At 39.3% G+C, this 57,671-nt stretch carries 50 protein-coding genes (1 of these 50 running past the window's edge); 36 read left to right on the forward strand and 14 right to left on the reverse strand.

Annotated features, from left to right (window positions below):
- From K6D58_RS08965 to K6D58_RS09045, 17 genes are all read left to right on the forward strand, one after another.
- Window positions 1-319, forward strand: a 319-nt coding sequence (locus K6D58_RS08965) for a hypothetical protein (protein WP_296829896.1), incomplete at its 5' end; no start/stop codon positions are given.
- A gap of 183 nt (window positions 320-502) precedes the next feature.
- Window positions 503-1,252 carry a triose-phosphate isomerase gene (tpiA, locus tag K6D58_RS08970; RefSeq protein ID WP_296829898.1) on the forward strand — a complete coding sequence of 250 codons (750 nt, stop codon included), beginning with the start codon at window positions 503-505 and terminating at the stop codon, window positions 1,250-1,252.
- A 166-nt stretch (window positions 1,253-1,418) separates the two neighbouring features.
- Entirely contained in the window at window positions 1,419-1,808 is a 390-nt protein-coding gene (gene secG / locus K6D58_RS08975) for a preprotein translocase subunit SecG (protein ID WP_296829899.1), read from the forward strand.
- 20 nt (window positions 1,809-1,828) lie between these two features.
- Window positions 1,829-2,281, forward strand: a complete 453-nt coding sequence (locus K6D58_RS08980) for a PTS sugar transporter subunit IIA (protein ID WP_296829901.1) — start codon at window positions 1,829-1,831, stop codon at window positions 2,279-2,281.
- Window positions 2,282-2,292: 11 nt separating this feature from the next.
- Window positions 2,293-2,601, forward strand: a complete 309-nt coding sequence (locus K6D58_RS08985; protein ID WP_296829903.1) for a hypothetical protein — start codon at window positions 2,293-2,295, stop codon at window positions 2,599-2,601.
- A 9-nt stretch (window positions 2,602-2,610) separates the two neighbouring features.
- Window positions 2,611-3,618, forward strand: a complete 1,008-nt coding sequence (locus K6D58_RS08990) for a V0D/AC39 family V-type ATPase subunit (protein WP_296829905.1) — start codon at window positions 2,611-2,613, stop codon at window positions 3,616-3,618.
- The gene (locus K6D58_RS08995) at window positions 3,611-5,620 is read left to right on the forward strand and encodes a V-type ATP synthase subunit I (RefSeq protein ID WP_296829907.1); all 2,010 of its coding nucleotides are present in this window, start codon (window positions 3,611-3,613) and stop codon (window positions 5,618-5,620) included. Before K6D58_RS08990 ends, K6D58_RS08995 begins: the two co-directional genes overlap by 8 nt.
- A gap of 18 nt (window positions 5,621-5,638) precedes the next feature.
- Window positions 5,639-6,016 (forward strand): ATP synthase subunit C, encoded by a 378-nt coding sequence (locus tag K6D58_RS09000; protein ID WP_296829909.1) that lies wholly within the window; start codon window positions 5,639-5,641, stop codon window positions 6,014-6,016.
- A 16-nt stretch (window positions 6,017-6,032) separates the two neighbouring features.
- The gene (locus K6D58_RS09005) at window positions 6,033-6,347 is read left to right on the forward strand and encodes a V-type ATP synthase subunit F (protein WP_296829911.1); all 315 of its coding nucleotides are present in this window, start codon (window positions 6,033-6,035) and stop codon (window positions 6,345-6,347) included.
- Between the two features lie 19 nt (window positions 6,348-6,366).
- Window positions 6,367-7,005, forward strand: a complete 639-nt coding sequence (locus tag K6D58_RS09010; protein WP_296829913.1) for a hypothetical protein — start codon at window positions 6,367-6,369, stop codon at window positions 7,003-7,005.
- On the forward strand, window positions 7,002-8,762 hold the full coding sequence (locus tag K6D58_RS09015) for a V-type ATP synthase subunit A (RefSeq protein ID WP_296829914.1): 1,761 nt from the start codon (window positions 7,002-7,004) through the stop codon (window positions 8,760-8,762). Before K6D58_RS09010 ends, K6D58_RS09015 begins: the two co-directional genes overlap by 4 nt.
- A 12-nt stretch (window positions 8,763-8,774) precedes the next feature.
- Window positions 8,775-10,160 carry a V-type ATP synthase subunit B gene (locus K6D58_RS09020; protein ID WP_296829916.1) on the forward strand — a complete coding sequence of 462 codons (1,386 nt, stop codon included), beginning with the start codon at window positions 8,775-8,777 and terminating at the stop codon, window positions 10,158-10,160.
- A gap of 5 nt (window positions 10,161-10,165) precedes the next feature.
- On the forward strand, window positions 10,166-10,792 hold the full coding sequence (locus K6D58_RS09025) for a V-type ATP synthase subunit D (RefSeq protein ID WP_296829918.1): 627 nt from the start codon (window positions 10,166-10,168) through the stop codon (window positions 10,790-10,792).
- Window positions 10,789-11,283 carry a universal stress protein gene (locus K6D58_RS09030; RefSeq protein ID WP_296829920.1) on the forward strand — a complete coding sequence of 165 codons (495 nt, stop codon included), beginning with the start codon at window positions 10,789-10,791 and terminating at the stop codon, window positions 11,281-11,283. Before K6D58_RS09025 ends, K6D58_RS09030 begins: the two co-directional genes overlap by 4 nt.
- An 88-nt stretch (window positions 11,284-11,371) precedes the next feature.
- Window positions 11,372-12,049 (forward strand): response regulator transcription factor, encoded by a 678-nt coding sequence (locus K6D58_RS09035; protein WP_296829922.1) that lies wholly within the window; start codon window positions 11,372-11,374, stop codon window positions 12,047-12,049.
- A 50-nt stretch (window positions 12,050-12,099) separates the two neighbouring features.
- Complete coding sequence (locus K6D58_RS11980; protein ID WP_296829924.1) at window positions 12,100-13,455, forward strand: sensor histidine kinase; 1,356 nt, start codon at window positions 12,100-12,102, stop codon at window positions 13,453-13,455.
- Between the two features lie 97 nt (window positions 13,456-13,552).
- Window positions 13,553-14,776 (forward strand): LL-diaminopimelate aminotransferase, encoded by a 1,224-nt coding sequence (locus K6D58_RS09045; RefSeq protein ID WP_296829925.1) that lies wholly within the window; start codon window positions 13,553-13,555, stop codon window positions 14,774-14,776.
- 52 nt (window positions 14,777-14,828) lie between these two features.
- On the opposite strand, the gene K6D58_RS09050 is transcribed toward K6D58_RS09045, so the two are convergent.
- The gene (locus tag K6D58_RS09050) at window positions 14,829-16,091 is read right to left on the reverse strand and encodes a hypothetical protein (protein ID WP_296829927.1); all 1,263 of its coding nucleotides are present in this window, start codon (window positions 16,089-16,091) and stop codon (window positions 14,829-14,831) included.
- 182 nt (window positions 16,092-16,273) lie between these two features.
- Here K6D58_RS09050 and K6D58_RS09055 point away from each other — a divergent pair, with 182 nt between their 5' ends.
- From K6D58_RS09055 to K6D58_RS09070, 4 genes are read left to right on the forward strand one after another with little or no spacing between them, the layout of a single operon-like run.
- Complete coding sequence (locus K6D58_RS09055; protein WP_296829940.1) at window positions 16,274-18,715, forward strand: chemotaxis protein CheA; 2,442 nt, start codon at window positions 16,274-16,276, stop codon at window positions 18,713-18,715.
- 8 nt (window positions 18,716-18,723) lie between these two features.
- Window positions 18,724-20,130: a CheR family methyltransferase gene (locus K6D58_RS09060; protein ID WP_296829942.1), complete on the forward strand. Its 1,407-nt coding sequence runs from the start codon at window positions 18,724-18,726 to the stop codon at window positions 20,128-20,130.
- 38 nt (window positions 20,131-20,168) lie between these two features.
- Window positions 20,169-20,651: a chemotaxis protein CheX gene (locus K6D58_RS09065; RefSeq protein ID WP_296829944.1), complete on the forward strand. Its 483-nt coding sequence runs from the start codon at window positions 20,169-20,171 to the stop codon at window positions 20,649-20,651.
- 12 nt (window positions 20,652-20,663) lie between these two features.
- On the forward strand, window positions 20,664-21,098 hold the full coding sequence (locus K6D58_RS09070; protein ID WP_184651492.1) for a response regulator: 435 nt from the start codon (window positions 20,664-20,666) through the stop codon (window positions 21,096-21,098).
- A gap of 48 nt (window positions 21,099-21,146) precedes the next feature.
- Here K6D58_RS09070 and K6D58_RS09075 read toward each other — a convergent pair whose 3' ends face one another.
- Complete coding sequence (locus tag K6D58_RS09075; RefSeq protein ID WP_296829947.1) at window positions 21,147-22,430, reverse strand: deoxyguanosinetriphosphate triphosphohydrolase family protein; 1,284 nt, start codon at window positions 22,428-22,430, stop codon at window positions 21,147-21,149.
- A gap of 28 nt (window positions 22,431-22,458) precedes the next feature.
- Between K6D58_RS09075 and K6D58_RS09080 the strand changes: the two genes are divergently transcribed.
- A complete protein-coding gene (locus K6D58_RS09080) occupies window positions 22,459-23,106 on the forward strand; it encodes a 5-formyltetrahydrofolate cyclo-ligase (RefSeq protein ID WP_296829949.1) in 648 nt (215 codons plus the stop codon).
- On the opposite strand, the gene K6D58_RS09085 is transcribed toward K6D58_RS09080, so the two are convergent.
- Window positions 23,096-25,912 (reverse strand): insulinase family protein, encoded by a 2,817-nt coding sequence (locus K6D58_RS09085; RefSeq protein ID WP_296829951.1) that lies wholly within the window; start codon window positions 25,910-25,912, stop codon window positions 23,096-23,098. The genes K6D58_RS09080 and K6D58_RS09085 overlap by 11 nt on opposite strands.
- An 88-nt stretch (window positions 25,913-26,000) precedes the next feature.
- Here K6D58_RS09085 and K6D58_RS09090 point away from each other — a divergent pair, with 88 nt between their 5' ends.
- From K6D58_RS09090 to K6D58_RS09100, 3 genes are all read left to right on the forward strand, one after another.
- Window positions 26,001-28,235 (forward strand): DUF4954 family protein, encoded by a 2,235-nt coding sequence (locus K6D58_RS09090; RefSeq protein WP_296829953.1) that lies wholly within the window; start codon window positions 26,001-26,003, stop codon window positions 28,233-28,235.
- 75 nt (window positions 28,236-28,310) lie between these two features.
- The gene (gene fusA / locus K6D58_RS09095; RefSeq protein ID WP_296829955.1) at window positions 28,311-30,350 is read left to right on the forward strand and encodes an elongation factor G; all 2,040 of its coding nucleotides are present in this window, start codon (window positions 28,311-28,313) and stop codon (window positions 30,348-30,350) included.
- Window positions 30,351-30,357: 7 nt separating this feature from the next.
- Entirely contained in the window at window positions 30,358-32,070 is a 1,713-nt protein-coding gene (locus K6D58_RS09100; protein WP_296829957.1) for a B12-binding domain-containing radical SAM protein, read from the forward strand.
- On the opposite strand, the gene rlmJ is transcribed toward K6D58_RS09100, so the two are convergent.
- Together rlmJ and K6D58_RS09110 are read right to left on the reverse strand one after the other, a co-directional pair.
- Complete coding sequence (rlmJ, locus tag K6D58_RS09105; RefSeq protein ID WP_296829959.1) at window positions 32,057-32,932, reverse strand: 23S rRNA (adenine(2030)-N(6))-methyltransferase RlmJ; 876 nt, start codon at window positions 32,930-32,932, stop codon at window positions 32,057-32,059. The two genes, K6D58_RS09100 and rlmJ, sit on opposite strands and share 14 nt — an antisense overlap.
- Window positions 32,926-34,923: an NAD(+) synthase gene (locus K6D58_RS09110; RefSeq protein ID WP_296829961.1), complete on the reverse strand. Its 1,998-nt coding sequence runs from the start codon at window positions 34,921-34,923 to the stop codon at window positions 32,926-32,928. Before K6D58_RS09110 ends, rlmJ begins: the two co-directional genes overlap by 7 nt.
- A 198-nt stretch (window positions 34,924-35,121) precedes the next feature.
- Here K6D58_RS09110 and tyrS point away from each other — a divergent pair, with 198 nt between their 5' ends.
- Window positions 35,122-36,366, forward strand: coding sequence for a tyrosine--tRNA ligase (gene tyrS, locus K6D58_RS09115; protein ID WP_296829963.1), 1,245 nt, complete (start codon window positions 35,122-35,124; stop codon window positions 36,364-36,366).
- 125 nt (window positions 36,367-36,491) lie between these two features.
- Here the strand turns inward: tyrS and K6D58_RS09120 are convergent, their stop codons facing one another.
- The 9 genes from K6D58_RS09120 to K6D58_RS09160 all read right to left on the reverse strand — a co-directional run bounded on the left by K6D58_RS09120 (window position 36,492) and on the right by K6D58_RS09160 (window position 47,252).
- Window positions 36,492-36,923: a ParB N-terminal domain-containing protein gene (locus K6D58_RS09120; protein ID WP_296829965.1), complete on the reverse strand. Its 432-nt coding sequence runs from the start codon at window positions 36,921-36,923 to the stop codon at window positions 36,492-36,494.
- An 18-nt stretch (window positions 36,924-36,941) separates the two neighbouring features.
- A complete protein-coding gene (locus tag K6D58_RS09125; protein ID WP_296829967.1) occupies window positions 36,942-39,539 on the reverse strand; it encodes a penicillin-binding protein 1A in 2,598 nt (865 codons plus the stop codon).
- 248 nt (window positions 39,540-39,787) lie between these two features.
- Window positions 39,788-40,771: a peptidase associated/transthyretin-like domain-containing protein gene (locus tag K6D58_RS09130; protein WP_296829969.1), complete on the reverse strand. Its 984-nt coding sequence runs from the start codon at window positions 40,769-40,771 to the stop codon at window positions 39,788-39,790.
- A gap of 95 nt (window positions 40,772-40,866) precedes the next feature.
- Window positions 40,867-41,793, reverse strand: a complete 927-nt coding sequence (locus K6D58_RS09135) for a M23 family metallopeptidase (RefSeq protein WP_296829971.1) — start codon at window positions 41,791-41,793, stop codon at window positions 40,867-40,869.
- Window positions 41,781-41,996, reverse strand: a complete 216-nt coding sequence (locus K6D58_RS09140) for a hypothetical protein (RefSeq protein WP_296829973.1) — start codon at window positions 41,994-41,996, stop codon at window positions 41,781-41,783. Before K6D58_RS09140 ends, K6D58_RS09135 begins: the two co-directional genes overlap by 13 nt.
- 203 nt (window positions 41,997-42,199) lie before the next feature.
- Window positions 42,200-42,367: a 4Fe-4S binding protein gene (locus tag K6D58_RS09145; protein WP_184651511.1), complete on the reverse strand. Its 168-nt coding sequence runs from the start codon at window positions 42,365-42,367 to the stop codon at window positions 42,200-42,202.
- Between the two features lie 142 nt (window positions 42,368-42,509).
- Entirely contained in the window at window positions 42,510-43,460 is a 951-nt protein-coding gene (locus K6D58_RS09150) for an MBL fold metallo-hydrolase (protein ID WP_296829975.1), read from the reverse strand.
- Between the two features lie 75 nt (window positions 43,461-43,535).
- Window positions 43,536-46,253 carry a transcription elongation factor GreA gene (gene greA, locus K6D58_RS09155; protein ID WP_296829977.1) on the reverse strand — a complete coding sequence of 906 codons (2,718 nt, stop codon included), beginning with the start codon at window positions 46,251-46,253 and terminating at the stop codon, window positions 43,536-43,538.
- A gap of 45 nt (window positions 46,254-46,298) precedes the next feature.
- Window positions 46,299-47,252 carry a tetratricopeptide repeat protein gene (locus tag K6D58_RS09160; protein ID WP_296829979.1) on the reverse strand — a complete coding sequence of 318 codons (954 nt, stop codon included), beginning with the start codon at window positions 47,250-47,252 and terminating at the stop codon, window positions 46,299-46,301.
- 223 nt (window positions 47,253-47,475) lie between these two features.
- Between K6D58_RS09160 and rpe the strand changes: the two genes are divergently transcribed.
- From rpe to rpsA, 10 genes are all read left to right on the forward strand, one after another.
- Entirely contained in the window at window positions 47,476-48,111 is a 636-nt protein-coding gene (gene rpe, locus K6D58_RS09165; protein ID WP_296829981.1) for a ribulose-phosphate 3-epimerase, read from the forward strand.
- On the forward strand, window positions 48,099-48,959 hold the full coding sequence (locus K6D58_RS09170; protein WP_296829983.1) for a tetratricopeptide repeat protein: 861 nt from the start codon (window positions 48,099-48,101) through the stop codon (window positions 48,957-48,959). The genes rpe and K6D58_RS09170 overlap by 13 nt, the downstream gene beginning before the upstream one ends.
- Window positions 48,960-48,970: 11 nt before the next feature.
- Entirely contained in the window at window positions 48,971-50,353 is a 1,383-nt protein-coding gene (locus K6D58_RS09175; protein ID WP_296829985.1) for a hypothetical protein, read from the forward strand.
- 11 nt (window positions 50,354-50,364) lie between these two features.
- Window positions 50,365-51,507: a tetratricopeptide repeat protein gene (locus tag K6D58_RS09180; RefSeq protein WP_296829987.1), complete on the forward strand. Its 1,143-nt coding sequence runs from the start codon at window positions 50,365-50,367 to the stop codon at window positions 51,505-51,507.
- An 87-nt stretch (window positions 51,508-51,594) separates the two neighbouring features.
- Window positions 51,595-52,869 carry a recombinase RecA gene (gene recA, locus K6D58_RS09185; RefSeq protein ID WP_296829989.1) on the forward strand — a complete coding sequence of 425 codons (1,275 nt, stop codon included), beginning with the start codon at window positions 51,595-51,597 and terminating at the stop codon, window positions 52,867-52,869.
- 1 nt (window position 52,870) lies between these two features.
- The gene (gene folK / locus K6D58_RS09190; RefSeq protein ID WP_296829991.1) at window positions 52,871-53,401 is read left to right on the forward strand and encodes a 2-amino-4-hydroxy-6-hydroxymethyldihydropteridine diphosphokinase; all 531 of its coding nucleotides are present in this window, start codon (window positions 52,871-52,873) and stop codon (window positions 53,399-53,401) included.
- A 30-nt stretch (window positions 53,402-53,431) separates the two neighbouring features.
- Window positions 53,432-54,217, forward strand: coding sequence for a segregation and condensation protein A (locus K6D58_RS09195; RefSeq protein ID WP_296829993.1), 786 nt, complete (start codon window positions 53,432-53,434; stop codon window positions 54,215-54,217).
- A gap of 182 nt (window positions 54,218-54,399) precedes the next feature.
- The gene (gene scpB, locus K6D58_RS09200) at window positions 54,400-54,942 is read left to right on the forward strand and encodes an SMC-Scp complex subunit ScpB (RefSeq protein ID WP_296830000.1); all 543 of its coding nucleotides are present in this window, start codon (window positions 54,400-54,402) and stop codon (window positions 54,940-54,942) included.
- A gap of 4 nt (window positions 54,943-54,946) precedes the next feature.
- Complete coding sequence (locus K6D58_RS09205; RefSeq protein WP_296829995.1) at window positions 54,947-55,690, forward strand: pseudouridine synthase; 744 nt, start codon at window positions 54,947-54,949, stop codon at window positions 55,688-55,690.
- Window positions 55,691-55,693: 3 nt separating this feature from the next.
- On the forward strand, window positions 55,694-57,671 hold the 5' portion of the coding sequence (gene rpsA / locus K6D58_RS09210) for a 30S ribosomal protein S1 (RefSeq protein ID WP_296829996.1). It continues 380 nt past the right edge of the window; the window shows 1,978 of its 2,358 coding nt (coding positions 1-1,978); it begins with the start codon at window positions 55,694-55,696; the stop codon falls past the right edge of the window.

Genomic DNA, 57,671 nt, shown 5'->3' on the forward strand with positions numbered 1-57,671 from the left:
TATAGAAAAATATTCTGATAAAGCATGGTTCTCCTTTAAGGGTATATATGACAATACTAAGGCCTGGTATGAGCAGTATGGATCTTACAGGGGGTATGATGAAGGTGGTAAAGCATACCTTGCAAAGCATGATTATATAAAATTTTGTGGAACCATTTATGACAATATTATCTGGAATGATGATTATACATCATGTAGTAATACAGAAGGAGATGCAACGGTAACCTTTACAGTTAAAGATAATAAAGATGGAACTGTTACTCTTAAAAAGGATGATGAAAGTGTAACCCTGACTTTTGAAGGTTACTCTGTGAAGTAAATCCCTTTCTTAGTTTTTTATGCGGCTTTCCTATTATTAAGGAGGCCGCATTTTTTTTTTATAGCCAGGGTTAAGTAAAGTGTAATATTGAAAAAACTCTGCTGATTCATTACTATGGTCACTGAATAAATAATACTTGTCCTTGTTCTGTAAAAGCAGGGGAAGGGCACACAGGAGATAAACATGGCACGTACACATTATATTGCCGGAAACTGGAAGATGAACACAACTAAGGCAGAAGCAGTTAAACTTGCTCAGGACCTTGTTGCAGCCCTCAAAGGAAAAACAAATAAATTCATGATTGGTGTTCCTTTTGTATACCTTGATGCAGTTGCTCAGGTTGTAAAAGGTTCAAATATTCTTCTTGCAGCTCAGGATTGTGCTGCTACTGACAATGGTGCCCACACTGGTGAAGTTTCTACAGCTATGCTTAAGGATATCGGATGCCAGGCTGTAATTCTCGGACATTCAGAACGCCGCCACGAAATCGGTGAATCAGACGAACTTATCAATAAAAAGGTACGCAAGGCCCTTAATGATGGTCTCGAAGTAGACCTCTGCATTGGTGAACTTTTAAGCGAACGTGAAGCAGGAGAAGCTGAACAGGTTTGTGCATTCCAGCTTTCTGCAGGTCTTGCAGGCGTAACAGAAGAACAGATGAAGAATGTTACAATTGCCTACGAACCTGTATGGGCTATCGGAACAGGTAAAACTGCTACTCCTGAAGATGCTCAGGCTATCCACAAGTTTATCCGCGGATACATTGCAAAGCTTTACAACCAGAAAGTTGCTGATGAAGTAATCATTCAGTACGGTGGTTCAATGAAAGCTTCAAATGCACCTGAACTTCTTGCACAGCCTGATATTGACGGTGGTCTTATCGGTGGTGCTTCCCTTAAGGCAGAAACATTCACACCAATCTGTGAATGCTAATTAATCCCTCTCCGGGTATATAAACGGCTGCACTGTAAAAGTGCGGCTGTTTTTTTTTTCAGTAAGTTAAAGTTAATTGACTTGACTAGAATTATTGAGTATTATTTTAGCTACATTATAAATTAATTTAATTTGTGTCCGTAAAAGTGACGGATGGGAGAAGAAAATGGATATTGTAAAGGCAATATTGGTTGCAGCATTTGTTATCGTATGTATTCTGCTGGTTTTGCTGGTTCTTGTTCAGAATGAAGACAGCAACGGCATGGGAAGTGCCTTTGGCGGCGGAGCAAGCACAGCTTTTGGTGCTCACGGAGCAAGTGTCCTTACAAAGACAACAGGCGTACTTGTTGTTTTGTTTTTTGTAATTACAATCGGAATTGCTTTGATTAATGCTAAATTCGGTGCAAAAAAGTCTGCAGACGACCTTGCAGGTAAAGAAGCAGCAGAAAGCACAGCAGCAGAAACTTCTGAAGATGCAGACTGGGATACACTTCTTGGTGACGGTGCTGCAGCAGAAACTACAGAAGCTGCAGTAGAAACACCAGCAGCTGAGTAATTGAACCGGAGGTTCGCAGTATGGTTTTGCAGCAGATTTTTTCAGAAAATACCATTATAATGGATTTACAGAGTGAATCTAAAGATGAACTTTTTCATGAAATGGTTCAGAAAATCGTAGATGCTAATCCTGCTGTGGACAGAAAAGCAGCTCTTGATGCTTTATTTTCACGAGAAGAAAAAATGACAACAGGCATTGTTTATCAGGTAGCAGTACCTCACGGGGTGCTGGATAATCTTGATAAGGCCTGTGGTGCTTTTGGTATCAGTAAAAAGGGGATTGAATACGGTTCTATTGACGGCAATGACGTTCATTACGTATTTATGTTCCTTTTTAGTGCTGATGATAATTCAGGACATCTAAAGGCCCTGAAGGAACTCTCGCTTTTGTTACAAAAGCCTGAATTTATCGGAAAGCTTTCAGGTGCTTCTTCTCCAAAAGAAGTGCTTTCACTGCTCTCTGATATTGATTAGGGGAGATTGCTATGGCTGCAGAACAGGACGATGTAATCCGTCACCTTCTTCAGATAGAAGATGAGGCTTCAGAACTGGTAAAGGAAGCTCAGGTAGAAGCAGAAGGTATAATTGCAGCTGCAAAAGCCCGGACAGACGCTCAATTTAAAAAAGAATTTGAAACAGTTTCATCAGAAATAGAAAAAAACGAATCCCTTAAAAGAGACAATATTACAGCTTCTCATAAAGAGCAGCTTCAGCAGTATAAAGACAGCCTGACTGCTTATAAAAAGGATTTTGATTCATTTAACAGTCTTATGGATAGTCTTTTGAAGGCTTAGGAGTGTGCTATGGCAATGGATAAGACTGCTGCCCGTTCCTATGTTTATGCAAAAGCCTGTGCCATTCTTTCCCGGGCCTATGTAGGGGATAATGCCAGAGCCCTTTTTTCTGCAAAATCCCTGTCTGATTTATGGTCCCTGGTTTTTAAAACAGAAATACCTGCCGTTCCTCAGGTTATGCTTACAAAAAAAATTCAGTCAGAAGCTTCTGCACGTTTTGTAGAAGAATTACGTTCCCTTCTTGCCAATTATTCAAGTCCGGATCCGCTTTTAGTAAAATTCATACAGTCCTTTGAATACGAAAACTTTAAGACTATAACAGGCGCTTTGTGTTACGGAGAAAAAACTCTGCCCGAAATCACGGATATTCATCCCTTTGGTTTTATTAAATACGAAAAATGGCCTGACTTAAAAGAAATGACTTCAGATTCTGAAATTTCATGGTATAATACAGTACCGGAAGCTCAGAAACTTCATGAAGCAGACTTTGCCCTTGATTCTTTTTACATGAAAGGCTTGTGGGCTCAGGTAAAAAAGTCTTCTTCTGAATGCCGTTCCGACCTTATGAAGCTTATAGGCCGGAAGATTTGTCTTGATAATGCAATATGGGCTTTAAGGCTTAAGATTTACTATCATATGAAAAATGAGGATATTTATCCCCACCTTGTTTATGAAGATCAGTCTAAGGGCCTTAAGGATTATTTTGTTCAGGACGCTGTTACCGTATTGTCTTTTGATACAGATGATTACGAACAGTGGCATAAATGGAAGTACAGGGATTTGCTTAATCCCCACGAAGAAGGTCTTGTCTGGACTGTAGACCCAAGATGGATTAATAATTCATTTAAAGTCAGATATGCCAGGGAGTCCAGAAAACTTTTCCATTTACATCCTTTTACTGAGTGTCCTCTGGTATGCCTTTATATTTTAAAAAGGCAGGAGCTTGAAAATATCTGTACTGCAGCTGAGGGTCTGAGACTTAATGTCAGCTTTGAAGCGGAGGTAAAAAATGGCTAAGACAACACCTATGCGTCTTCTTGAACTGATGATTTTAAAGGACGATATTGATTCTGTCCTTACTTATCTTGGTAAACTGGGGGATTTTCAGTTTCAGCAGGATTTTGATTCAGCTGCCGGAGAAGATAAAAAACTTAACCCTGATACTGATATTTTTGCCAGACTTCAAAGTGCCCGCTCTTATCTTAATATAGAAGATCTTGATCATTTTACAGAAGCTGTTTCCCTGCCGTCTCAGGAAGAAAGGGGTCAGGCTGTAAAACTTTATACTACAGCAGAAGACCTGCATAACAGGGAAGTTGAATGCGGAGAAAATCTTAAAAGAATAGCTGCTTCTTATAAGGAAGCTTCATCCTTTTCTAACCTTAAGGTGCCTTATTCCCAGCTGGAAAGCCTTTCTTTCCTTACTTTAAGAATAGGCCGCATAGAGGAAGGGCTTTATGATTCCCTGGCTTCTTCTTTAGGCTCCAATGCCATTCTTACAACTTTAGGTAATGATAAAAGTAAAATTCTGGCCGCTTCTTCAAAAAAAGGCCGTTTTTTTATGGACAGCGAACTTAAAAAGGCAGGTTTTGTAGAAATCAAGCTGCCTAAGGATTTTAAGGGAGTACCTGATGAACTCCTTAAGGCTCTTGAAGGAGAGGTAAACGCGGCAAAGGCAGAGCTGGAAGAAGTTCAGCTTCAGAGAAAAAATTTTGCAGAAACTCATAAAGATATGCTGCTGCACCTGCTTCAATCTTTTTCTGTTTCAAGTCAGCTTAATTCAGTTAAAAATAAACTTGAGTCAACAGATTTTGTATACAGAATTACGGGATGGATTCCTGCATGGGAAAGCCGTTCCCTTATTCGTACCCTGGATGACCTTACAAAGGGCAGGGCAGGCATAAGGGAATTTCTTCCAGGCGAAGTCAGGTCTGTAATAGAAGGCAGGGAAAAGGTTCCTGTTCAGTTAAAGCATGGTTCCTTAATTAAATCATTCCAGAGACTTATATTCAGCTACGGTTCTCCTTTGTATGGAACTGTAGATCCTACACCTTTTGTTGCTGTTTTCTTTACTGTCCTCTTTGGCATAATGTTTGGTGATGCAGGACAGGGCCTTGTATTCCTTTTACTTGGTATTCTTATGACCTTAAATAAGATGAAGCTGGCCGGATGGGAAAAATTCGGGCGGATTTTTATCTGTATAGGTATTTCAAGTATGATAATGGGGCTTCTTACAGGTGAATTCTTTGCCTCAGAAGAAGTTCTTAAACCTTTTAACCGCTTTGTTCATTCCCTTGCCGGGGTTACTGATTATGAAGAAGCTTCAGAACCTATCCTCAAACTTATGCCTAATGGAACGGATTCTTCTTCAGTTGTAAGGATGTTCATGTTTTTTGGATTTACTATAGCAGTAGGCTTTGTAATCAATACCTGCGGTATTATAATAAATATTGTAAATCAGTTTGCCCTTAATCATAAGGGAAGGGCTCTTTTTGGAAAAACTGGTATTACCGGTGCCATCTTCTTCTGGTACGTAATTATTTTTGCAGTCCTTACAGCCTTTGGTTTACATAAACCGGCCCTGTATGATGTGATTATAATTGGTGTAAGCCTTTTCTTTACGGCTTTTGGAGAAGTTTTTGAGCGCCTTGTTGATGGAGAGCGTCCTGTATTTGAAAACGGACTTTTCAGTGCAGTAATAAGTGCTGTAGTAGAAGTTATAGAAATTATTTCTTCTTATCTTTCTAATACAGTAAGTTTTGTCCGCGTAGGTGCCTTTGCCCTGGCTCATGCGGTTCTTGGCTCCATTATTTCTACAATGATGGCACAGGTTCCGGCTGCAGCAGGAAAAATGGCTGTCCTTGTGGCTGGTAATGCCATTGTTATTGTTCTTGAAGGCATGATTGTTGCCATTCAGGTTGTAAGGCTTCAGTATTATGAATTCTTCAGTAAGTTCTTTACGGAAACTGGAAGGGAATTCAAGCCTTTTGCATTTGTATATAACTGTCAGAGACAGTAGTTATAGAGAGGTATATTTATGAATAAGAAATTTTTTGCATTTGTAGCTTCATTTCTTCTGCTTGGTGCATTTTCAGCATTTGCTCAGGAAGCAGTTACTCTTAGCACAGACAATCAGGCTTCAGAAGTTCAGGCTGTAGAAAGCACAGAAACAGAGACTGCTGCAGAAAAAACAGATACAGGTCTTTCCGGTGCAATCAAGTACATCGCTGCTGCAATTGCCGTAGGTTTTGCATGTATTGGTGGTGCAATGGCTGTAGGAAAAATCGGTGCAGCTGCCATGGGTGCAATGAGTGAAAATGCTGAACTTTCAGGTAAGGCACTTCCATTCGTAGGTCTTGCAGAAGGTATCTGTCTCTGGGGATTCCTTGTTGCACTTTTCATCATAATAATGTAAACGGAATATTTTCATTTTGGAATATTTTGTAATCGGAGAACGGGAAATTGTTCTCGGATTCATGCTTGCCGGTGTTAAAGGTCAGGTTGCAGATAACAGAACTGCAGCCCTGGATGCCTTTAATGCCGCTACAAATGATTTATCCGCAGAAAAAATAAAGGTTCTCATTCTTACAGAGGATGTTTCTGACATGCTGGCAGAAGAAGTAAAACGCTGGCAGATGAAGGGTAAGGCACCTCTTATTGTAGAGATTCCAGGGCTTGGCGGTCACATTAAGGGCAGAAAATCTTTGTCTGATGCAATTCGTGAAGCTGTGGGTATTCAGATTTAGTTAGTATCGGTTAGGTATTATGGAAGAATTACGTTCAACAGATATCCTTGATAAAGAAATACGTACCGACAGTGGTAAAAAGGCTGAAAGTATAAAGGAAAAGGCTCTTGCAGATGCCCGCTCAATAGAAGAAGGCCTTGCTGAGCGTATTGCCCTTGCAAGAAAAAATGCAGAGGATGCATCTTCTCAGCGTCTTGAATTATTTGAAAAAAACACTCAAAGCTCTCTTCCTCTGGAAAAGCAGCGTTATCTGGTTTCATATATATATTCATCAGTTATTGAAGGAATTAATTCATATTTTGAGTCTGCCGGAGAAAATAAGAGGCTCCAGGTAATCAGGAATATGGCAGAAAAAGCAAAGAAAGTATGCGGGGATAAAAAAATGGATGCCCTGGTTTACGGTTTTTCACTGGATTCTGCTTCAAAAGTCCTTAAGGAGCTTTTTGGAACTTCTCTGGGAGATATTTCAGAAGGAAATCCTGCGGACCTTGCTTCGGAAGCCGTTGCCGGATTTAATCACAGGGAAGGAGTTGTCCTTAAAGCCCGTGATTTGTCCCTTACCTGCAGGCTTACTCTTGATCAGAAGGTAAAGGAACTTCTTGAATCACACAATCTTGAGCTGTCTCAGACTCTCTTTGGCGGAAGGTTACCGGAATGATAAAAGGAAAAATTACCCGTATTTCAGGCCCTATTGTTTATGCCAGTGGTCTTGAAAACTGCGGTCTTTATGATGTAGTAGATGTTGGAGAAAAGCACCTTATTGGTGAAATAATACGCCAGAAAGAAGGCATGGCTACAATTCAGGTTTATGAAGATGTAACAGGCATGCATGTTGGAGAAGAAGTTGTAAGTAACGAAAGGCCTTTGTCCTTAAGACTGGGACCTGGTCTTGTTGGTACAATTTATGACGGAATTCAGCGTCCCCTAAAAACCATGTATGAGGAAGGAGGAGCTTTTCTTCTTCCTGGTCAGAGGGCAGAGCCTATTGATGCCGTTAAAAAATGGGAATTTACCGCCTGTGTAGAAGAGGGCTGTCAGATTAAGCCTGGTATGGTCCTGGGCTCTGTAGAAGAAACTTCTTCCATTCATCATAAAATCATGGTGCCTCCTTATATAAAGGGAAGCCTTCTCTCTTCTTTTTCTGGATCCGGAACTTATACCATTGATGAAGTAATCGGAAAAACAGATCTTGGTGAAGAAATAAAATTAAGCCACTACTGGCCTTTAAGAAAACCCCGTCCTTTTGCTCAGAAACTTGAAGTAAGTCAGCCTCTGGTAACAGGATTAAGGGTAATAGACGTTTTCTTTCCTTTAAGTAAGGGTGGAACTGCTGCTATTCCAGGTGGTTTTGGAACCGGAAAAACAATGACCCAGCATGCCATAGCTAAATGGTGTGATGCAGATCTTATCGTTTATATTGGCTGTGGAGAGCGTGGTAACGAAATGACAGACGTTCTTACAGACTTTCCAAAGCTTATTGACCCTAGAACAGGCCGTTCCCTTATGGAGCGGACCATTCTTATTGCAAACACTTCAAATATGCCTGTTGCAGCCCGTGAAGTTTCCCTTTATTCAGGAATTACCCTTGCTGAATATTACCGTGACATGGGTATGCATGTAGCAATTATGGCAGATTCAACATCCCGCTGGGCAGAAGCCTTACGTGAACTTTCAGGCCGTATGGAAGAAATGCCTGCAGAAGAAGGATTCCCTGCCTATCTTCCAACCCGTCTTGCAGAATTTTACGAAAGGGCAGGCCGTGTAAACTCACTGTCAGGCCAGGAAGGTTCTGTTTCTGTAATCGGTGCGGTTTCTCCTCCAGGTGGTGACTTTTCTGAACCTGTAACCCAGCATACAAAACGCTTTATCAGATGTTTCTGGGCCTTAGACAGGGAACTTGCCAATGCCCGCCATTATCCTGCTATTGGCTGGATAGATTCTTATTCAGAATATGCTGACGAAATTAAAGTCTGGTGGGATAAGTTTGATCCCCGCTGGTCAGAAATACGTGTAAAGGCCCTGGATCTGCTTAAAAGGGAACAGCGTCTTCAGCAGATTGTCCGTCTTATTGGTGCAGATGCCCTGCCGGAAAGTGACAGGCTGGTTCTTACTGTATCAGAAATGATTAAGAACGGCTTTTTACAGCAGGATGCCTTTGATAAGGTAGACCAGTTTTCTGTACCTGAAAAACAGGTTCAGATTCTTCTTTTAATAATGAATTTTTATCAGAGAGCTGCGGCCCTTATAAAAAAAGGCTGTCCTTTATCAAGGATAAATGAACTTACCGTTAAAAACGAAATTGTTCGTGCCAAGGGTGTAGTAGAAAATGATCAGCTGGAAAAGCTTTCTTCAATTGATAACCATCTTGAATCACAGATGCTGGAGCTTGAACGTCTTTATCAGCGTGAATCTTAAGGGAGTACTTTAATGAAAGGAATTGAATATACCGGACTTACAAAAGTAGACGGCCCTATCGTAGCAGTAAAGCGAAGTGAAAATTCCAGCTATGACGAAGTTGTTTACGTAAGGGATAAAAACGGAGAAAAACGTACAGGCCGCATTATTGACCTTAACGAAAAGGCTGCCATAGTACAGATTTTCGGAAGTACAACAGGTCTTGATCTTGAAAAAGCAAGTGTTGAATTCCTTGAAGAGCCACTGGAACTTGCAGTAGGTAAAGGTCTTTTAGGAAGAATCTTTAATGGTCTTGGAGAACCTGCAGACGGTTATCCTCCTGTTATTTCTGATAAAAAAGTTAATGTAAACGGCAATCCTATAAATCCATATGCCCGTGTTTACCCAAGGGACTTCATTCAGACAGGTATTTCTTCCATTGATGGTATGAATACCCTTATCAGGGGCCAGAAACTTCCAATATTTTCTGGTAACGGACTTCCTCATAATAAACTTGCAGCCCAGATTATCCGTCAGGCAAAACTTCTTAACAGTGACGAAGACTTTGTAATGGTTTTTGCCGGCATGGGAATTAAATACGACGTTGCCCAGTTTTTTAAGCATACCTTTGAAGAGTCTGGTGTACTTTCCAAGGTAGTAATGTTCCAGTCCCTTGCTGATGCTCCATCTATTGAACGTATCATTACTCCAAGATGTGCCCTTACGGCAGCTGAATATCTTGCCTATGAATGCAACATGCACGTACTTGTTGTTCTTACTGATATGACAAACTACTGTGAAGCCCTCCGTGAAATTTCTACTACAAGAGGAGAAGTTCCTGGACGTAAGGGTTATCCTGGCTATCTTTATTCAAACCTTGCAGAACTTTATGAAAGGGCAGGAAAGATTCAGGGGTCAACAGGTTCAATTACTCAGATTCCTATTCTTACAATGCCAAACGATGACATATCCCATCCTATTCCGGACCTTACAGGTTATATTACAGAAGGACAGATTGTTCTTGACCGTGAAATGTCTGCAAAGGGAATGTACCCTCCTGTTTCCGGACTCCCGTCTTTAAGCCGCCTTATGAAGGACGGTATTGGAGAAGGCATGACCAGGGAAGACCATGCAGCTGTTTCAAGTCAGCTTTTTGCTTCTTACAGTAAGGTAAAGTCTATCCGTAATCTTGCATCCATTATTGGAGAAGAAGAATTAAGTGAACTTGACCGCCTTTACCTTAAGTTTGGTAATGAACTTGAAGGAAGATTTTTTACTCAGGGTGAATACGAAGACCGTTCCATTGAAGAAACCCTTGATTTAGGCTGGGAACTTCTTTCAATTCTCCCAAGGGAAGAACTTTACCGCATTAAGGATGAACTCCTTGATAAGTATCTTCCTGCAAAAGAGGAGAAGTAGTATTTATGGCCAAGCTTAACGTTGCACCAACAAAGTCCAATCTTCTCGCCATAAAGGAACAGCTTGCCATAAGTACAGAGGGATATGACCTCCTTGAACAAAAGAGGGAAATCCTTGTAATGGAACTTATGAAGATAGTAGAAAGGGTAAGGCTTCTTGAAGCTGATATAGACAAGTGCATCGGACAGGCTTATCCTGCTTTAAAAACCATGCTTATGCATGTTGGCGGTCAGAAGGCTGAACGTATTGCAAAAAGTGTAAGCTATGATTTTCATATTCACGGAAAACCAGTAGTAATAGGGGGTATGTCCTTTACAACCCTGGACGTTGTTCTTCCGGAAAGAAAACTTTTTTCTTCCATACTTGGTTCTTATCCTGACAGTGATCTTGTAATGGCAGAGTTTTTTAAGCTTTTATCCCTTCTTACCCAGCTGGCCTCTGTAAGAACAATTGCCTGGCGTCTTGCAATGGAAGTAAAAAAGACTCAGAGAAGGGTAAATGCCCTTGATAAAATGGTAATTCCACAGAATACTGAAACTGTAAAATATATAGAAAGTGTACTTGAAGAACGGGACAGGGAAAATGTTTTCGTTCTCAAAGCATTAAAAAACCGTCAGGATTCAGAGCAATGAAAAAACTTCTGGAAAAGGTTCTTGTAGCCTGTAATGGATCAGACTCTTCTTTAAGGGCTGTAAAGTATGCCGTAATTCTTTCTCGTCAGACCGGAATTAAGGTTAAGGTCGTCTATATTGTAGACTCTGCGTCAATTAAGCAGCTGACTTTGTCCCGTTTTATGGATCCGGAAGAAGCTGCAAATATTGCTAAGCGCCTTAAGGATGACGGAATCCATATTCTTGAACACATAAAAAGTCTTGCCAAAACTAAAAGAGTCGATATAGAAACTGAATTAAGGGACGGTGCCGTCTGGTCCCAGGTTATTTCTGCAGCTGATGAATGGCAGGCAGACCTTATTATGCTGGGAGGAACTTCCGAAGGCAATAATATGAGGGCTTTAAACCGTGCTTCAGTAACCAAACAGGACAATGAAATTATAGGAAGTGCCCACACCAGTGTTATGGTGGTAAGGGAAAATCAGATAGATCAGTTGTTTAAAATTCTGTAAATGAGAAAAAACAAACAATTATAATGTTTATAACAGAAAATTATAAATTTTCAAGAATTTATACCGCCTCAGGTGTATAATTTAAGACATGAGAATATTACTTGTTGAAGATGAAGTCCGCCTTTCACAGGCGCTGGTTGAGATTTTTCAGAAAAATCGTTATGGAATCGACGCCGTGTATAATGGCGCTGATGGTCTTAAGTATGCACGTTCCGGAATCTATGATGCAATTGTTCTTGATATGATGCTTCCGGAAATGGATGGTATTACAATTCTTAAAACTCTTCGTGAAGAAAAGAATCAGGTTCCTGTACTCTTTTTAACTGCAAAAGATGATATTGATACTAAGGTAAGGGGACTGGATTGTGGTGCTGATGATTACGTAACAAAACCATTCAGTACAGAAGAACTTCTTGCAAGAGTAAGGGCTCTTACCCGTCGTAAGGGAGAAGTGATTGATTCAAGCCTGACAGTTGGTGACCTTGTCCTTAATAAAAGAAAGTGCGAACTTCAGAAAAAGGACGGAGAATCAATAAAGCTTTCCCTTAAGGAATTTCAGATTGTGGACCTTCTTTTTGAAAATCCTGGACAGATTATCAATAAAGAACGTATCATTGAAAAAATCTGGGGTGGTGATTCAGATGCGGAATACAACAATGTAGAAGTTTACATTTCATTTATCCGCAAGAAGATGGAACACCTTCAGGTTGCTACAACTATTCGCACAGCCAGAGGAATAGGGTACTCACTGGAATCTAAAAATTGAACAAAACTTCTCATGACCTGATTTTCAGGAAGGTACATTTTAATCTTTTCATGACCGCAGGGGTTTCTGTAAGTCTCCTTTTTGCAGCATTCTTCCTTATATTTAATATTTATATTATAGGAAGTAATTATGCAGATACGGATACTTACTTTGACTCCATATCTCCGGAAAACTTTTTTCCAAGATACCTGGACCAGCCCCCTGAATTTAATGAAATAAGGGATAATAATGTAGAACCGTCAGGTCCTGATAAGGAGAATGAACCAATGTATGACAGGTTCCGTCCTCCAAGACCTCCTGAATTTGAAGATGATGAGAATGAATTTTTTAACCGCAAGGGTCCTGAAAAGGGATTTCCTTTAAGAGATACCCGGCCTTATGAATACAGGGACCATTTTGTTGCCCATGTGGATCAGGAAGGAACTATTCTTCTTGTCTTTCATGAGTTTTCTCAGCAGCAGTCCCTGGATGAAGACCAGGTTGAAGCTCTTATAAAGCGTATGATGAAAGAAGGCCGTATTCAGAATTATAATTTTGAAGGATACGCCTACAGATTTGCTTCTCATGGTAACGGCTTTTCCATTGTAATCATAGACAGAAGAAGTGAGATTTATAATGAAGAGCATTACGCCTGGATGTCTTTATTTATATTTTTAATTGCAGCAGCTGCAGTCTTTATTCTTTCCTGGAAGTTTACCTGGGGGGCCCTTGCAACTGCAGAAGAATCTTACAGCAGTCAGAAGCGCTTTATTGCAGACGCCAGCCACGAATTAAAAACTCCAATCAGTGTAATAGGAGCAAATATTGACGTTCTGGAACAGGAGATTCCGGACAACAAGTGGCTTGAATACATAAAAACAGAAAATACAAGGATGAGTACCCTTGTAAAAGACCTTCTTTATCTTGCAAAAAATGATGCAGGCCAGATTGAATATTCAATGATGCCTTTTGATCTTGTTAATGCCTGTGCCTGTTCTGTCCTTGCCTTTGAAAGTCTTGCCTTTGAACAGAAGAAACGTCTTGAACTTGAAACTCCGGAAGAAAAAATCATTATAAACGGTGATGAAGCAAAAATCCGTCAGGTAATTATTATTCTTACGGATAATGCCCTTAAAAACTCAGATGTTAATGCCCTTATAAAAGTAAGCTGTTATGTAGAAGGTGATTACGCCTGCATCAGGGTATGGAATTCTGGACATGGTATTTCTCAGAAAGATATTCCTAAAATTTTTGACAGATTCTTTAGAAGTGATGTTTCCCGTTCCAGAGTTACAGGTGGTTCAGGACTGGGACTTCCTATTGCCCTGTCAATTGCTGAATATCACGGGGGAACTATTACTGTAGAAAGTGAAGAAAATGAATATGCCGTATTCATCTTAAAAATCCCTCTGGAAAGATACAATTAAATTTAACTTTTTAAGAAAACAATATAGTGACTCTGCTTGTAAAAGAATATTCATTACTGATATATTTAAAGAACCGAATTAAAGTGAGGTATTGATAATGATAGAAAGAAACAAAGGTTTTGCAAATCTTGCTGCCGGATATCTTTTTCCGGAAGTAGCAAAAAGAAGACGTGAATATCAGGCAAAGCATCCTGATGCAAAAATTATTAGTCTTGGTATTGGTAATACAACTGAACCACTTACTCCTCATATTGCAAAAGCTATGGCTGATTATGCAAAATCTTTGGGAACTGCAAAAGGTTACTCAGGTTATGGAGATGAGCAGGGTAATACAGAACTCCGTTCAAAAATTGCAGAAGTTCTTTATCCAAAAATGGCAAAGGCTGATGAAGTTTTTATTTCTGATGGTGCCAAGTGTGATATTGCCCGCATTCAGACACTTTTTGGACGTAATGTAAAGATTGCAGTTCAGGACCCTGCATACCCTGTATATGTAGACGGAAGTGTTGTTGTTGGTGCAGCCGGTGCATCTTCTAAAAAGGGTTATAAGGGAGTTACCTATCTTCCTTGTACTGCAGAAAATAAATTCTTCCCTGAATTAGAAAAGATTCCTGCAGATTCACTTATTTATTTCTGCTCACCAAATAATCCTACAGGTGCATGTGCAAGCAAAGCCCAGCTTAAAAAACTTGTAGATTATGCAAATAAAAACGGCTGTATTATTATTTTTGATGCTGCCTATTACGCTTTTATCCGTGATGACAAGCTTCCACGTACAATTTACGAAATCCCTGGAGCCCGCAAGTGTGCAATAGAAATCAACTCTTTCTCTAAGCTTGCAGGATTTACTGGTGTTCGTTTAGGCTGGTCTGTAGTTCCTTCTGACATTAAATTTGCTGACGGAACTCCTGTAAAACAGGACTGGAACCGTGTAATGACAACTCTCTTTAATGGTGCAAGCAATATTGCTCAGGCAGGTGGTCTTGCAGCTCTTGATAAAGAAGGTCAGAAAGAAACAAAGGAACTTGTTGATTACTATCTTGAAAATGCAAAGCTTATGGAAGAAGCCCTTACAGGTGACAACTTTAAGAAAGCCGGAGTAAAGGTTTATTACACAGGTGACTCTCCTTATCTCTGGGTTAACTTCCCTGGATGGAAGAGCTGGGATATTTTTGACAAGATTCTTGATGAATGTAATGTAGTAACAACACCTGGTTCAGGTTTTGGTCCTGCCGGTGAAAGCTATCTTCGTTTTTCAAGCTTTGGTCACAGAAAAGACGTAAAGGAAGCCTGCAAGCGCTTATCTAAGCTTGTTCTCTAGTACAGACTTCCTTTAATTAAAAAGTATTTACTATTATAAAGGTCCTGGATTATCAGAAGCGGGTTTTAAATCCTAAGCTGAAGTCCAGGGCTGATTTCCAGTCATCCTTAAAGTCCAGAATGCTTGCTGCAAGGTTAGCATTCATTGAACCACCCAGAACAGGGATTGTAACGTAAGGTGTTACATAAATCTCATAATTCCAGTCAAGAACAACTTTTGGATCATCCTTTAATTCTTCTATATCACTGTCAGTAAGGATAAGGGTAGAGTGAATGCCGAATGTAACATTTGTATTTCCAAGATAAAGATGGTCTGTAACAATGTTTGCATTCAGGCCAAGAAGATTTGTAATTGTGTCATCTTCATCAATTGCCCTTTTAAGATAAATCATGTGTTCAGCACTTTCTGACGGAATATTGAAGGCTGCAATATTAAGCTGGAAAAGTCTTAAAGTCAGACGTGGTTCAATAAGGAAGTAAAGGTCAGAAAAAGTAATCTTGTGGGAAGTATCATTATCAGAAGTAAGTACAAATTTGTTAAAACCTCCCTGCATAAAGAAGGAAGTTGTATATCTGTTTCCTAAGAGAAAGTTAAAGCCTGCGTGAAGCTGTATCTCTTTAATAAGAAGGAAAACTTTATTTCCGTTTTCATCAGTATCTTCTATAGGAAAGCCGAAACCTGCAGAAATATCAGCTGTAAGGTTAGAAAAGAGTTTTGCAAGACGTAAATCAAGGTTAAGGACATTTTTTGTTTCATCTTCTTCTGTCTGCTTGTTCATATAGGCATAAAGACCAAAAGCACCGCTGGATTCAGGGTGATAAACATAGGAAATACCAGAACCATAGAAAGGATAAACCGAAGCACCGCTTAAACTGTGCCAGCTGGCTGTAAATCTTGATGTTACAGGCTGAATACCAAATTGTCTCTGAAGGAATATATCTGAGCCTATAGGTTCAAAGTTTCCAAGGAAGGCAGAAAAATAATGGGAACTGGAAAGGGTACTCATTTTATAGGTTGCAGAAAGTTCTTCTATTTTAAAGACTGCATTGTTTACTTCACTTTCTTCAAAAAGATCGTTCTGAAGAAGGTCTTCACTGGAAATATAGAATTCACCCCTGGCAAGGAATTTTCCGCCAAAATCCAGCTGTCCGGAGAAAAAAGCTTCTATGTCAATGTCAGGATCATAGCTGTCAGAACTGCTTTTTCCGGTCATATTACCAAGAAGTCCTGCATAACCGTTAAAAAAAGGCATGTCCAGAGCAAATGCATTAAAAGTCACAGCAGCCGCTACTAATATAGAAAGTAATTTTTTCACGATTCCCTCCGAAAAACTAAACTGAAATCCGCTATCAGCCTGGTTTTTCAATATTATTATTCCTTTTGAATATCGGAATTCCTGTCTTTTTACTTTATATGTAAATAAATGACACATGTATATAGAGGGAAAAAATTTCCCTTTTACTTGACTTCTTCTGATAACGGATTAAAATATATTGTATGAGTGATTATCTTGACAGTAATAATGAAGAACTTCTCAAGGACTTTTTCGCTGAAGCTGAGCAGCAGGTAGAGACTCTTGAAAGCAATATTCTTGTAATCGAGAATGACCCGACCAATCATGACGCTATAGACGAAATTTTCCGTGCAGCGCATACATTGAAAGGTGGTTCTGCTACAGTAGAAATGACAGAACTTGCTGAATTCTGTCATGACGTAGAAGACTTACTTGATGCTGTAAGAAGCGATCTTGTAGAAGTAAATGAAGCTATTGTTGATGTGCTCCTTACAGGTATAGACACTATTAAAGCTATGCTTGAGGCCAGAAGCAACGGTTCTGTATATCAGGAAGATGTTTCTCCACTTGTTGGTAAAATAAAATCATTTATTCCGGAGAAGGGTGGCAAAAAGAAAGAGAAAGCCCCTGTAAAGCTTCCGGAAGGTATGCTTGGTGCAAAACCTGCTCCTGCAGCAGCGGCTCCGGCTCCAGCTCCTTCAAATGGTATGCCGGCACTTCCTCATCTTTCTGACAATGACTATAACGAGCTTAAGGGTGCCCTCGAAGAAGGACAGAAACTCTGGGCTGTAAACGTAACATTTGACGAATCAAATCCAATGAACTCAGTTGGTGGTATTCAGGTATTTGCTGCCCTTAAAAACTGCGGTTCAGTTCTTAAGACTGTTCCTGATTTTGAAGTTTTATATGAAGATGAATTCCATTTTCAGGTAGTTTATTATCTTGCATCTTCATCAGAACAGTCTGCAATTGAAGATGCAGCTTTCCTTGATGACGTAACAATTGGTGTTGATGCATCTTTAGTAGATGGTGCTACATCTTCAAGCCTTCAGGCTTCAGAAGTTCATACAGAGGCTCCTGCAGCAAGTGCAGCTCCTGCTCCTGTTGAAGCAGAAGAAAAAGAAGAGGCTCCTGCTAAAGAAGCAGCTGCAGAAAAGGAAGAAAGTTCTTCTGAATCTGTTCCTGCAACAACAGCTAATGTTCAGCAGGCAAAGAAAACAGTTGCTCCTGCTCATTCAGCTGTACAGACTGGTTCAATTCTCCGCGTAGATTCAAAGCGTGTTGATAACCTTATGAACCTTGTCAGTGAAACTGTAATTACAAAAGCTGCCTTTAACCAGAATGGCCTTCAGATGGCTGACCTTCAGGTAAAACTTGCAGGCCTTAATTCACAGTTTAAAGAAAAACACAGACAGCTTATGGATTCAATTCCAAAAGTTGTAGAAGAAGTACAGAACGGTGTTTCCCTTAAGGATATCCGTCAGAAATTTGCAGATGAATACGGTAACATGGCCGGATGGTTTGATTCCTTTGAAACTGAATTCAAAACTTCATCTACAAAATATCGTGCAACAACACAGAATCTTGGACGTATCTCAAGTGAACTCCAGGAAGGCGTAATGAAGATCCGCATGGTTCCTATTGGAACTATCTTTAACCGCTTCCCTCGTGTTGTACGCGACCTCTGCCGTGACCTTGGACGTAAAGTTAACCTTATTATAGAAGGTGAAGATACAGAACTTGATAAGACTGTAGTAGATGACCTTCTTGATCCAATCATGCACTGTATCCGTAACTCAGTAGACCACGGTGTTGAGCCTCCTGATGTTCGTGCAGCTAGTGGTAAGGATGAGACAGGTACTGTAATTCTTCGTGCTGCTAATGAAGGTAACATGATTGTCATTGATGTAATCGATGACGGTGAAGGTATTAATGTAGAAAAGGTTAAGGAAAAGGCTATAAAGAAGGGGCTTATAAGTCCTAACAAGGTTATTTCCAACCAGGATGCCTACAACCTTATATTCCTTCCTGGCTTCTCAACCAGTGACAAGATCAGTAACGTTTCCGGACGTGGTGTAGGTCTTGATGTTGTAAAGACAATGGTAGAAAAGCTTAAGGGTACAATTAATGTTACCTCAGAAAAGGGTAAGGGTACTAAGTTCTCTATCAGACTTCCTCTTACACTTGCCATTATTCAGGGTCTTCTTGTACGTGTTGGAAAAGAAGTTTACTCAATTCCAATTACAAACGTAATAGAAAGTCAGCGCGTTAAGCTTGATACAATTAATACAATCGATAATTATGAAGTTCTTAATGTTCGTAATGAAGTTATTTCAATCCTCAGATTGAACAGGCTCTTTGGAATAAAGAATTCTCATAATGGAGAATATTGCTTTATCGTAATCGTCGGTTCTCAGGAAAAGAAAATCGGTGTTATGGTAGATGCTCTTATTGGTGAAGAAGATGTTGTTATTAAACCTCTTCATGATCAGTTTACTTCATCACCTGGAATTGCCGGTGCATCAGTATTGGGAGACGGTTCCGTTTCTCTTATTATTGACGTAAGCCAGCTTCTGGACCTGGGTGTTAAGCAGGAACTTAACGCACAGCAGATACGTGAAGAAGCTATTAAGAATTCGAACTGAGGTAGGGTATGGGAACTATACAGGATAAACTTAGTGTATTAGCAAGTACAACCGAAAGCGCAGAAAGTGGCCTTACAAACGATCAGCTCGACGAAGAAAAAAAGAAGGTTTCAGTAGTTGATTATAAAATGGTTACTTTTTCTCTTTGCGGAAAAGACTATGCCATTGATATTATGAAAGTAAAGGAAATCGCAAAGGCCGGACGTTTTACTTACGTTCCAAATACACTGCCATTTGTACTTGGTGTATATAATCTTCGCGGTGACATTATTCCTATTATTGACTTAAGGCTTTTCTTTAATATTGAAATTCCTGAGCGTGAAGATAATTCGCTTGAAAACATGCTTATCGTTACCGTTGGTGAACAGACTTTCGGTGTTGTAGTAGATGCAATTGATAAGGTAGTTGGTATTCAGAAAAGTACAATTCAGCCTCCACATCCTCTTTTTGGTGATATTAACATCAAATACATTTACGGTGTTGTAGAAGCTGAACGTCATCTTTACATTCTTCTTGATATTGACAAGATTTTTGGTTTAAGAAGTCCTTCTGAAGAAAGGGAAATGGCAGAAACTGCAAAGGCTCAGATGAAAAAGCGTCAGGCTGCAGCTATTGCCATAGAAAAATCTCATGAAGAGACCCAGACTCCTGCTAAGGCTGCAGAAACAGCTGTGCAGAAAAAAGAAGTAGACTTAAATTTTATTGCTGATTCCCTTAAAAACTTCAAGAAATTTTTTCTGACTGATGTTAATAAGGAATGGGTAAAAGAAAGATATAGTGAATGGGAAAAGACAAGAGGTGCTGATAAAACCCAGCTTCAGTCTGATGCTGATGCAGAACTTTTCCTTGCACCTTTCTATTCAAAATGTACAGGAAACTGGTGGACAGAGGAATATGCCGAAAGCGTTGCAAAGGCTCTTCCTGATAACAGTGCTAAAAATATCGTTGTATGGAATCCAGGTTGTGGTAAAGGTTATGAATCTTATTCTCTTGCCTGTCTTCTTAAAAAACGGTATCCTGAAGCTAAGATAAAAGTTTACGGTCATGACGTAGACCTCCTTAGTGTGTCAAATGCACCTTTGATGAATCTTACTGATCAGGCTAGTTCTGACTGGTATCAGCCATATACAGTACAGAGTGTAGGTGGTGACTATACCTTCAGTAAAGAAATCAAGGATTCGGTTATGTTTGAATACCATGATTGTGTTCATACAAATAACCTGCCACCAATTGACATCATTTTTGCAAGGGATATTCTTTCATTCCTGCCTGAAGACTCACAAAAAACAGTTTTAACTGATTTTAATGAGAAAATGAAGGGAAATGGTGTTATAATAGTAGGTGACAATGAAAATATTGCTATACCTGGCTGGAATAAAAAACAGGCTGGAAACGTTGCAGTATATTCAAAATAGTATAAATAAAAACTGGAATACACTTAGGGGGATATTTAATGAGAGTAGAGTACATTAACCCATTCGTAGAAACTTCATACAAAATATTGAAAGAAGTTTTGGGTGGAGCTGACGTAAAACGAGGTGATTTGTACCTTAAGTCTACTGCCATGCCTGTAATGGGCGTTGCTGCATTAGTAGGACTTGCCGGAGACGTAGAAGGTCGTGTTCTTTTTGATATGACATTTGATACGGCTATTAACATTGCATCACAGATGAATGGTGAAAAACTTGCAGAATTTGATGATCTGGCAAAAGCTACAATCAGTGAACTTGCTAATCTTATTACAGCTCAGGCTGTTACTAAGCTTCATGAGCTTGGATTTAAATTTGACTTAACACCACCAGCATTGTTTGCAGGTGAAAAAATGGAAATAGCAGCTTTAAGTGGTACGAACCAGAGTGTTGAAGCTCTTATCGTTCCTCTTATCACTGAATTTGGTAAAATTGAAGTCAACGTCGCAATTCGCGAACGCGCATAAGGAGTACAGAGTATGAAGACTAGAGAGGATTTCCCGTCAATTAATGAACGTCCGCCTGAGGGAGTTAAACTTGATGGCACCAAATTCCGTGTACTTGTTGTAGATGATTCTATGTTCGTTGCTAAACAGTTGACCCAGATTCTTACCAGTGATGGTTATGAAATTGTCGCAACAGCACAGGATGGAAAGGACGGAGTTGACAAGTATAAGGAATTATGCCCAAATGTTGACCTCGTTACGATGGACATCACAATGCCTCGTATGGACGGTATTACAGCACTTGAACAGATTATGGCTTTCGATAAGAATGCCCGCGTTGTTATGGTAAGTGCTCTTGGTAAAGAAGAACTTGTAAAGAAGTCTCTTCTTAGCGGTGCAAAGAATTACATCGTTAAACCACTTGACCGTAAGAAGGTTCTTGAGCGTATTGCTGCTGCATTGAAATAGTCAGCATAAAAATAAGACTGCCCTTAATTAAGAGCAGTCTTTTTTATTTTAAAAGGATATTATTTCGTGATAGACAGTAATTGCAAACTGGTCTGTCATTCCGGAAATGTATTCTATTACACATTTTTCATAGCTTTCGTCTTTATTTACATCAAATACTTCCTTTGTATGAAAGCGCATAATACTTTTCTTTTCCAGATCATAGTTTGAGTATTTTATAAGCCAGTCAATAAAGGTTTTCTTTAGATTAGGAGCATATTTAAAACACTGTTCCATTTTTCTGTTCTGGGCATAAACCTGGGTTTTCATAAGGGTTCTGTAAAGACAGCCAAGAATATCCCTGGCGTAATGCTGAAATTCAATTAAGCGCCAGTTGTTGTAGATGTTTGCAAAACTAAATCTTTTTAATTCAGTAATAAACTTAAAGTATGGCTGACTGAAGCATATTCCATCCTGGGGATTTGAATTTTCTGTAAGGTCTACAATCATGTCGTTTATAAGAACTGTAGTATTAACGGCACGGCCTGACCTGTGTACACCGGAAGTTGTACGTGGGGAAGTTTTTTTGTTTGGTCCAAAGCCTAATGTGGAAGCAACTATTTCCCTGAGCTGGCGGTAACTTGCCATATCCAGAAGGTGGTAGGCTCTTGCGTCTTCTATATCCCTGCCTAAAAAAGCAATTTTATCGCTTACTTTTACAATGCAGCCTTCCCAGGTAAAGGGAGAAGTCATTCCCGGTCTTTTTATGTCATAAAGGTCCATGGCTTCTTTTCTTGGTTTTAAGCCCTGCTGATCTATCTCTCCACAGTGGCATATAAGGCCGTCCCTGACTGCATAAGTAAGGTCAAGATTTTTTTCTATCCCTTCCGGATCCTGCAGGGTTTCTATAAAATCTGCAAAAAAAAGGCTGTTTCTTTCGTGCCAGAATTTTTTTCCTGCATTCTGTCCTTCCTGTTTAAAAGTAATAAGGGAATTAAGAATGTCTTCTCCTGTATGTCCAAAAGGGGCGTGTCCTATGTCATGTCCTATGGCAATGGCATTTGTAAGTTCAACATTAAGTCCAAGATGTTTTGCAATTGTTGTGCTTACAGAAGCTACATGCATTACGTGTTCCATTCTTGTGCAGACGTGGTCATTTTGTGGGGCAAAGAAAACCTGTGTTTTATGTTTTAATCTTCTGAAGGCAAGACAGTGAAGGAGTCTTGTGTAATCCCTTTCAAATTCACTTCGTATACCGTTACCCCTGGAATAAAGGGAGTTTTCTCTTTTTATACAATCCTGCCAGACAGGATTATTTTCGTCTGTTCTTACTTGAATAAATGAATCGTTCATGCTTTTATTTTAACTGCTGGTAAGAAAAATGGAAAGTGATAAAAGAATTGATTCATCCCTTAGTGAGAAAAATGTTTTAAGAAGTCAGATGAGGCTTAGTCTTAAAGAGATTACTCTTTCAGAAAAGAAAATCATGTCGGAAAATGCCTGCAGGATTTTTTTAGCTTCTGACCTTTATAAATCCTCTTCAATAATTCTCTCCTATAAGGACCTTAAGTCAGAAATATCTCCGGAAATTATAAATCAGGCAGCTGTAAAGGATAAAAAACTTCTGGCCTTTCCAAGAGTATGCCCTGACAGCAGTGACATGGATTTTTATTTTTACAGCCAGACTCATAAAGAAGAAACTCCTTTTAAAAAAGGCTCTTTTGGAATAATGGAGCCGGAAGAAAAAGCTGAAGACCTTTTATCAGAAGAAAGGCTTTTAGAAAATAGTAATATTACGGTTATTGTGCCGGGCCTGGCCTTTGATAAAAATGCAGGCAGGCTTGGAAAGGGTAAGGGCTATTATGACAGATATATAAAAAGACTGGCTTTAATGGCAGAGGCTTCTTCTTCAAAACTTTTTCTTCTGGGAATGGGCTTTACCTGTCAGATTACAGATAAAGTTCCCCTTGATCACCATGACCAGCTTTTAGACGGCCTTCTTACTGACACAGAAATGATTATTTTTTAGTGTCTGCAGAAAATACCTTTAAGGCATCTTCTTCTTTAAAAGAGTTTTCCAGAACCTGTAAGAAATCTCCGGTAATTGCTTTTTCTATTAAAGTATAGTCTTCAAGGTATTTAAAAGGATTTCCGGCAATAAGACTTTTATGAAGAAGTTCTGCTGTTCCTTTAAGAGTCTGGCACTTAGTCAAAGCTTTTACTGACCACTGGGCCTTTAACCTTAAAAGGCTTTTTTCTGAATTATTGTCATCATTAAGCTCTTCTTTAAGTTCTCCCAGGGCTTCCTTTAAGGCTTTTGTAAGCTCTGAAGTTTTCTTTATTTTTTCTATGGTTATTATTCCCCCATTAAAATCAGAAGTCATAAGGTCCTGAGTAACAGGGGAAGAAAGTTTTTTAGAAATCCTTAAAGAGAGGTCTATAAGGAGGGCATTAAAAATTTCTTCCTCCCCATAGTTTTCCGGTCCCTTAAAAATAATAAGGGCCGGGTCCGTAAAAGTTTTTGTAGGAACAAGTACAGGAACATCCTTAGGGGCATCGGCAATTGTTTTATCACTTGTATAATTATGACTGAGCTGGAACTTGTAATTTTTTTTCTTAAAGTCAGGAAGGGGACTTGTTATGTCTTTACAGGCAGTTTGTTCCTTTAAGAGACCAAAGCTTTCTTCCAGAAGTTTTTCACATTCACCGGCTTTTACATCCCCTGCAATCACAATGGAATAAAGGGAGGCATCCAGGAGTTTGGTGTAGTTAAGGGCCAGACTTTCATAAGTAGTGGCTTTTAATATTGGCGACTGAAGGTCATAGAGTTTTTCGTATTCAGTTTTATTATAGGCCTGACGGAGAAAAGCACTTTTGAGCTGAAAATCCAGGTACTGTTTTTTTAGTGACCACTGGTAGTTCTGTTCACTTACAAGATGGTCTGCCGTAAGGGGCTGTATTTCTGCCCATATTAAGGATGAAATACAACTGGCCAGAACTTCTTCTAAGTCTGCAGGTAAAAATTCAATTTGAATAAAGGATTTGTTTTCTTCTGTCCATGCAGAAATCTGGGGATTAGAAACAATTACGGCTTCATTCTTTTTTTTGTTAAGGCTGCTGTTTATATTTATGGAAAGGGCATTTACAAGTATTGTCCTGAGCTGAAGTTCCTTTTCCGGAGAGGCTGCTTCTCCTCCTGCAATGGCCAGAGATAATACTGCTGATGAGGAACCTTCTGTTTCTTTTACGGCACATTTAATTCCGTTCAGGAGGTTAAAGCTTTTAATCTGGGAATAGTTGTGGAAGTAAAAAAGATCTTCCGGAGTAAATTCCCTGCTTCCTGTAATGGCAGCCAGGGTTTCTTCCAGAGGGGTAAGTTCGGCCTTTTTTTCTTCCAGGGCTTTTGCCTTCATAAGTTCCTGATTGTACCAGAAGCCTGAATCAGTCTGGATTTTTTCATAGCCTGCTTTAATAAAGTCTTCTTCAAAATCATTCCAGAGGGAATCATTTATTATAAGGAATATAAAGGGCTGGCTGCTTAAAATCTTTTTTGTTATGTCCCTTTCTGTTTTTGTGTAAACCGAATGGGTAAATTCTGAAAACCTGCTGCAAAAAGTGTCAGCTGTTACTTCTTTATCAAGAGCCCAGAAATCAGCCAGAAGTTCCATGGCTTTAATGGAAGAGCCTGCTGTATTAAGGTATTTTCCGTTAACAGAATCCTGGGCTTTTATAAACATGCTTCTATCCATAATTGCAGCATGCTTTACTTTGGACATAAAAAGTTCTGCCTGGCTTACAGGATTATTCTGACTGCTTTTTTCAAGAAGGCTTTGTATTATAAGGCGGCTTGAACCATTTTTTCTTGCGGCTGCTGCTGAAATATAGGCTTCGCTTCTGATGGCAAGACTTTCTTCTGATAAAAGTTCATTTTTAAGGGGAGAAGGTACTGCATTAAAGGCTGCACTTAAAATATCACACTCTGCTTCATCAAGACTGGTGTATTGAAGTACCAGCTGGGTAAGTTCAGGAGAAAAATCCGGCGAAATAATGGCATACTTTTTTTGTTTTTCTTCAGGGAGTTTTTCTTCCTGAATCTGATTTTTAACGGGAGCAGAGTTTTTCCAGTTAAAGAACTCCTTCTGGCAGATATCGTAGACCTTGTCTTTGGAAATATTTCCTGTAATAAAAAGGGCGCAGTTGTCAGGAATATAGTATTCCTTTTGTATATTTTTAAGGATTGTCCTTACTTCTCCCAGTGAATAGCCTGAAAAAAATGAAGGGTAAATACCGCTTTCCTGCTTCCAGGGTTCTTCTGCAAATACTTTTGAATCAATGGAAGTATTTATAAAACCGCTTAAACTTAAAGCGTATTCATTTATTTCTTTTTTGTATTCTGCAAAAGTACTTTTTAATTCTCCGTCTGAATAAAGGGGGGATGACAGGCATAAACAGAGGGCATTTAAATATTCTTCCAGATATTCTTCCGGAACATCGGCCGTGTAACTGCTGCTGTCTGCACTGCAAAGAGCTTCTACATCTATAAAATCCAGGGGATTGTTTTTAAGGGAAGAGGCGGTTTTTGTAAAAAGCTGGCTGTAAAGAGAAAAAAAGCCGGTATTCCCTGTATTCTGACTTGAGTAACCGGCCCTGCATATAAGTTCAGTATGGATAAGTGGAATTGTAGAATCTGTCCTTACAAAAACAGTGAGTCCGTTAGAAAGTGTAAGTATGTTTACTTCTGCATTGTTTCCTTCAAATTTAAGGTTTTCCTGTGCCGGGATTTTTACCCATGTTAATGCAAGAATAACTAAAATTGCCCTGATGAGTTTTTTCATACTGTTAATAATACAATCTTTAGGCCGGGAATGAAAGCTATAGAAGTGTCTTTTATATTTTCACTGATTGCTTTATAATTTTATAACTATGTTAAAAGTAAACGTTTTGTCGGATGATTTTAAAGATGCCCTTCCTCCAGAAGAACTGCTTGTAAATAAAAGGCATCTTACTCCCAGTGAAATTTATGTACTTATTCAAAACAGAAATATCTCTTCAGACTCTGACTGGCAGAATGTTTATGTATGTGATGGAGAAGGTGAATTCAATCCGTCCCAGATTGTTCAAAGTGAATTTTCCGGCTGGGTAATTCTTGGCAAAATCAGGAAGGCTACCCTTAAGTTTCATGACCTGGAACTTAAAACCGGGGTTTTTTATTCCCATCTTGAAAACTGTATTACCGGTGATGACTGCGTAATTAAAAACGTAAGCTTTGCAAGCAACTACCATATCGGTAACAGGGTAATGCTTTTTAATATTCAGGAAATAAGCTGTACCTGCCATTCCAAATTTGGAGAAGGTCTTCTTAAGGAAGGAGAACCTGAAAAAAACAGAATATGGATTGGTGCCGGAAATGAAAATGACAGAAGGGCAGTTCTTCCTTTTACGGAAATGATTCCTGCAGATGCTTATTTCTGGAGCCGCTACAGGGATGATGAAGAGCTCATGAAAAGATTTGTTGAGCTTACTGAATATCAGAAGGATAAACGTAACAATACCCACGGTATTATAGAAGATGACTGTGTAATAAAAAACTGTACCCTTATTAAGGACGTAAAAATAGGAAGCTGTGCTTATATAAAGGGAGCCTTTAAGCTTAAAAATATTACCGTACTTTCTTCTGAAGATGAGCCAAGTCAGATTGGTGAAGGTGTAGAAATGGTAAACGGAATCATGGGTTACGGAAGCCATGTCTTTTATCAGGCAATAGCCGTTCGCTTTATAATAGGAAGAAACTGTCAGTTAAAGTATGGAGCCCGTCTTTTAAACTCAGTTCTTGGAGATAATTCAGTAGTTTCCTGTTGTGAACTTCTTAATAACCTTATTTATCCTTTCCATGAGCAGCATCACAACTCATCTTTCCTTATTGCTGCTACTGTTATGGGACAAAGTAATATTGCCAGTGCTGCAACTATTGGTTCAAATCATAATTCCCGTTCACCGGATGGAGAAATGCTTGCAGGCCGTGGTTTCTGGCCGGGTTTGTGTTCAGATTTTAAGTATGATTCCCGTTTTGCTTCATTTGTTCTTGTGGCAAAGGGAAGTTATGAATACGAACTTAACATAACCTATCCTTTTTCTCTTGTTGCCAGTGATAAAAAAGACAAGGCTGTGCATATAATTCCTGCCTACTGGTTCCTTTATAATATGTTTGCCATTGTAAGAAACAAATATAAGTTCAGGAACCGTGACCGCAGGGTTATTAAGATTCAGAATATAGAAACCAACCCTTTTGCTCCTGATACTGTTCAGGAAATTCTTACAGTCCTTGACCGTATTATTGAACTTACAGCCCGCTATTTAAAAAGTCCTGAAGATGTTTTTCAGAAAATGACTCTGGATAAGGGTGAGGGCAATATTCTTTATGAATACAGAAAAAAGGCTCTCGAAGCTTCAGAAGAAGATGTGTTTAAAACAGCCAAGGATTTTCTTCATCACAATAAGTCTGCTGAATTTATTTTAAGTGATGACCGCTGTCAGAAAAAATATGGTGCCCTTATATATAAAGCTGCCAGGGCTTATAAGGAATACCGCAGGGTTTTAAAATATTTTATTGCAGAAACTTTTATGCAGTGGATTGAATCCCAGAATAAAGAAATTCTTGAACAGGAAGATCTTGAAGTTCTTGCCTCTATTCCTCTTTATAAAAACTGGGTTAATGCCGGTGGCCAGGTAATGCCTGAAGAAAAGGTAAAGGATCTTTTCTTTAAGATTAAAAGCTCTGCCTTTAAAAACTGGCAGGATGTTCATTCCTTTTATAATGACTGTCAGAAAAATTATCTTGCCTATAAGGCCAGGTACTGTCTTTATATTCTTGAATTCCTTTATTCAAGACCGGTGCAGGATTTTGATTCAGCCTTGTACAGGGATTTTATGCAGGATGTAGCCTACGTTTCCATGAATATGTATGAATCATCTGTGGCATCCAGGGAAAAGGACTATACTGACTTCTTCAGGTCCATAACTTTCAGGAATTTTAAGGAAAAGGAAGCTGTTATCGGTTCTTTAAGTGAAAATTCTTTCCTTATGGAACTTAAAGATGCAACATCTGTCTTTGATTCCAGCCTTGAAAAACTCTTCAGGAATCTTGTATCAAAAAAGTGATTATAAAAGAATAATTGCCATGCAGGTTTTTTTTCTTTATAATCAGAAAAGTTTATTTTTATTCAGGAAAAGATCATGTCTTTAGAAAAAATGAGAAACATCGGCATTATGGCTCATATTGATGCCGGAAAAACTACTACAACAGAACGTATTCTTTATTATTCAGGTAAGATTCACAAAATTGGTGAAATTGATGATGGTGCAGCAACCATGGACTTTATGAAGCAGGAACAGGAACGTGGTATTACAATTGGTTCTGCTGCAATTACAACTGACTGGAAAAACTACCAGATAAATATTATTGATACTCCGGGACACGTAGATTTTACTGCGGAAGTTGAACGTTCCCTTCGTGTTCTTGATGGAGCTGTTGCAGTAATCTGTGCAGTTGGACACGTTCAGCCTCAGACAGAAACTGTATGGAAGCAGGCTGATGAGTTTAACGTACCTAGAATCTGTTTTGTAAATAAAATGGATAGAACCGGTGCAGACTTTTTTGGTGCAGTAGAAGATGTAAAAAAGAAGTTTGGCTGTGAAACTGTTGCAATGCAGATTCCTCTTGGACAGGGCAGTGATTTTGACGGAATTATTGACCTTATGTCCATGAAGGAGATTCACTGGGACCCTTCTACTGATGGAGAAAAATTTACAGTTTCTGATATTGCTGATGCAAATAAAGAAGCAGCCCTTCAGTGGCATGAAAAGCTTATTGATACAGTAGCATCTAATGATGATGAACTGGGCGAAATCTATCTTGAAGGCGGAGAAATTACAGCTGAACAGTTAAAGGCTGCAATCCGCAAGGCTACAATTAACCGTACCCTTGTTCCATTTTTCTGTGGTACTGCAAGAAGAAATCAGGGAATTCAGCCTCTCATGGATGCAATTATTGATTATCTTCCTGCTCCAGATGAAGTACCTGCAGCAGAAGGCCTTCACATTAAGAAAAATGCAGAAGAAAAGGTAAGCGTTACCTGTGACCCTGATGCAAAGGCTCCTGTTGGTCTTGTATTTAAGATTCAGTATGACGCCCAGATGGGTATGCTCTGTTATGTAAGGATGTATGCCGGAAAAATCTCCAACGGTACAATGATTTACAATACAGCTAAAAAGAAGAGGGAGAGGGTTAACCGTATCCTTCGTGTAAATGCCAACCATATGGAACAGATGGACAGTGTTTCTGCCGGTGACATTGCAGTATTTGTAGGCTTTAAGCTTGCTCAGACCGGAGACTCTATTGGAAGTGAAGGATTCCCTGTTCTTCTTGAAAACCTTAAGTTCCCTGAACCGGTTATTTCCGTTGCAATTGAACCGGAAACAATGAGTGATCGTGACAAGCTTATGGAAACTCTTGATGTATTAAGCCATGAAGATCCTACATTTACATATCGTGATGATTCAGAAACAGGTCAGCTGGTTATCAGCGGCATGGGTGAACTTCACCTTGATGTTCTTGTTACAAGAATCCGTGATGACTTTAAGGTTCAGTGCCGTGTTGGTAATCCTCAGGTTACTTACCGTGAAAGTATTTCCATTGCTGCAGACTATACAGAATCCTACAGCCGCAATCTTGCCGGTAAGGATGTTACTGCAGGAATTACCATTCATGTTGAACCTGCTGCCAACGGAGAAGGTAACTCTTATATCTGTAATGTACGTAAGTCTTCTGATATTCCGGAAGAAATCTACGATGCAGTTGAACACAGTATTAATTCATGCTTTGGCGGCGGTATAAAATTCGGCTATCCATGTGCAGATGTTAAAGTTTCTCTTGAAGACTTAAAGTATTCTCCTGAAACTTCTACAACCTTTGCCTTTGAAGCAGCTGCTGCAGAAGCCTTTGACAATGCATGTAATCAGGCTCAGCCTCTTATGCTGGAACCGGTAATGGCTGTTGATATTGAATCACCTACAGAATTTGTAGGAGATGCAATGAGTGCCCTTACACAGCGTGGCGGAATCATTAACAGCATGGAAGATAAGGCTGATTCCAGTGTAATTCATGCAGAAGCACCTATGGTAAAAATGTTTGGATTTACAACTGCATTAAGGTCTGTTACTCAGGGAAGGGCAAGTTTTGGAATGACATTTGCCCACTTCCAGCCTAAGGCATAAGTTTTAGATGATGAAAACAATTGTATGCGCAACAGCCCTGGTTGAGACTTCTCCCCAGGCTTTACCCCTGGGGGCTGCATGTATTGCAAGTGCGCTTTCATCATGTCCTGATATAAAAAATGAAGCTTCTGTTTATCTTGAAGCTTTTTCCCTTGAAGATATAGCTGCCCCGGATTTTTCTCAGGCAGCTTCTTTTATTGCCGGTCAGCTTTTGTCCCGTCACAGGGATATGGATTTTCTTCTTTTAAGTATTTATGTTTGGAACCGTCAGGTTTTAGAAGAATGTGCTGCCCTTATTAAAAAAGAAAAACCTTCCGTCATAATTATTGCCGGCGGTTGTGAAGTTACTGCAAATCCCCTTAATTTTAAAAATATTGATTTTTCTATCAGTGGAGAAGGAGAAGACTCTTCCTGTCAGCTTTTACAAAAACTTTTAAACATAAAGGACCAGGCTTTAATTGGAGAAGATGATTTTTCCATTCAGGGTGTGTACAACTTAAAAAAATCCTATTCGTCAGGAAGCATCCGTTCTTTAATGCCTGATGTATCAAAGCTGCCATCTCCTTATCTGGACGGAACTTTAGATCCTGCTTCCTATGGAGGCGCCTTATGGGAACTTGCCAGGGGCTGTCCCTTTAAGTGTTCCTACTGCTATGAAAGCAAGGGAGAAAAGAAAATACAAAGATTTTCCAGGGACAGGCTTTTAAAGGAACTGGAACTTTTTGCTAAAAAAAATATTGCCCAGGTATTTGTTCTGGATCCTACTTACAATGCTGATAAAAAAATGGCCCTGGACATGCTCAACCAGATAAAAAAAACTGCTCCGGATATTTTCTTTTATTTTGAAGCCAGGGCAGAATTTATAGACAGGGAACTTTCCCGTGCTTTTTCTAAAGTAAACTGTGCCCTTCAGTTTGGACTTCAAAGTTCCAATCCTGAAGTATTAAAAAAGGTCAACAGGACTTTTAACAAAGAAAAGTTTGTAAAAAATATTGCTTTCTTAAATCAGGACGGTGTAATTTTTGGCTTTGACCTGATTTACGGCCTGCCGGGAGATAATCTTTCAGGATTTAAAAAGAGCGTGGATTTTGCAATCAGGCTTTATCCTAATAATCTGGAAATGTTCTGCCTTAGTGTACTGCCTGGTACAGATCTGGCTGATTCAGCTAAGGACTTGGGGCTTGTATGGCAGAGTCAGGCTCCTTATCACGTAATCCAGAGTTCAGGTTTTTCTAAAGAAGATCTGGCTCAGGCTTCTTCTTTTTCTTTTGCCGCAGATCTTTTTTATAACAAGGGAAGGGCTGTTCCATGGTTTATGTCCATGATTAACTATCTTCATGTAAAGCCCTCTGTCTTTTTTGAAGATTTTGAAAACTGGTTAAAAAATAATGAAGCTGAGCTTTTTAATAAAAGGGATTGTAATTCCCTGGACTTTATTCAGGTTAAGGAAATCCAGAAAAGATTTACAGGGGATTATTTGAGAAAAAGAAATTGTTCTAAAGCCTGTAATCTGGCCTGGGACCTTATTGAATTAAACGGAGCCTTCAGTCTTTTAACTGCAGAAGGAAAAGAGTCTGTGGTAAAACTTTATTACCACAGTGATGATCTTATGAGTCAGGCCAGTCTTGACTGGAATTTCTTTATTAAAAATGCGGCTCCATACCGTAATAAAACTAAGGTGTTTAAAAGTAAAAATGGACCTGACTTCAGGATTGTGTAAATATTGAAGAATAAAAATCCAGGGCTGCCTGAAGGTTTTCCTTTAACATCCAGGGAGGATTCATTATAAAAATTCCTGAACCGTACATATGAGGTCCTTCTTCTTCCTGCAATTCATCAGGATTTTTTACAATCAGTTCCATTTTAAAAGAGTCTGCAGGATTTGTTCCCAGCTTACCAAAGTCTTCCAGGGCTGTAAGCATTTGAGCCGTGTCATTTTTACGTCTGGCAAGAAGGGGATACCATAAGGCAATTATGGCTGTGTTCCATTTTTTGTGGACAGTCATTAAGCTTTCCCTGACTTTTTTATAATCTTCCTGATCTTCAAAACTTGGGTCACATAAAACCAGCCCTCTTTTTATCAGGGGAGGAGTAAGGCTTACAAGATTTTTATAGGAATCTTCGTTATGAAGGTTAACTTTTCCAGGGCAGTTAAAAACTTTTTCTTCATCTATAAGGGGTAGAGACATGTTTTTTTTAAGGGACTCAAAAACCTGAGGATGCAGGTCGTTAAGATGAAGCTGGTCTCCCTTTCTTAAAAAGAGACGCTCAAGTTCCGGACTTCCGGCATAAAGCTTTTCCTTTAAATAGGGAGCTTCTTTTTCCATGTAAAGGTTTACGCCATAGGGAATATCTTTTTTACCTGACAGGGCTTCCTGTAATTTTTCTATTCCCTCTTTTCCTTCTCCAGTTTTAAGAATCCTTTCATCTTCAAGGCTGAATCTTCCTGCTCCTGAATGGGAGTCTATAATTGTAAAGGGTTTATCTTTTTTGCAAAGAGAGTCCAGTATAAGACAGAGGGCTGTGTGTTTAAGAATATCTGCTGTATTACCGCAGTGGTATTCGTGCTGGTAGCTTAGCATTCTTCTGCTTCCTTAAGCCATATTGCAGCAGAGGCATCACTTGGCATCCTCCAGTCTCCCCTTGGAGAAAGGTTAACAGTACCAACTTTAGCTCCGTCAGGCATGCAGCTTCTTTTAAACTGCTGGGAGAAGAATCTTCTGTAAAAATTAACCAGCCATTTTTTTATAATTTCTTTTGTGTATACAGTATCTGTTCCTTCTGCTTTTTTACCAAGAAGAGCCTGGCAGGCAAGAAAATAAATCTTGGATGGGGTAAAGCCATAGCGGAGTACGTAATAAAGGAAAAAGTCATGAAGTTCGTAAGGTCCTACAAGTTCTTCTGTTTTCTGACTGATTTTTCCATCCTTGTCAGGAGGAATAAGTTCAGGACTTACAGGTGTTGCAAGTATGTCTGTTAAGACATCATGAAGTTCCTTATTATTTTTAGAATCTGCTTCATCTGCAAACCAGGATACAAGATAGCGGACAAGAGTTTTAGGTATGGATGAGTTTACTCCGTACATACTCATGTGGTCGCCGTTGTAAGTACACCAGCCTAAGGCAAGTTCACTTAAGTCACCGGTACCAATAACGATTCCGCCACATTTATTTGCATAGTTCATAAGGATAAGGGTTCTCATTCTTGCCTGACCGTTTTCGTAAGTAACGTCATGCTTATCTTTATCCTGCCCAATCTGTTCAAAATGAAGAAGAACTGAATCCTTTATATCAATTTCCTTTAATTCAGCTCCGGTTTTTTCTGCAAGAATACAGGCGTTTTTATAAGTACGGTCTGTAGTGCCAAAACATGGCATTGTAATGCAGGTAATTTGTTTTCTGTCTATGCCGCATTTATCAAAGGCTCTTGCTGTTACAAGAAGGGCCAGGGTAGAGTCCAGGCCGCCGCTTAAACCTATAACTGCACTTCTGGCATTTATATGACGCAGGCGTTTTGCAAGTCCTTCTGACTGAAGTTCAATAATTGACTGACAGCGGATTTTTCTTTCTGTCTGACTTTCTGGAACAAAGGGATGACAGGGAATAGCTGCATAAAAATCAGGGGTCTCTTCTTTTTGAGATAGCTCAAGATTATTTTCTTCAAGAGAAATAAAGAGTGTTACGTAAGAATCAGATTTTTCTTTTTTAGCTGTATCTGCAAAAGTAACTGTCCTGCTTCGTTCACTGTCAATTTTTTCTATATCAACATCAGCTATTAAAAGATTCTTCTGGTTTTCAAAAGGCTGTCTTTCTGCTGCAATGGAACCGTTGGCTGCTATAAGGCTGTGTCCTGAAAATATCATGTCGGTGGTACTTTCATCATGACCTGCATTTGCGTAAACATAAGTACATATATTTTTTGCAGACTGCATTGCTATAAGGGAACGGCGGTATTCAGCCTTAAGGGCTACTTCGTTTCCGGCACTTAAGTTTGCTATAACAGTAGCTCCGTTAAGGGCATGCTTTGTAGAAGGGGATAATGGTACCCATACATCTTCACAGATTTCTGCAGCAAATTTTATCCTGCTGTCGTTTTCATCCTGAATAAGAATTGAAGTTCCAAAAGGAACGCTTTCAAAAGAGGCTATGTCTGTATATTCAACAGCATCTGATGTAAAGGCTGTAAACCATCTCTTTTCGTAAAATTCACCATAGTTAGGAATATAAGTTTTAGGTATGACAGCAATGAGGCTTCCCTGATAGATGAAGGCTGCACAGTTATAAAGGGCTCCGTCTTTTCTGAATGGAAATCCCACTGCGCAAAGAAGGTCTGAGTTTTTTGTAGCGTCACAAATCTTTTCTATTGAATCCAGGGCTCCTTTAAGAAGGCTGGACTGAAGGAATAAGTCTCCGCAGGTATATCCAGTTACTGCCAGTTCAGGAAAAACAAGAAGCCTTACATTTTCCTTATCTGCCTGCTCAATTATTTCTATAATCTTTTTTGTATTGAATTCAGTGTCTGCAACCTTAAGTTCTGGTACGGCACAGGCACAACGTAAATAACCGTATTTCATTCTGTCAGTTTACCACAAACACCTTTATTGTGTCGAATGCTGATTGAAAATATCAGGTGCTTATAGTAAAATCCCTCTATGTTTATTTTATTCAGAGATTATCAGTGCTTTACTTATAAAAAAGTAAATTTCAGAATCTGATCAGTCCCCTTTATTAAAATAAGAATTAAATAAGCTATAAATAAAAAGAGGATAAATATGAATAAAGCGATTGAAACTTTAAAAGAACGTGGATTTTTTAATCAGTGTACGGATCTTGATGCCCTTTCTGCAAAAATGGATAAAGGACCTGTTGCATTTTATGTAGGATGTGATCCTACAGGTCAGAGCCTTCATATCGGACACATGGTACCATTCTTTGCCCTTAAATGGCTCCGTTCTTTTGGACATATTGGTGTTGCCCTTATTGGTGGTGGAACTGGAAGAATCGGTGACCCTTCCGGAAAAACAGAAATGCGCAAGATGCTGGATTATGACCAGATTGATGCCAATGTAGAAAACATCAGAAAGCAGCTTGATAAGTTTATCGGCTTTGACGGAAAAACTGCATTTGCCGTAAATAACAAGGACTGGCTTGAAAACTTAAATTACATTGACTTCCTCAGGGATATTGGTTCCTGCTTCAGCGTAAACAAAATGCTTACTTTTGAAGAATACCGCCTTCGTCTTGAAAGGGGACTTTCTTTCCTTGAATTTAACTACCAGCTTCTTCAGGCTTATGATTTCTTTATGCTTCATCAGAAGTATGGCATCTGCCTTCAGATTGGTGGTGCTGACCAGTGGGGTAATATTACTGCCGGTGTAGACCTTATCCGCCGTAAGCTTGGTGGTACAACAGAACTTAATGAAGAACATCAGTCATTCGGTCTTACATTCCCTCTTATTATGCGTGCAGACGGTAAAAAGATGGGTAAAAGTGAAAAGGGAGCTATTTTCCTTGATCCAAGCCTTACTTCTGTGTATGACTTCTTCCAGTACTGGCGCAATGTTCCTGATGCAGATGTTCGTAAATTCTTCCTTCTCTTTACTTTCCTTCCTGTAGCAGAAATCGACCAGATTCTTGCAGGTGATATTAACGAAGCAAAAGCCCGTCTTGCATTTGAAGTTACTAAAGAGATTCACGGAGAAGAAGAAGCTGTAAGGGCAAGAGAAGGTGCTAAGGCTGCCTTTAGTGGTCAGGGAGATAAGTCTTCCATGCCTACAGTTGAACTTTCAAAAGCAGACGTAGAAAAGGGTATGGGAATCCTTAATCTCTTCTCTGCTGCTAAGCTTTGTTCTTCTAACGGAGAAGCCCGCCGCCTTGTTGAACAGGGTGGAGCTACTGTAAACGGTAATAAAATTACAGATGTAAAGGCTGTAATTACCCTGGCAGATTGTGATGCAGACGGTGAACTTACTTTAAAAGCAGGTAAGAAAAAGTTCTGCCGCATTGTTCTTAAATAGATTTGTTATTGCTGCAGCAATGCAGTGATAATGTAATAAAATAAAAAGCCCGGCATCCTTGAGTTATTAAAAACTTTACCGGTATGCCGGGCCTTTTTTATGTCTTCTTTTATAAGATATAAGATTTACTTTTTAGATGACTTAAAGATTTTAGAAAAGAGTCTTTTTAGAAAATCCCCAAGCCTTATAAACAAATCACAAAGCCATTTAAGGATTTTCATAAGGAGGGAAGGGTTTCTTAAACGTTCAAGCCTTTTGTATCCTTCAATAAGTTCTTCGTCGGTAAATTCCTTACGCTGGTTGTTTTCTTCAATTTCCATTTCCAGCTGATGAATCTTATCAACAGGAGAAGCAATCATTATGGCATGTATGCTTTCCCAGCCTATAGCTTTTGCTGCTTCAAGACGACGTTCCCCGGCAATAAGTTCGTAATTGGAATTTATTGTAATAGGGTTAAGCAGTCCAAAAGAACGGAGACTGTCTTTTAATGAAGACAAATCGCCTAAATCCTTTCTGACACGCTTTTTAACTTTGATGTCGCTTATTTTAACCAGCATAGGCCCTCCATTTAGATTTTATTGTAAAAGCCAGTTATACATCAAGTCTGCATCTGCATCATCTTCAGAAGAATCTCCTGAATATGAAGAAGATATTTCATCAGAAGTAAGGTCATAGTTAAGGAAGTCAAGGTCATAGCCTAAATCTTCACCTGTTTCAAACTGGAACTGATAACCTGATCTCATTCCTTCAATCTGAAGTCTTGTAATTCCTATAAGGTTTGCAGAGTTATTTGTATGGTATGTACAAAGTTCTCCTGGTTCCGTTCCAACAAGATAGTAGCCGGTAATTTTATTATCACCACATTCAGGTGTTATAAGACCGCCGCTTTTTGTACATACGTCTAATTTTACAACTCCGTCAGGTATTTCGTCATTAAAGGCCTTCCATTTTAAGCCCTGGTGAATGTAATTCATAAAGTCACCCCAGGCTACACCGGCAAGGGTTGAACCTGTAAGTCTTAAACCCAGGGACTGCCCCGGTCTGTCAAATCCAAACCAGAATACTGATGTATAATAAGGTGTAAATCCTACTGTCCATGCATCGGCCCAGTTCTGGGTTGTACCGGTTTTACCTGCAGCAGGCATAAGGAAGCTTTGTCCTGTATCAGAGTCCGTAAACCTGAATTTGTTTCCGCTTCCTTTCTTTTCTTTAAGACAATAAGAGGTAGAATCCCAGCTTGAACCAAAGCGGAGAGTTCCTGAATCAACGGTCTGCTTAAGCATTTCCTGCATAATAAAGGCTGTCTGATGGGAAATAATCTGAGCTGAACTTCCCTTTGACTTAAGTTCAATCTTTGCATCCTTTTCCGGATTAAGGATAATGTTACCGTTCTGGTCTTCTACAGTCCTGATTGCAATAGGAACAACTTCATAACCATTGTTGGCAATTGTAGAGAAGGCTTTAGCAACTTCTATAGGTCTGACTGAACATACACCAAGTCCAAGAGGATAAACAGGTTCAAAGTGTCTGTCTGCAAGTTCTTTCTGAGGAATGCCGTAAAGGGAACTTGTTCTGTCTATAGCTGCACTAAATCCAATTGCATCAAGTACTTTAAGTGAAGGTACGTTCATGGAGTGGGCCAGGGCATACCAGATTTCTACGTCTCCTTCCCACACACCCTTAAAGTCCTGAGGAATATAGGCAGAGCCGTCTTCCTTCTGGAATACAACAGGAGTATCACTTACGATGGTGCTCCAGGTAAACTGTCTTGAATCAATGGCTGCAGAATAATAAAGAGGCTTGATTGTAGAACCAGGCTGGAGTTTAGCCTGTACAGCCCTGATAAACTGATTCTGCTTGTCATATTTGGAACCGCCTACAAGGGCATTGATGTAACCTGTAGAGTTCTGTAAAGAAATCATGGTTCCTTCTATAGTAGTTTTTTCGTCGTTTTCACGGATAAGGGCATTGCCTTTTGTAACGATATTGGATTTAAGGTTTTCCATGCCGTTCATTAAGGCAAGAAGGTCAATAACAGGGTTAATTTCTGTCCTGTACTTTTTTATAACAAGATTCTGGGCCCTCTGGTCATTAACGTGAAGGTCAGGAAGATTAAATACAAGCATACAGAGTTCAGAGAAAGGAGTGTACCTTTTAAATGCCTCCCTGTCTTTTGATGCCATAGTACTTTTGTACCTGTCATTGGCATATTTTATGTAGTCCTGCATTATCTGTTCAGCCTGTTTCTGATGGGACAGGTTAAGTGTTGTATTTACAACAAAACCTCCGGAATAAAGGTCATTGCTTCCGTAAAGCATTCCGCTTAATTCACGTCTTACATATTCACTGAACCATGGGGCTTCGTCTGTCCTTAAGTCGTAGGCAGATGTGCCTGTACGGGTATAGTCAAAGGAACCCCAGTATTCTTCAAAGGAATCTTCACTCTGCTGTTTTGTAATGTAACCTTCATCAATCATGGCATTAAGAACGCTTATCTGCCTTCTTTGAGCTCTGTTAGGATGTTCAAAAGGGTTATAGTAAACTGGGTTTGACAGCTGAATTACAAGAATTGCTGCTTCTGCCGGGGTAATTTCCATCGGACCATGACCAAAGTAATATTTGCAGGCTGCGTTTACACCGTATGTTCCGCCTCCAAAGTATATTTTGTTCATGTAAAGTTCCATGATTTCATTTTTAGAAAAGCGGCGTTCCATCTGAATGGCCCACCAGAGTTCCTTAAGCTTTCTTTTTGCAGAGATTTCAGTTCGGTCACAGTAAAGGGTTCCTGCAATCTGCTGGGTAAGGGTTGAACCTCCTCCTAAAGAAGAGTGGGTAAGTACACCAAAGACAGCACGGAAAAGGGCTTTTGTACTGAATCCAGGATGTTCATAAAAGATATGGTCTTCGCGGGTTATAAGGGCATCCTTCATAAGCTGTGGAAGGTCATCAAGAGCTATGATTTCCCTTTTTTCGTCACTGGAAAATTCCGTAATAAGTTCACCGTTTATATCAGTAATCCTTGTAGGAAGGGCTGTTTCAAATTCAGTAAAATTTTCAATATTTTCTATATTTTTAGTTGCAGACAGGGCAAGACCAAGCAGAGAACCTATAAGAATCGCATTAAAAAACGAAAGGAAAATAACTGCATAAGGCCATATTTTTCTTTTATTCATATCAAAGTATTTTAATGATAATCTGTCCTTTTATCAATATTAAGACTGACAGGGCAAAAAAAAAGACCGGCTTAGATTAAGCCGGCCAGTGCCACTTGTGGCGCTTCGGGTGCCAATGGGTGGGAGGGGATATATTGACACCCGACATTTTTATTATCGGCCATAAGTCCTGAAACTTTAATTTTTTTTGAAAAATTTACAAATTCTGCTTGACAGGGCTAAGCAAGGATTAAAAAAGCTTAACAGACTTATTCTTCTTCTGTTATGAGGGCATCCATATTTATAAGGAAGGTATAGCTTCTTCCATTTACGGCGGTAAAGTTCTTTATTATTTCATAGCCGCCCATCTGGAATTTTACAGTATGTTCCCCAACAGCCATTATTATGTCATGGCTGAAGTCTTCTATCTTTTCTTCGTCAATAAAGAGAATACTGCCTTCCGGTACTGCAATATGGAGCAGGGGTTTTATATCCTGAAATTCAACGGTAAGCTCTGTGGTTTTTGCAGGCTCAATGCTGATTGTACGCATTTCATTCCTGTAATAATCACTTACAATGCTTACGTTATGCATTCCTGCTTCAAGAGTATAAAAATTCTTTACTGAAGGGCAGGGGGTTCCGTCTATAAATACCGAATAAGGAAGTTCTGCTGTATCCTGGGGAAAAATAACATTAAGGTGAAGCTTACCCGAATCCTTAAAAATAGGCCTTACGTAAAGTTCCACACTTCCCTGGAGAAGTTCCCTGCTGTTTTTATCTGTAGTAGACAGACGGAAAAATACATAACCGTCTTCTATAGATTGAAGTTTTTCTGACATGGCAGAAAGGGCATCTTTTTTAAGGCTGCTGTCTGAGTCAAAAGGTATCCTTATTGTAACTCCCAAAGAATTTCTGAGGGTGCCGCTAAGGGAAGGTGTGCCGCTGTAATCAAAACGGTCTTCTGATGGTACAGGCTTTACACATGAAAAAAGAGTCCAGCTGATATTCTGACTTATGGAAGCTGTTTCCTGAGGTACCTGAATATAAAGTTCCACTCCCTGCAGAAAGACTTTTGAAGAAGGCAGTTTTATGGTAAGTGCATCATTAACCCCCATAGAAATCTGCTTTCTTGAAGTGCCGTCTTCCAGGCTGAGACTGTGAGTTTTCTGAACCCTGAAGGATTCACCTGAAGCTGAAAAAGATAAAAATGCAGCTGCAAGGAGAAGCCAGAGTTTTTTTAAATAAAAGCTCATCATTTAAAGTTTATAACGATAAAAAGAAAAATACTATATAAAACGGGATTTAAGGCGCTTTTTTGAAAAAAAATTTGCAAAAAATATAAAAAATTTCAATCTTTTTCAGTGTTTTTAAGCTGATGAAGATAATCTGAAGGATCCCTGCTTTTTCCCCCGTTGTGAATTTCAAAGTGAAGGTGAGGGCCTGTAGTAAGTCCTGTCAGACCTACTTCCCCGATTTTTTCTCCTCCGGATACCACCTGTCCTTCTGTAACATCAATTTTGCTCAGGTGGGCATAAAGGGTTTCAAGGGAATAATCATGGCTTACAACAATATAGGAACCATAAACTTCATCATTAGTAACTGCCTTTGTAACAATTCCGTTTTTACAGCTGAATACATGACTTCCTACAGGCGCTGCAAGGTCAATTCCTTCATGTTTTTTCCATTTTCCGCTTATCGGGCTGATTCTCATGCCATAGGATGAAGTAACTACAGCTTCTTCTAAGGGCAGCCTCATTCCGGAAATAAGAAAAAATGCCCTGGATGAGGGAGACATTCTTTTACCTTCCAGAAACCAGTATTTTTGTCCGTTTATAGTGTAGGAAGGTGTTCTGGATGTAATGCTCTGGTTATATTCACTTCTTAAAAGTACTTCCAGGGAATTTGAAGGAGACTGGCTGATAAAAAGGCCGTTTATTGTTGGCAGAATCAGGCTTTTGCCTTCTATGTTTTGTTTTGCATCTATAATTCCATTTGCAGTAGCCAGGGTTTCCTGCCTGAGCATACAGCGGGAAGATACAGTAAAGAGGGTATCTTTTTTTACGCAGGTATAAGTATAAAAGGACATCTGACTGTCCCTGTCATTAAAAAAGGCTGTGTTGTTTTCTTCTATTTCTTCCTGATACTGTTTAAAAATAAGGTTTCTTGAAGAGAGCTCAGGTATTTCTACATACTGCTGGGCCTGAGTCTTTATCAGGGGGAAAAGGAGGGTAAAGAGAAGTACTTTATATGAAAAAAAATTTTTTATTTTCTGCATACTTTCCCTTTGATTTTTTTTATCAGGGGAATAATTACAGCAAGAGCTGCTGCACAAATTATTACTATTGAATAGCTGGATGGAGAGATAGAAGCCCATTTCCACAAGGGAAAAGCAATCGCTAAAGAAAGAAGGGCGCAAAGTAATATAAAAAAGAGGGCTGTTAAAAGTCCTGTAACTGTCTTTTTTATTGAATTAAACATGCTTAAAATATAGCACCTGACTATGAAAAATAAAAGGTCTCTTTTTTTATAAGAAAGATTTTTAAATAAAAAAAATCAGCACCACTAAAATAAAAGGAAAACATCTTTTGCCACTGGCATATTTTCCTTAAAAATTACTTTAGTCTGCTGATTTTCCTTTACCGCTATTTGTGCGGTACTATTACATAGAGTAACATTAAATGTTACTCAGTAATTGCTCCTACCGGGCAAACTGAAGCGCAGGAACCGCATGAAACGCATTTTTCTGCATCAATAGTTCTTTTATCTCCAGCTTCGCTGATTGCTTCTGAAGGGCATTCGCTTTCGCATGCACCACAGTTAATACATTCACTTCCGATTTTGTAAGCCATATCCTAACCTCGCTTGTTATTGTTAAATAAAATTTATCATATAATTTGCGAAATGACAATTATTATTTCGTTATATGATAAAGAATTAGCTAGTGCTAATTAAAGTTAGTTTAAACTTACATTAAGCTTCTGATAATCTTCCTTATAAATAATCGCTGTCACTATCACTATCGTTATACCAGAGCATTCTGTTATCTTCCAGCCTGTATTTAATCAGCCCCCTGTTACAAAGACAGGACAGGTAAGACTGAATTGTTGTCCCTATGAGAAGGTATTGAATAAGTTTTGGCTTTATTCCTGCAAAGTCCAGTATTTCTTTAAGGATTTCTTCATGACTCATGGCTTTTTTCTTTAGAAGTTTGAGTATTTTAAGTTCAGCTTCCAGGGTAACCATAATATTAAGTTCTGCTGCAGCATGTACTGTATCTTTTGTGTATACACCTCCGTGGGCAGCAACATAATAGTCACATTCAGTTTTTTCAATTTTTTCTATGGACTTTCTAAAGGCATCTCCGTCATATATAAAGGGCAGCCAGGCTTTTTTTAGCATATCTTTTCCAAAGAATCCGTCCCCAAGAAAGTAGACTTTTTTGTCCCCGTCATCTGCAAGTATGCCGTAATGGCCAAAAAAATGTCCCTCTGAAGGAATAAAGGAAAGTTTTACTCCTTCAATTTCTATGGTTTCTTCCTTTATAAAACGGTCTGCCCTGGAATATTCACTTTTAACCCTGTTATGCCCGGCAATTTCATTTACAGGTGTGCCTCCTGAATAAAGGTAACCGGTAATTTCTGGCATTCTTAATATGCAGTCAGCTTTTTCTGAACACCAGACCTGGGCGCCTGTAAGTCTTACAATTGCTGCATTACCTCCGGAATGATCACTGTGGGAATGGGTATTTATTATGGCAGCAATTTTTTTCTGAGGAAAAATTTCACCAATTGCTTTAACAAGGTCTTCTCCATCCTGGGAAGAGACTCCTGTATCAATTATATAAACCGACGATGCAGTGGTTACGATTCCGCAGGCATCTGAAGTATTAAAGTAGCCGCAATTTTGAGAAAGTTTAACGTAGCAGGATTTTGTTATTGCCAAACTTAAGTCCTCCATAAAAAAAGGCTGCCTGATTCAAGCAGCCTCAAAATTTAGTTTATAAATCTAAACCTATACCTAGAACTTTGCAGCAACAATGTTTTTTACTGTAAAGTCATAAAGGTTACCATTGATAGAGAAACTTTTTTCGTCTCCAACCTTAAGGTTAAGAAGATTGTCTCCCAATGGTGAAAGGTAAGAAATAATGCCTTCATCAGTATTTGATTCCCAAGGTCCAAGAATTGTATATTCAACTTCCTTGTTTTCATTGTTACTGAAAAGGGTAGCCTTAGTACCGAAAGAAATAAATGAAGTTGTGATTTCTGTAGGATCAAATACAGTAGCACGGCTGATTTCTTCCTTAAGCTTTGTAAGCTTGTGGTTCATGCGGTTCTGAGCTTCCCTTGCAGAAATGTATTCAGCATTTTCCTTAAGGTCTCCCTTTTCTTTTGCTTCTGCAACTTCCTTAACGATTTTAGGAAGCTGTACTTTTTCGATATCTTCTGCTTCTGCACGCTTTCTGTCCAGCATGATGGCAGTAACAAGAGTTCCTTTTGGAGCTTCCTGTTTTGTTTCTGATTCCTGGAACTTAAAGTCAGGGTATTTAGTAAGGATACCGTTACGAAGCTGTGTCTTGTAAGATCTGTCAAGGTCACGTACGTCGTTAACCATTGTGTAAAGCCTTGTAATGGATTCACGGTCGCTGTTAAGCATAAAGTTAAGCATTCTGTTTTCTACATCACCGTTAATCTTGTCGGCAAAGAGAAGGGTAGTTGCGTTCTTTATAGTCTTTTTGTTATCAACAGTATTTACGTGGTTGCTGATTTCGCGGTAACAAAGTGAAATAATGTTTACAAGGGTAACAAGCTGTTTTTCTTCCTTAACGGCTGCTTCCTTAAACCATTCAGTTTCACGGCACTGGTCTACAAGGTAGATGGCAGCATCGCGGTAGTTGCGGTATTCGTTAAAGCAGTTCTGTACCATATGAACAACTTTATCTTTTTTACCTGCATTAATCATTTCTTCAAGCATTGCCTTTTTAAGAACAACAGGGAAGAGGTGGGTATACTGTTTGTCCCAGTCTTCAAGCTGTCTTACGTTTGCAAGGAACTGCTGTCTCAGACAGGTATTTTTTGTATCCTTAAGCTTTGCATACATGCTGCGGCGGCTTGTAATTTCTGAATAAAGGTCTGCAAATGAGAACTTAACAGGTGATTCAATAGCAGGAACTTTCTTTGTAATATCCTGAATAACAAGGAAAGAAGCTGTAACCTGTTCAGTAATGTTTGTAAATGCCTTTACGTAACCTGCAAAGTAGCTGAACATATCTGTAAACTGTTCTTCTGCAGGGTCAAAGTCATCAAGGTTTATGTAACGTGTAATGATGTCTACTTTAGCAAAGAATGACTTTTCTGCCTTGAATTCATTTGCAAGACGTTCTGCCTTACTGATTTCGTGATCCCTTACAGTGTAGAAGTTAATGTCAGAAGGGTTTACATCAAATACAGGGTTTGTTTCAAGAATCTTTACTGCCTTTGTATGCCAGCTTGTCCATTCACCCTGAGTAAGGATTGATGGTACAAGTTCTGCCTTAATTCTCTTGTCGTCACAGTTGTTGTTAAAGCTGCGGATAATTGTTTTAAGGGTTCCTTCGATGTCAGATTTTACAAGTTTAACAAGGTCTTCCTTCTTTTTTGTAGCCTTAAGAACCCAGATATGACCGCGTTCAAGAGGCTGAAGGGCTTTAACTGCCATTTCAAGGTTCATCTGGTGAATACCTGTTTTCTTACCAAAATTGATTGTAAGCATATCACCTTCAACCTTTACGATTTTACCTACACCCCAGGTTCTGTGGAATACGAAGTTCTTTGCATCAAAGGCAATGTGTTTTTCAAAGTCATTGATAGCTTCGAATACATCACGGTATGCCTGAGAAAGGTTGGAAAGACGGATGTAGTCTTCAAGATGTGTATGATCAGCGTATTTATGGCTGTAACATTCAGTGATTTCTTTTCTTGCCCAGCTGTCTTTTGTATCGTGTTCAAGGATAATCTTAAGGATGGCAATAGCTGTATCCCATTTTGCGATGTCCTTGTAATACTGGTAAACTTCCTGCATAAGGGAAGCGGCCTTGTAACCGTTAATGTTCTTTGTAACCTTGCGTTCAACACGAAGGAAGAAGTCCAGGTCTTCAGGAATAAGCTTTACGAGTTTAGACCACACTTCCTTTACTGCATTTGAATTTTTTGCAGAAACATAGCGGAGGAGGGCTTTTTTATAATAACTTACAGAAGTTTCCCTGTTTTCCTGGGATTCATATCTTTCTGCAAGAATCTTAGCAATATCAGCTTCTTCAAAGTCTGCCTTTACGATTCTTTCATAAAGTTCCCATACTTTGTCGTTGTTTGTGTTCTTGTAGAACTCAGCAAGCTTTCTTAATGCAAATTTGTTCTGTGAATCTTCTTCAAGAATAGAATTACAAAGGTATTCAACAAGAGAATCCTTAAGGTTTTTTTCGAATATTTCGATAAGAGTAACAAGAGAACTTGTATCTACATCGCCTGAGCGCAATGCAATCATTCCTGAAAGATAGAGTGCAACAATGCTGTCCTTTGAATGAGCAAGCTGTTCATCACAGATTTCCTTAATCTGTTTTTCGCAATTTTCAGCCCTGGCTTTTTCCAGTGTTTCTGCCAGTTCCATAAGGTTGTTCTTTGTAAAATCATTGATGCCAGCTCTCGTCCATGATTCTTTCTTAAGCATTTCACGAACGGAATTTTCAAGTTCTTCAGCCATGTTTTTATACTCCTGTTGTATGGTTGTGTTTTTTTATATTGACTCTTACTCGTTTACGTAAATCTTCCAGATGGTTCTGTCATGATCTCTTATTTTGAGCAGAATTTCATTTATACTGGCTATGTTCTCTTTTGAAAGAACATAGTGATCAATAAGCCTGAAGTACAGGTTTATCAGTCTCGGTGTAACTACCGCGCTGTTGCAGGAAGGATCCTTAAGTTCATTTTCCCTGGAATAAATTTCCTGCTTAAGCCTGAGAACTTCCAGAAACTTAAGTTCCCTTTTTTTATTGAATACACCAAGAAGTACTCCGTAAACCGGAATCCATTCATGAAGTGCATCCCCTTCATAACCCTTAGCCCTTACTTCATTGATAAGAAGGTTTATCAAGGGTGAATCAAGAAAGTCAAAGTCAATCTTACGGGCGTTCATAAAAAAGGCTTCCTTGAATAAAAGCTTTGCATAGCGTGTTTCTCCGCATAATGCATAGCAGTCTGCTTTTTCTGCAACGGCAGCAGCGTTGTTAGGCAGTAACTGAACTGACTGGGAAAGACATTCCAGTGCATTTTCGTATGACCCCAGTTTTTTGTAACAGAGACCCCTTTTACGGTTGATTTCTGCACAAAGACTTTCATCTCCTGTAGATCTGTCCAGTGCCCTGGTATAACACTCAAGAGCCTGGGAAAATATGCCTTTTTTTAGGGAGTAGACAGTTTTTCCTAAAAATTCTGATTCCTTAAGGACTTTTGCAGGCTGAATAACAGTCATAAAATCCTTCCAGTGGTTAACAAGGGATTCTCCCTGGTCAAAACTGTCAAGTTTCGGAAGTTTTTCAAGGGTTTTCTGCCAGAAGGCGCAGTACTGAATGGAATAGACTATGTCCTTGTTGTCTAAATCAGAAGTAAGAGTGTCGTTAAGTACGGTTCCAGCTTCTTCAAGACAGCAGATTTCCATTAGTTTGTATGCCTGTTCAAAGGCAGACTGCGACTGAATTCCCATGAAATATATTATACAAAATAGAATTATTTAGTCAATGTAGCTTTTTGGATTTTTGGGGAATAGTTTATAATGGTTTTAAATATATTTGTCAACATTGTTTCTATGTTAAAGAACAAAAAAGATAAAGGTTTTTTGTGATAATTATTATCAGTCAGCTGAAGCTAAGTCTTAATTTTCTTCATTATATTGTAAAAAGCACTGTCTTACGTTATCATATTTTATTATGGATAAAAATGTAATATTGTCGCCATCCCTTTTATCTGCTGATTTTGCAGAGCTTGGTGCAGCTTTAAAAAAAATAGAGTCATTTAATAATTCCTGGGTTCATATTGATGTTATGGACGGGCATTTTGTACCTCAGGTTACTTACGGTCAGCCTGTAATAAAATCAATCCGTAAAAATACAGGACTTCCTTTTGATGTACACCTTATGATAGAAAAGCCTGAACTTTCCATTCCTTCATACATAGAAAGTGGTGCGGATTACATTACTTTTCATGCAGAAGCTACAGCTCATGGAGATTTGTGTTTTCAGATGATTCATAAAGCCGGAAAAAAAGCCGGTATTGCCATTTGTCCTTCAACACCCCTTTCCCTTATAGAAGAATACCTTCCTTATGCAGACCTGGTGCTGGTAATGACTGTAAATCCTGGCTGGGGAGGACAGAAACTTATTCCATATACTGTTGAAAAAGTAAGAAAACTTGCCGATATAAAGAAAAGGGAAGGGTATAACTTCCTTATTTCAGTTGACGGCGGTGTTAATTCAAATACCCTGCCTTCAGTTCTGGAAGCCGGAACCGATGTTGTAGTCTCCGGTTCATCTTTCTTTACAGGGGAACTTAAGTGGAACCAGTAAAAAAAACATGTGTATTCATATTGCTGTCTTTCTTTTTAGCCTCAGGCATTTATTCCCAGGGAACATCATCTTCCATTGATTCTCAGGGCCGTTCCTATATTCAGGGCCTGGAATCCTACAGAAATGGTGACTGGACAGGTGCAAGTCTGTTTTTAAGGCAGGCAGTTGCTTCTCCTGCATATTCTACGGCAGACAGCTGGTACATCCTTATTTTAAGCGAAATGTACGGAGAAGATTACAGCAGTGCTGTTAATGATGCTGATTATTTCCTTACAACTTTTGAAGATTCAGGACTTGGTCCTTATGTTGCCTATCAGAAAGGCAGGGCCCTGCATTATCTTGGACAGAATGATGATGCCGTAATTGTTTTAAGTGATTACTGCCATCAGAATCCTGGGGATACCATGTATCCTTCTGCATTATTCTGGCTGGGTGAATGTTTTTATGATGACTATAATTTTGAAACAGCCAGGGCTCTTTACGAAAAGGTTGTGGCAGATTTTCCTGAAAATGAAAAATCTCCGGATGCCCAGTTTAAGCTTGACCTTATAGCCCAGAGGGAAAGGGAGCAGAAGCTTCTTTACCTTCTTAAAATGACTGGAGAAGAATATTTAAGCTCCAGGGAAGAATATGAAAAGCAGCTTCGTGAATATCAGACAGAAGACCTTGTTTCTTTACGCCGCCAGCTGAATGCAGCAAATCAGCGTATTAAGGAACTGGAAGCCGGTGCTGCCAGTGTAAAAACCGAGCCTCTTTCTAATGGTGTTTCTGACGAAGAAATGGCAGCCCTTAAGGCCAAGGCCCGTCAGATTCAGAAACTTCTTGATGAAAAGAATGGCGGAATGTAAGGAGAGGTTTTATGAAAAAGATTACTTTTGTTTCAGCTGCTGTAACAGCCCTCCTGCTTATTAGTGAGCTTTTTACTTCATGTTCAAGTTCCGGCCTGACTCCGGAAGAAAAGCGCCTTAAGAAACTTCAGGCAAAGCAGAAGAAAGATGCCTATACAGGCTGGATTTATGTACCGGAAAGAAAATTCTCCATTACAAAGGATGACATAAAGATAGATATGAACGGAAGTACTGGAACTTTTGGTCTTTATGCAATTCCGGAACAGGGTGATCCTGTACCTTTACTTTCAAACTATGATTCCTTTACCTCTACTTTTGTAAGCGTAAAAATCGGACGCAAGGAATACCGCCTTAACAGGGAGAACGGTGTAAAAAGTGAAGCCAGACGTACTCCTTATGGTGCCCAGATGTGCTATACCCTGAGTAATCAGGCTCAGGTTGTTGTTGATTTTAGTTTTCTTCCTTCCATTGCCACATCATCCAGGGTTGATATGCTTCGTGTAACCATATACACCATAAATCTTGGAAGAAGTACCCAGTCTTTTACCGTAAAGAGTGTATTTGATACAATCCTTGGTGAAAATACAACTACTCATTTTTCTACTGCAGCCAGATCCAGAATTAATACTGAAGTTCAGTACCTTACAATGGCAGATCATCTGTGGGTAAGGTCTTCAAATGAAAATACCAGCCTTCAGTTCCTTCTTAGTGGAAAAGGCATTTCAAGTCCAAGCCATGTAACCCTTGCAAATAAGGATTCACTTGCAGAGTCCAACTGGGTTCCTCAGGTAATGGAATCGAAAAGCTTTAATTCTGTAATTTCATACAATAACTCTGCTGTAGGCCTTAACTGGAAAACAGCTTATCTTGATCCTTATAAAACTGATGTAATTACATTCTATCTTTCAGTAGGCATTGGTGGAAACGAACCTGCAGGAAAAGATTTTCTTAAGGCTCTTGAAGAAGGTAAAACTGCACTGGCTGCTTCCCTTCCGGACTTTGCACCTTATACAAATGTAGCTCCAAGTCCTTCTGAATTAACAGAAGATGAACTTCAAACTCCATATTATGAAAATATGCCTGTAATTCCGGGGCAGGGGAATATTCCTGAAGCAGATTCAGAAAAGAATGCAAAAACTGAGGCACCTGCTAAGGAAGAAAATCTTCCGGAAACAGAAAATACATCAGCAGGGGATAATACTTTACCGGCAGATGCTGAACCGGAAGAAAAAGTTGTAATTACAAAAATGCAGCTTAATCCTGAATATATTCAGCAGCTTCTTGATCATATTGCAGAACTTGAAGCCGGAGACCCTGGAGTTAATAAGGCAGAAATTGATGCCCTTAATTCTGAGCTTGATGGTATTCTCCTTATGTTAAAGTCCATGGAGTAAAGCTTAAGTAGATGAGCCGTTCAGCCATAGACAGGGCAAGGTCCCTCTTAAAAAGAAGAAAGTTTTCTCTTGCAATTACTCTTCTTCAGTCATATTCAGATTATTACGCTGAAGATTTTGAGTATAATCTTCTTATGGGCCATGCCTTTTTATACTCCGGTGATTTTGGTTCTGCATCTTCCTACTATAAACGTGCAAGATCCATAAAAATAAATGATACCCAGCTTATTCTTGGCCAGGCAGCAATTTTTTTGCAGAGGGGTGATACTAAAAGAGCCATTCCTTATTATCTTGATGTTCTTGATATTGATCCTGAAAATGCCATTGCCAGGGCTGCCCTTGATTTTATAAGGGATTATGGTGAATATCCTGTAATAGTAAGATGGTATGAAACAGGAAAACTTCAGAAATTTTTCCCACCTCTGGGGTTAAATCCTGCCCTTATAGTAAAGTCTCTTGCAGCTGGAGTAATACTGGCCCTTGCTGCAAGTATTGTTTATATTGCTGTTTCTTCAATAAAGCCTGCAGGAAATTATATTGCAGGTCCAAGAATGAATCTTTCTTCCATGGGACTTGAACTTACTTCTGTGCAAAGGGATCAGGCTCTTGCTAAAGATTTGTCAGGAACAGTAGTTCATTTTATGCTGACTAATGAGGAAGCAAACAGGGCTTATGATGATGCAGTTATGTATTTTCAGGATGGAAGGGATAATGCCTGTCGTGTAGAAATTAACCGTCTGCTTCAGTCCAATGTTTCTGCAGATTTTAAAAACAAGGCTCATATCCTTGAAGAACTTCTTTATCCTGAGCCTCCATCATTTGACAATCTTCTTGATAATGTGTCATATGAAAAGCTTGTTTCGGCAAAGGTTCCGGAACTTTATGAAGGCTGCTATGTAGCCTGGGGCGGAAGAATTTCCAAGGCCCTTATTCATGATAATGGAAGCTGGTCATGTACACTTTTAGTAGGTTATGAAAATCTTGATGACTTTGAAGGTTTTGTTCACGTTAACTTCCCTAAAGGTCTTACCCCTGTACCTGATGGCAAAAAGGCTGTACGTTTTTTAGGAAGGGTTTCCTTTGCTTCCGGCAGTCTTGAACTGGAAGGAATCTCTGTTTATCAGCCCCTTAAGGACGGAGTTCTTAAAGACTAAATTTTTTTAAATTTTTTTGTAAAATTGTGTGGATTTTTGTTAATCAGTTAAAATATATATATGTAGTGAAAATAGTGGGAGGTCATTATGGCAAAGGCGGCAGAAGAAAAAATGCCACAGGAAATGTCTGAAAAATTAAAGGCTCTTGAGGCCGCACGTCTTCAGATTGAAAAGCAGTTCGGAACAGGTTCCCTTATGAAGCTGGGAACTAAAACTGATGCAACTGCAATTGACGTAATTCCGTCAGGTTCCATACTTCTGGATGAAGCTTTAGGTATAGGTGGTTATCCTAGGGGTAGAATTATTGAAATGTACGGTCCTGAAAGTTCAGGTAAAACAACACTTGCCCTTCATGCTGTTGCTGAAGCACAGAAGCTTGGAGGAATTGCAGCTTTTATCGATGCTGAACATGCTCTTGATCCTGTTTATGCAAAGAATCTTGGTGTAAATATTGATGAACTTTATGTTTCTCAGCCGGATACTGGAGAACAGGCTCTTGAAATCTGTGAACAGCTTGTTCGTTCAGGTGCTGTAGATATTATTGTTATTGACTCAGTTGCAGCCCTTACTCCTCAGAAAGAAATTGAAGGAGAAATGGGTGACTCTGTTATGGGTGTTCAGGCCCGTCTTATGAGTCAGGCCCTCAGAAAACTTACAGCTATTGTTGGTAAGAGTAAGTGTCTTGTTGTATTTATTAACCAGATCCGTATGAAGATTGGTGTTATGTTTGGTAATCCTGAAACTACAACAGGTGGAAACGCCCTTAAGTTCTATTCTTCAATCCGCCTCGAAATCCGCAGAATTGAATCAATTGATGGAAAGGGTGATGAAGATGCAATCGGTAACAGAGTCAGGGTAAAGATTGTAAAGAATAAGGTTGCTCCTCCATTCCGCAAGGTTGAACTTGACATTTACTTTGGTAAGGGTGTTTCTGCATCTGCATCAATTCTTGATTCTGCCGTAAAGCATGGCCTTATTGATAAACGTGGTGCCTGGTATACAAGAGGCGACGAAAAGGTAGGTCAGGGTAAGGAAAATGCCGTTAACTATATTGAAAATAATCCTGAATACCGTATTCAGCTTGAACATACTCTTCGTGAAAAGATTTTCCCTGGTCAGGTTCTCAGAACTAAAGAGGGAGAAGTTGTAACTGAAGAGCAGATTAAGGCTTACGAAAAAGAAATGAGGGCAAAGGGTGTAGGTGTTCCTGCAGGTCAGGCAGAAGAAAGTGAAGAGGAGCTTCCTGCTTCAAGTGCTGCCCCTGCTGCTGCATCTGCTGCTAAAGAAACAAAAGCTGCTTCAAAGGCTGCAGGTCTTGCCAAGGCCGCTGCAGAAAAGCCTTCTGTGGAGGATCTTTTCTAATATGACCTGCGTAGTGCTGGGGCTTGGCTCCAATAAATCTTTTGACGGTCTTTCTCCTTCTGAGATTTTAAACAGGGCCTGCTCTGCACTGTCAGAACTTTTACATAATGCAGTTTTTTCTTCAGTTTATGTTACTAAGCCTATGTATGTAGAAGACCAGGAGTATTTTCATAACATGGTATGTGCCGGATGGTATGAAGGCTCTGCCATGGAGCTCCTGGACCGCATTCACAAAATCGAAGCCTGCTATGGACGTAACCGTTCATTAGAGGTACGCTATGGGTGCAGGTCTCTTGATATAGATATAGAGCTTTTTGGCATGGAGAAAATAAGCAGTGATGTTCTTACTGTTCCCCATGAAAAGATTCTTGAAAGAAGTTTTGTTTTAACTCCCTTTCTTGAAGTTTTAAAAAAATATGCCGATATTGAATGTGAGGGTTGCAGTATAAAAGACAGCCTTCCATTTTCAAAAGAATATATCAAAAAACAGCTGGATTCATTACCTTTTCAGGATGTCAGGTTGCAGAAATAACTGGCAGGATAATCCGGCAGGGGGCAGTATATGGAACAGACTCAGGTTGCTGATACAGTAGTAACAGATGATGTACAGTCAAGACGTCAGAAATTCAGTGCAGGTATTTTTGAAGGACCGCTTGACCTGCTTTTGAGTCTCATAAGAGAAAATAAAATCAATATTTACGATATCCCTATTGCAGAAATTACAGATCAGTTTCTTGATTATCTTGATTATGCCGTAGAGCTTAACCTTCAGGATTTAAGTGATTTCTATGCAATGGCATCAAAACTTGTTCACATTAAAAGCCTTATGCTTCTCCCTGTTGAAGTCAAATATGAAGAGGGAGACAGCATGGAAGATCCTCGTGATGAACTTGTAGCCCAGCTTATTGAATATCAGAAATTCAAGAAGCTGTCGGTTCTCATGGAAGAACAGGAAGAACAAAGTGAATGGAGTTTTGAGCGTAAAAAGATTGAACGCCTCCTTCCTTTTGAAGATGAAGATTCCATGTGGGAAAAGGTAGATTCCTGGGCTCTTTTGCAGGATATGCAGAAGATTTTCAAGAACCTTACCAATGTTTCTCAGGATGACCGCATAATCAATATGAATGAAAGCATTACTCCAAATGAAAAAATTGCCCTTATGAATGAACTTCTGGAACGCAACGGGGAATGTATGTTTACTGACCTGATAACCCGTCGTGGTAACGAACTTGACGTTGTGTGCGCATTTATGGCAATCTTAGAGGCCGTTAAGCTTAAGCTGGCGGATATATTTCAGAACAGAATGTTTGGAGACATAAAGATATGCAGGAAGAAGCAGGCAGCATGACCTCAGAAGAAAATAAGGAAGAAATTACAGAAAATACTGCTTCAGAAAATACATCCGTAAATGAAGAAAAACCTGCTGTTCAGGAAGAAAATCCTGAAGTTCAGCAGGAAAAATATGAAGAAGAGTCTGAAGAAGAGCAGGCCAGGGAAGAAGAAAGTGCCCTTGATTTAAAAAGGGAAAACATGACTCTTGACGGAGAAACAGCCCTTCTTGAAACAGTTCTTTTTCTTGAAAGTGAACCGCAGAATGTAGATAATCTTTCAAAAATTACAAAGCTTTCTCCAGATGTAATAAAAGAATGTCTTGAAAACCTTAAGGCGAAGTATTCAGCACCTGATTCCGGAATTGAACTTTCCCAGATTATAGGCGGCTGGATTCTTACACCAAAAAAGGAATGTTTTGATTTTGTAAAGGAACGTTACGGAAAGAAAAATGACGGTAAGCTTAGTAAGGCTGCAGTAGAAACCCTTTCCATTATTGCCTACAGCCAGCCTGTAACCCGTGCAGAAATCGAAAGCATCCGTCATGTAAGTGTTGATAACATGATGCGTATTCTTCTTGACCGTAATTTTATAAAGGAAGTAGGTAAAAAGGATATTCCTGGAAAACCGGTTCTTTATGGTACAACAAAAGAGTTCCTTGAATTCTTCCATTTACAGAGTATCAGTGATCTTCCTCAGCTTGATGAAAAAGAAAACGAGAGGTTTATCGAACTTGCAAGATAATGTTATGCGTTTACAGCAGTATATGGCCAGATGTGGAGTTGCCAGCCGGCGTGCCAGTGAAGCAATTATCCTTGAAGGCAGGGTTCAGGTTAATTCAGTAGTAGTAACTGAACTTGGAACAAAAGTTTCTCCGGGAGACATTGTTCTTGTTGACGGAAAGGAAATAAAGCTGGAAGAAGTTAAGCGCTATGTTCTTCTTAACAAACCTCAGGGCTATGTATGTTCCCTTGCAGATGAAAAAGACAGGCCTGTTGCAGCAGATCTTTTAAAGGAAGCTTTTCCTGAAAGATTATATAATGTGGGCCGTCTTGATATGTTTTCCAGCGGACTTATTATTTTTACTAATGATGGTGATTTTGCAGCCCGTCTTTCTCATCCTTCTGCAGAACTTGAAAAGGAATATATCGTTGACTCAAGTACAAGCCTTCCCCGTGGTCTTGCGGAAGATTTTATGAAAGGCATAAGGATAGATAATGTTTTTTACCGCTGTAAGCAGGCTGTTGAACTTAACAGCCACCGCATGAGGATTGTTCTTGTTGAAGGAAAAAACAGGGAAATCCGCAGGGTTTTTGAGGACCGTCAGGTTGGTATAAGAAGCCTTATGAGAATCCGCATCGGTAGTGTGGGAGTAGGAGACCTTCAGTTTGGTCAGTTCAGGGAACTTACCGCTCAGGAAGTAAAGACACTTTTAAGTCTCTGTCATAACGAAAGTAAAAAATTCAAATCAGTTAATTTTCAGGAGTATTAAAAAATGGTTGTTGCCATCGACGGACCGGCTGGTACCGGTAAAAGTACAGTTGCCCACAGGGTTGCTGAAGATCTTGGTCTTGTTTATTTAAACAGCGGCAGTTTTTATCGTGCATTGACACTTGCCCTTCTTGAAGAAGGAGTTAATCTTGATGATTCTGCAAACGTGGTTTCTTTTGCAAAAAAACAGCACCTTGATTATGTAAATGCCCGTCTTATCCTTAACGGAAAGGATGTGGATGACCTTCTTCATCAGGATAAGGTAGATGCCAATGTTTCAAAAGTATCTGCAGTTGTAGAACTCAGGCATTTTGTAAACGAAAGGATGAGGGAAATCGTAAAGTCCCTGAGCATTATCTGTGAAGGAAGGGATATGACTACGGTTGTATTCCCTAAGGCTGAATATAAATTTTATCTTGATGCAAGTATAGATGTTCAGGCACAGCGCCGCTTTGATCAGGGAGTAAGTGACCTTACTCTTGAACAGATTAAAGAGGCAATACTTGAACGTGACCGTATGGACAGAAACAAGGCAGAAGGGTCCCTTAAACAGGCAGAAGATGCCGTTTATGTTGATACATCTAACTTGACCATTGATGAGGTTTGTGCAATAATCGAAAACAAAATAAAACAGAAAGGGTTTGCTATGGAACAGAAGGAAGTGGTACAGAATGGCGTAAACGGTTCCGACGACATTCACACACAATTGGAAGCATCTATCAACAAAATGGAACCTGTTGAAAATGGATCTAACGTTCAGGGTACAGTAGTACAGGTTACAGATGACCTTGTATTCGTTGACGTTAACTGTAAGTCAGAAGGAAAAATTCCTGTTTCTGAATTTGCAGGTGAACTGCCATCAGTAGGTGATGTAATCACAGTATATCTTGTGAATCAGTTCGGAAAATACGGTCCTGAAGTATCAAAAATCAAGGCTGACGAAAGAAGGCTTTGGGATGAATTCAAAGTTGCATTTGAAAAGAAAGAGCCTGTAGACGGAACAATTTCTTCCGTAACTAAGGGCGGATATATGGTTAATCTTGGCGGCGGAATCAGTGCATTCCTTCCAATCAGCCAGGCTGACAGCCAGAAAGTAGAAAAAGAAGAAAAACTTGTTGGACTTAAGGGTAAGTTCTATGTTGAACGCCTTTATTCAAACGGAAAACGCAATGTTGTAGTTAACCGCCGCAAGTATCTTGAAGAACAGATGAACGTTAACCGTGAAAAGTTCTTCAACGAAATCAAAATCGGTGACACTGTAAAGGGTGTTGTAAAGTCATTTACAAGCTTCGGTGCTTTCATTGATCTTGGTGGATTTGATGGTCTTCTTCATATCAATGATATGTCATGGGGACACGTTACACGTCCAAAGGATTTCGTAAAGAAGGGACAGGAAATCGAACTTAAGGTTATCCGTCTTGATCAGGAAGGAAAGAGAATTAACCTTTCCCTCAAGCATTTCTCTGAAGATCCATGGATGCACTTTGAAGAAAAGTATCATGTAAATGATATTGTAAAGGGTAAGGTTACTAAACTTACTGACTTTGGTGCTTTCATCGAACTTGAAGAAGGAATCGAAGGTCTTGCTCATATTTCTGAATTCAGCTGGACTAAGAAAATCAATAAGCCTTCTGATATGGTTAAAGAAGGTGATGAAGTTGAATGCATGGTATTAGGCTATGACATTCAGGCAGGACGCGTATCTATCGGTCTTAAGCAGGTTACTGCTAATCCTTGGGATACAATTTCTGAAAAATATCCTGTTGGAACAAAAGTAAATGGTAAAGTTGTAAAGATTACAAACAGCGGTGCATTTGTTCAGCTTGAAGAAGGCATTGATGCTTTCCTCGCAGGTGAAGATCTTTCATGGACAAAGAAAGTTAAGCATCCTGGCAGCGAAATCAAAGTTGACCAGATGCTTGATGTAGTTGTAATTGAATGTGATGTAGAAAATCACAGAATCCGTGTTGGTGTAAAACAGC

The organism is Treponema sp. (assembly GCF_024696245.1).
Classification (GTDB): Bacteria; Spirochaetota; Spirochaetia; order Treponematales; family Treponemataceae; genus Treponema_D.

Excerpts from the sequence above, each read along its gene's own strand:
- tpiA (WP_296829898.1), top strand. The coding sequence starts at position 503 with ATGGCACGTACACATTATATTGCCGGAAACTGGAAGATGAACACAACT.
- secG (WP_296829899.1), top strand. The coding sequence starts at position 1,419 with ATGGATATTGTAAAGGCAATATTGGTTGCAGCATTTGTTATCGTATGT.
- K6D58_RS08980 (WP_296829901.1), top strand. The coding sequence starts at position 1,829 with ATGGTTTTGCAGCAGATTTTTTCAGAAAATACCATTATAATGGATTTA.
- K6D58_RS08985 (WP_296829903.1), top strand. The coding sequence starts at position 2,293 with ATGGCTGCAGAACAGGACGATGTAATCCGTCACCTTCTTCAGATAGAA.
- K6D58_RS08990 (WP_296829905.1), top strand. The coding sequence starts at position 2,611 with ATGGCAATGGATAAGACTGCTGCCCGTTCCTATGTTTATGCAAAAGCC.
- K6D58_RS08995 (WP_296829907.1), top strand. The coding sequence starts at position 3,611 with ATGGCTAAGACAACACCTATGCGTCTTCTTGAACTGATGATTTTAAAG.
- K6D58_RS09000 (WP_296829909.1), top strand. The coding sequence starts at position 5,639 with ATGAATAAGAAATTTTTTGCATTTGTAGCTTCATTTCTTCTGCTTGGT.
- K6D58_RS09010 (WP_296829913.1), top strand. The coding sequence starts at position 6,367 with ATGGAAGAATTACGTTCAACAGATATCCTTGATAAAGAAATACGTACC.
- K6D58_RS09015 (WP_296829914.1), top strand. The coding sequence starts at position 7,002 with ATGATAAAAGGAAAAATTACCCGTATTTCAGGCCCTATTGTTTATGCC.
- K6D58_RS09020 (WP_296829916.1), top strand. The coding sequence starts at position 8,775 with ATGAAAGGAATTGAATATACCGGACTTACAAAAGTAGACGGCCCTATC.
- K6D58_RS09025 (WP_296829918.1), top strand. The coding sequence starts at position 10,166 with ATGGCCAAGCTTAACGTTGCACCAACAAAGTCCAATCTTCTCGCCATA.
- K6D58_RS09030 (WP_296829920.1), top strand. The coding sequence starts at position 10,789 with ATGAAAAAACTTCTGGAAAAGGTTCTTGTAGCCTGTAATGGATCAGAC.
- K6D58_RS09035 (WP_296829922.1), top strand. The coding sequence starts at position 11,372 with ATGAGAATATTACTTGTTGAAGATGAAGTCCGCCTTTCACAGGCGCTG.
- K6D58_RS11980 (WP_296829924.1), top strand. The coding sequence starts at position 12,100 with ATGACCGCAGGGGTTTCTGTAAGTCTCCTTTTTGCAGCATTCTTCCTT.
- K6D58_RS09045 (WP_296829925.1), top strand. The coding sequence starts at position 13,553 with ATGATAGAAAGAAACAAAGGTTTTGCAAATCTTGCTGCCGGATATCTT.
- K6D58_RS09055 (WP_296829940.1), top strand. The coding sequence starts at position 16,274 with ATGAGTGATTATCTTGACAGTAATAATGAAGAACTTCTCAAGGACTTT.
- K6D58_RS09060 (WP_296829942.1), top strand. The coding sequence starts at position 18,724 with ATGGGAACTATACAGGATAAACTTAGTGTATTAGCAAGTACAACCGAA.
- K6D58_RS09065 (WP_296829944.1), top strand. The coding sequence starts at position 20,169 with ATGAGAGTAGAGTACATTAACCCATTCGTAGAAACTTCATACAAAATA.
- K6D58_RS09070 (WP_184651492.1), top strand. The coding sequence starts at position 20,664 with ATGAAGACTAGAGAGGATTTCCCGTCAATTAATGAACGTCCGCCTGAG.
- K6D58_RS09075 (WP_296829947.1), bottom strand. The coding sequence starts at position 22,430 with ATGAACGATTCATTTATTCAAGTAAGAACAGACGAAAATAATCCTGTC.
- K6D58_RS09080 (WP_296829949.1), top strand. The coding sequence starts at position 22,459 with ATGGAAAGTGATAAAAGAATTGATTCATCCCTTAGTGAGAAAAATGTT.
- K6D58_RS09085 (WP_296829951.1), bottom strand. The coding sequence starts at position 25,912 with ATGAAAAAACTCATCAGGGCAATTTTAGTTATTCTTGCATTAACATGG.
- K6D58_RS09090 (WP_296829953.1), top strand. The coding sequence starts at position 26,001 with ATGTTAAAAGTAAACGTTTTGTCGGATGATTTTAAAGATGCCCTTCCT.
- fusA (WP_296829955.1), top strand. The coding sequence starts at position 28,311 with ATGTCTTTAGAAAAAATGAGAAACATCGGCATTATGGCTCATATTGAT.
- K6D58_RS09100 (WP_296829957.1), top strand. The coding sequence starts at position 30,358 with ATGATGAAAACAATTGTATGCGCAACAGCCCTGGTTGAGACTTCTCCC.
- rlmJ (WP_296829959.1), bottom strand. The coding sequence starts at position 32,932 with ATGCTAAGCTACCAGCACGAATACCACTGCGGTAATACAGCAGATATT.
- K6D58_RS09110 (WP_296829961.1), bottom strand. The coding sequence starts at position 34,923 with ATGAAATACGGTTATTTACGTTGTGCCTGTGCCGTACCAGAACTTAAG.
- tyrS (WP_296829963.1), top strand. The coding sequence starts at position 35,122 with ATGAATAAAGCGATTGAAACTTTAAAAGAACGTGGATTTTTTAATCAG.
- K6D58_RS09120 (WP_296829965.1), bottom strand. The coding sequence starts at position 36,923 with ATGCTGGTTAAAATAAGCGACATCAAAGTTAAAAAGCGTGTCAGAAAG.
- K6D58_RS09125 (WP_296829967.1), bottom strand. The coding sequence starts at position 39,539 with ATGAATAAAAGAAAAATATGGCCTTATGCAGTTATTTTCCTTTCGTTT.
- K6D58_RS09130 (WP_296829969.1), bottom strand. The coding sequence starts at position 40,771 with ATGAGCTTTTATTTAAAAAAACTCTGGCTTCTCCTTGCAGCTGCATTT.
- K6D58_RS09135 (WP_296829971.1), bottom strand. The coding sequence starts at position 41,793 with ATGCAGAAAATAAAAAATTTTTTTTCATATAAAGTACTTCTCTTTACC.
- K6D58_RS09140 (WP_296829973.1), bottom strand. The coding sequence starts at position 41,996 with ATGTTTAATTCAATAAAAAAGACAGTTACAGGACTTTTAACAGCCCTC.
- K6D58_RS09145 (WP_184651511.1), bottom strand. The coding sequence starts at position 42,367 with ATGGCTTACAAAATCGGAAGTGAATGTATTAACTGTGGTGCATGCGAA.
- greA (WP_296829977.1), bottom strand. The coding sequence starts at position 46,253 with ATGGCTGAAGAACTTGAAAATTCCGTTCGTGAAATGCTTAAGAAAGAA.
- K6D58_RS09160 (WP_296829979.1), bottom strand. The coding sequence starts at position 47,252 with ATGGGAATTCAGTCGCAGTCTGCCTTTGAACAGGCATACAAACTAATG.
- rpe (WP_296829981.1), top strand. The coding sequence starts at position 47,476 with ATGGATAAAAATGTAATATTGTCGCCATCCCTTTTATCTGCTGATTTT.
- K6D58_RS09175 (WP_296829985.1), top strand. The coding sequence starts at position 48,971 with ATGAAAAAGATTACTTTTGTTTCAGCTGCTGTAACAGCCCTCCTGCTT.
- K6D58_RS09180 (WP_296829987.1), top strand. The coding sequence starts at position 50,365 with ATGAGCCGTTCAGCCATAGACAGGGCAAGGTCCCTCTTAAAAAGAAGA.
- recA (WP_296829989.1), top strand. The coding sequence starts at position 51,595 with ATGGCAAAGGCGGCAGAAGAAAAAATGCCACAGGAAATGTCTGAAAAA.
- folK (WP_296829991.1), top strand. The coding sequence starts at position 52,871 with ATGACCTGCGTAGTGCTGGGGCTTGGCTCCAATAAATCTTTTGACGGT.
- K6D58_RS09195 (WP_296829993.1), top strand. The coding sequence starts at position 53,432 with ATGGAACAGACTCAGGTTGCTGATACAGTAGTAACAGATGATGTACAG.
- scpB (WP_296830000.1), top strand. The coding sequence starts at position 54,400 with ATGACTCTTGACGGAGAAACAGCCCTTCTTGAAACAGTTCTTTTTCTT.
- K6D58_RS09205 (WP_296829995.1), top strand. The coding sequence starts at position 54,947 with ATGCGTTTACAGCAGTATATGGCCAGATGTGGAGTTGCCAGCCGGCGT.